Raw genomic sequence first — 56,441 nt, 5'->3', positions numbered from 1 at the left:
CCCCGGCGCGCCGCCCGACGCCGGCCGCACGCTGCGCGCGCGCCTCGAGCGGCTCGAGGGCGTGCAGTGGGCCACGGTCAACGAGGTCCTCGGCCGGGCGCTGGTCGCCGTCGACACGCGGCGGGTGGGCGTGGACGACGTCGTCGGGACGGTGCGCACGCTGCAGGACGCCGGCGACCGGCGGGACGTCCTGCGCCAGCCGGCCGACCACCCCGCCGACCTCGAGCCGCTCCTCGCGACGGCGACGGCGCTGGCGGTGGACGCCCTCGGCGTCCTGACCGCGCTCACCGCCCGGGCGCTGCCGATCCCCGCCCTGTCGCGGCACGCCACGCTCGCGGTCACGCTGGTCGACACGCAGGACTGGATCACCGAGCTGCTCGCCCGGCGGATCGGCCGGTACGGCACCCGCCTGGTCCTCGAGGGGCTCTCCGCCGTGCTGCACTCGGCCACCCAGAGCCCGGTCGTCCCGGCGCTCAACGCGGCCGCCTCCGCCCAGCAGGTGCTCGAGGTCCGGGCCCGGCGGCAGGTGTGGCGGCGCCGGGAGGAGCAGCTGTGCCGGCCCGAGCCGGACGGGACCGAGCCGGAGGACCCGGCCCCGGCCGCCCGCGCCGGGGAGCGGCCGGTGCCCCTCCCGCCCGGCGCGGTCGACCGCTACCAGGGCCGGATGGGCCCGACGACGACCGGCGCCGTGCTGGCCGTCCTCGCCCTGACCGGCCGCCCCGGCCGCGCCGCCGACCTGGTCAAGGCGCTCACGCCCAGGGCCGCGCTGGCGGGCCGCGAGTCCTTCGCCGCCACCCTCGACTGGCTGCTGTGCCGCGCGGGTGTGCTGCCCCTGGACGGCACGGCCTACCGCCGGCTCGACCGCGTCGACTGCGTGGTGGTCGACGGGGCGACCCTGTGCACCGGCCCGCCGGTCGTCCTGGAGGCCACCGCCGAGGCCGACGGGTGGGACACCGCCGCCGTGTGGACGGCGGCGGCGCGGCTGCTGGCCGACGGCGACGGCGCGGGCGGCACCCGGCTCGGCCCGCCGCGGGGAGCGCCGGACGCGCCGGGGGCGGCGCTGCGCACGCTGTACGCCGGGCGCCGGCGGGTGGGCACCGTCCTGGTCGCCCCCGAGCTCGACCCGCACGCCGAGGCGCTGCTGACCGCCGCCGCCGGCACCGGCGCACGCCTGGTGCTCACCGCGCACGCCGGCAGCCGGGAGATCGCCGGCGTCGCCGGGGAGATCGCGCCCGCGGACGAGCCGCTGGCCGGCGTCGTCCGCCGGCTGCAGGCCGACGGGCACGGGGTGCTGCTGGTCTCCTCCGCCGACGCGGCCGCGCTGCTGGCCGCCGACGTCGCGGTGGCCCCCGTGCGGCCCGACCGGGCGCCGGCCTGGGCGGCGGACCTGGTGACCGGGACCGGCCTGGCCGACGCCTGCCGGGTGGTGCGGGCCGTGACCGACGCGCGGCGGCTGGCCCGCCGGTCGGTGCAGAGCGCGGTCACCGGCAACGTGCTGGGCGGGCTGCTGGCCGCCGTCGGCTCGGCCCGCGGCGGGCAGCGGCGGGCGACGACCCCGGGCAAGTCCGCGACGCTGTGGACGATGCTCGACGGCACCGTGACGGCGGTCCGCGCCGCCCGCCGGCCCCCGCCGCCCCCGTCGGTGCACACGCCGTGGCACGCCCTCGACCCCGACGACGTCCTGCGCCGGCTGGCGGACCTGCCCCGGGACGGCGACGCCCCGCCCGGCCCGCTGACCCGCGCGTGGCGGCGGGTGGGCGGCACGGCCGTGGTCCGGGTGCCCGTCCGGTTCGGCCGCACCGTCGCCGCGGAGCTCGCCGACCCGCTCACCCCCGTCCTGGGCGCCGGCGCCGGCGCCACCGCCGTGCTGGGCGAGACCGCGGACGCGTTCCTGGTCGGCGGGGTCACGGTCGGCAACGCGCTGCTCGGCGCGGCGCAGCGGATGCGCGCGGAGACGGCGCTGGCCTCGCTGCTGCTGCAGCAGGACGCCCGCGTCCGCCGGGAGGCCGACGGCGGTGAGGAGGAGGTGCCGTCGAGCGCGCTGCGGGTGGGTGACGTGGTCCTCGTCGGCTCCGGTGACGTGGTGACCGCCGACGCGCGGCTGCTGGCCGCCGAGGACCTCGAGGCCGACGAGTCCAGCCTCACCGGCGAGTCCCTCGCGGTGGCCAAGTCGGTGGCCCCGACGCCGGGCGCCGAGGTGCCCGACCGGCGCTGCATGCTCTTCGACGGCACGACCGTCGTGGCCGGCACCGGCCGCGCGGTCGTCGTCGCCGTCGGCCCGGCCACCCAGGCGGGCCGGGCGGCGCGGGCGGCCGGGCGCGGGGCGCCGCCGGCCGGCGTCCAGGCCCGGCTGGCCGAGCTCACCCGCTCGGTGCTGCCGCTGACGCTGGCCGGCGGCGGGACCGTCGCCGCCCTCGGCGTGCTGTGGCGGCGGCCGCTGCGCGAGGCGGTCAGCTCCGGGGTCGCGGTCGCCGTCGCGGCCGTCCCCGAGGGGCTGCCGCTGGTCGCGACCGTCGCCCAGCAGGCGGCGGCCCGGCGGCTGTCGCGGGACGGGGTGGTGGTGCGCAGCGCCCGGGTGCTGGAGGCGCTCGGCCGGGTGGACACCGTCTGCTTCGACAAGACCGGCACGCTGACCGAGAACCGGCTGCGGGTGGCCCGGCTGCTGCCCCTCGGGGACGGTCCGGACGACGGCGAGGACGGCCTGCTGCGCCTGGCCGCGGCCGGGATCGGCGCCGGCGACACCGACGCGCACGAGACCGACCGCGCCGTCGACGCCGCCGCCACCGACCGCGGCATGGCCGGCGGCGGCGAGCCGGAGGCCTCGGTGCCCTTCGCCACCGGCCGCGGGTTCTCGGCGGCGCTGCGCTCGGGCCGGCTGGTGGTCAAGGGCGCGCCGGAGGTCGTGCTGCGGCTGTGCACCGACCCGGGCGACGCCGCGGACCGGGTGCGGGAGCTGGCCTGCGACGGGCTGCGGGTGCTCGCCGTCGCCGACCGCGCGGTGGACGGCCGGCCCGACGACCTCGAGGCGGCGGCGACCGGGCTGACCCTGCGCGGCCTGGTGGGCCTGGCCGACACCGTCCGCGGCTCGTCGGCCGCGGCGGTCGAGCAGCTGACCGCGGCAGGCGTCCGGGTGCTCGTGGCCACCGGCGACCACCCGGAGACCGCCGCCGCGATCGCCGCCGAGGCCGGGGTCCCCGACGCCGGCCGGGTGGTCACCGGCGCGCAGCTGGCGCGGGCGTCGGAGTCCGAGCGGACCGCGCTGGTGCGCGAGGCGGCGGTGTTCGCCCGGCTGACGCCGGAGCAGAAGGTGCTGCTCGTCGGCGCCCTGCGCCGCGCCGGCGCCACGCTGGCCATGACCGGCGACGGCATCAACGACGCCGCCGCGATCCGGCTGGCCGACGTCGGGGTCGGGGTGGCCGGCGCCGAGTCGCCCGCCGCCCGCAGCGCCGCCGACCTCGTGATCACCGACCGGGACCTGACCCGGCTGGTCGACGCCGTCGCCGAGGGCCGCGCGCTGTGGTCCCGCGTCCGGGACGCCGTCGCCATCCTCGTCGGGGGCAACGCCGGCGAGGTCGCGTTCACCGTGCTCGGCTCCGCGCTGGGCGGCCGCGCGCCGCTGGGCACCCGGCAGCTGCTGCTGGTCAACCTGCTCACCGACATGTTCCCGGCGCTGGCCGTCGCCGTGGCCCGCCCGCGGGCGGCCGCCCCGGCCGCGGACGGCGGGCCGCTGGCCGGCCACCCGCTCGCCCCGGTGCTGCTCGCCGGCCCGTACCGCGGCTTCGCCGACGCGGTGCGCCGCCTGGTCGCCGTCCGCGGGGTGGCCACCGCCGCCGGCGCGACCGGCGCGTGGGCCACCGGCCGCGTCACCGGCCTGCGCCGGCGGGCCAGCACGATGGGGCTCGCCGCGCTGATCGCCACCCAGCTCGGGCAGACCGCCTGGGCCGGGCGGCGCAGCCCGCTGGTGCTGGCCACCGCGGCCGGGTCGCTGGTTGCCCTGGCCGCGGTCGTGCAGACCCCCGGGCTCAGCCGGTTCTTCGGCTGCACCCCGCTGGACCCGCTGTCCTGGCTGGTCGTCCTCGGCTGGGCCGCGGCCGGCACCGCCGGCGCGGAGGTCGTCCCGGCCCTGGCCCGCCGGTGGCCGGGTCAGGACGCGACGCGCTCCGGCGCGCCCGACCGGGAGGACCGGGTCATCGCCCAGCCGGCCAGCGCGGCCACCGGGAACATCAGCACCCCGTAGACCGCCGCCGGGACGGCCAGCTCCACGCTGCCGAGGACGCTGATCGCCACCGTGATCGCCAGCGTGCTGTTGTGCACGCCGATCTCGAAGGCGCAGGCGACCGCCTGCCGGTGGCCGACGCCGAGCGCGCGCGGCACGGCGAACCCGGCCAGCAGGCTGAGCGCGCAGAAGGCGAGCGCGACCAGCCCGACCTCGCGCAGGTACCCGGCCACGTCCTCCCGCTCGGCCACCACGGTCCCGGCGATCACCAGGGCGAGCACGACCGCGGACAGCACCCGCACCGGCCGGTCCATCCGCTCGGCGAACGCCGGCGCCGCCCGCCGCACCAGCATGCCGAGCGCCACCGGCACCAGCACGATCGCGAACACCTGCACGGTCTTGCCGAACTGCAGGCCGATCGACCCGGCGCCGGGCGGGTCGAAGACGGTCACGGCGAGGTTGGTCACCAGCGGCAGCGTCACGACGGCGAGCAGCGAGTTGACCGCCGTCAGCGAGACGTTGAGCGCGACGTCGCCACGGAACAGGTGGCTGAACAGGTTCGCCGTCGTCCCGCCGGGCGAGGCGGCCAGCAGCACCATCCCCACCGCCAGCACGGGCTCCAGGCCGGTGGCCACCACGAGGCCGAAGCACAGGGCCGGCAGGACCAGCAGCTGCAGGCCGAGGGCGACGACGGCGGCGCGCGGCCGGCGGGTGACCCGCGCGAAGTCGTCGACGGTGAGCGACAGCCCCAGCCCGAACATGATCACGGCCAGGGCGGCGGGCAGGGCGACGGTGCTGAGGGCCGAGTCCACGGGCGACCTCCGGAACGGCCGCGGCCCCGTCGCCGCGGATCGCCCGGATCCTGGCGGACCGGAGTCCGGCCGCGCGAGCACCGGCACGCGTCCGGGGGAGCCGCCGTGGGCGGTCCGGTGGTTGACGGGGCGTCCGGGCGGGAACCCACCCGGGGTCGCCCACCCGGCAGGGGGAGCGGCCGCGCAGCTCCCGGTGGGGGCCGGAGGAGGCGGGGCGCACCCGCCCGCGTCGGACGGGACGGAGTCGGGCAGTGACCACGGTGCAGCGGGGGAGCCGGACCCTGGGGGACCGCTACGAGCTGCAGGAGGTCATCGCCACCGGCGGCATGGGCCAGGTCTGGCGGGGCCGGGACCACCTGCTCGCCCGGCCGGTCGCGGTCAAGGTGCTGCGCAGCGAGTACGCCGACGACCCGACCTTCCTCGCCCGCTTCCGCAACGAGGCCCGGCACGCGGCGGCGCTCACCCACCCCAACATCGCCACCGTCCTGGACTACGGCGAGGGCACCGACGACGCCACCGGCGAGCACCTGGCCTACCTGGTGATGGAGCTGGTCGAGGGGGCGCCGCTGTCCACCCTCATCGAGACCGAGGGCCCGCTGGACCCCGGTGCCGCCCTCTCGGTGCTGCGCCAGGCCGCGGCCGCCCTCGCCGAGGCGCACCGCGGTGGCGTCGTCCACCGCGACGTCAAGCCCTCGAACATCCTCGTGCGGCCCGACGGGCGGGTGAAGCTCACCGACTTCGGCATCGCCTGGTCGGCCGAGTGCGTGCCGCTCACCCAGACCGGCCAGGTCATCGGCACCGCGCAGTACATGTCCCCGGAGCAGGCCGCCGGCGAGCGGGTCGGCCCGGCCAGCGACGTCTACGCCCTCGGCCTGGTCGGCTACGAGTCGCTGACCGGCCACGCCGCCTTCACCGGCACCAACCCGGTCACCGTCGCGCTCAAGCAGGTCCGCGAGCAGCCCGAGCCGCTGCCCGACGACCTGCCGCCCGACGTCAAGGAGCTCATCGGTGCCGCGCTGACCAAGGACCCCGGCGCCCGCCTGCCCGACGGCGCCGCCTTCCTGGCCGCGGTCGAGGAGGCCCTGGACCCCCGGGCCGCCCCCGTGCCGCCCACCCGCCCGGTGGCGGCCGCCGCCCCCGTCCCCGGGCCGGTCCCGGAGCCCGCGCCGGTCCCCGGGCCGGAGCCGCGCCGGCGCCGGCGGGCGCTGGTCCTGCTGCCGCTGCTGCTGGTCGCGCTCGTCGTCGGCGGCGTGCTGTTCACCACGACCCGCGCCGGTGACGTGCCGGTGGCCGACGCCGCCGAGACGCAGCAGGCCGGGATCGTGCTGCGGGCCGCGGACTTCCTCGGCCGCCCGGTGGCCGAGGTCACCGACGACCTGACCGCCCTCGGTCTCACCGTCGGCCAGCGCGGCGAGCAGACCCCGGACGCGGCTCCCGGCACCGTCGTCGGCCTGGACCCGGTGGACGTGGAGCTGGCCGCCGGCGACCGGGTGCAGGTGGTCGCCGCCGTCGCACCCGACACCGCGGTGCCCGAGCCCGAGGCGCCCGCCGCCGGGCCCGGCCCGTCCGGTGGGTCCGCGCCGGAGGCCCCCGCGGCGACGCCGGAGGCGCCCGCCGCGGACAGCAGCACCCCCGGGACCCCGACGCCGGAGGCCCCGGGCCCGGAGGCCACCACCCCCGAGGTCACGACCCCCGAGGTCACGACCCCCGAGGTCACGACCCCCGAGGCGCCCGCTCCCGAGGCGACCACGGCGGAGAGCCCCGGGTCCGCGGGCACGGCGCCAGAGAGCACGCCCGAGGCCCCGGAGAGCACCCCGTCCGGCAGCACGACGCCGGAACCGCCGGCGCCGGCGACCGGGACGCCCGGGGACACCGCCCCGCCGGCGACGGGGGAGTCCCCGGCCCCGGACGCGGGGACGACGTCGACCGGTGGGGCGCCGGCGACCTCCCCGGCCCCGGACGCCGGCGCCGGCGGGACCGTCCCGCCGGAACCGGCCTGGGACGGCTCCCCGGCGGGACCGTCCCGGTGAACCCGGGGCTAGGGTCCGACGCCATGTCGACGAGGTCGCGGGTCGAGCCGACGGGGAGCGTCCGGGAGCTGGGTCTGCCCGCGCGGGCGGTGGGCGCGCTGACCCGCGCCGGGATCACCACCGTCGAGCAGCTGTCCGCGCTGACCCGCCGCGAGCTGGCCGCCGTCCCCGGGCTGGGACCGGCGATGGTGGCCGCCGTCCGCGCGGTCGTCCCCGAGCCCGTGGCGGTGGGGCTATGGCCGCTGCCCGACGAGGACGACGCGCCGCCGTCCCCGGCGATCCCGTCGTTCGACTCGTTGCGCGCCCCGCGCCGCCGGACCGCGTTCGACGTCCTCGTGCCCGAGGAGGACCCGGGGGAGCCCGCCGGTCCGTCGGTGGTGGCGCCGTCGGACGGGGCCTCCGGCGGGACGCCGGAGGAGGACGAGGAGCCGACCCCCGCCGGGCCGCCCCCCTCCGCCGCGCCGGCCGCCCCGGCGCCGCGGCCGGCCGAGTGGGCCGACCTCGCCGCCCTCGGCGCGCGCGGCGTCCGGGCCGCCGCGGTCCTGCCCTGGCGGGTGACCGGGTGGTGGCTGCGCCTGCCGCTGCGCGTCGTCGGGCGGCTGCGCACCCGCCCCTGACCGGCGTGTGGTCCCCGCCACGGAACGCGGCCGCGGTTTGTCACGGACGGGTAACGGCCGTTACCGTGGCCGAGGCCGTCCGGCCCCGTCCCCGCCAGGGGACCCGGGCGGTCGCCGCCGAGTCGCCCCCTGGGCGAGCCGGGGACCCACCGCAGTACTGGGGTGAATCCCGCACCGGACCCGTGCGTCCGGGCGGGTAGGGCTGCTTCCCGCCCGAACCCGTCAGCTAACTCGGCAGGCGGCTGACGGGAGACCTGCACCCATGCCCTCGAGCACCACCCCCGGCCGCCCCGGCGCGTCCGCAGACCGTTCCGACCGCCGCCGCCCGCCGGCCGCGCACCGCCGTCCGGGCCTGTACCTGGGCGTCGCCGCCGCCGGCGCGGTCCTGGTCAACGTCCTGGTCGGCCCGCAGCCGGCCGCCACCGCCGAGGCCGGGACGGCGAGCGGGTCGGTCGCCGTCGCCGAGGCGCTGGGGCTGTCGGCGCAGTCCGGCCCGGTGACCGCCACCGCCCCGCCGGACCTGGCGCCGCTCGAGGACCTCGCCGCCACCCGCAGCTCGCGGGAGGCCGCCGAGACCGCGGCCCAGCAGTCGCAGGCCGCCGCCGACCAGGCCACCGTCGACCGGCAGCGGGCCGAGGCCGAGGCCGCCGCCCGCGCCGCCGCGGAGGCCGCCGCAGCCGCCGCGGCCGCCGAGGCCGCCGCCGCGGCGGAGGCCGCCGCAGCCGCCGAGGCCGCCGAGGCCGCCGAGGCCGAGGAGGAGGCCGGCCCGGCGGAGACCGCGGGCACCACCGTCGTCTCGGCCGTCGCCCGCATCACCAACAGCACCGGTCCGGTCGAGCCGCAGGTGCAGGCCGCCGCGGACGCCGTCGTCAGCAACGTGCCGGGGGCGGACGCGATCACCCTGGGCGGCACCCGCGCCAGCGCGGCCGACCCGGGCGGCCACCCCTCCGGCAGGGCGCTGGACTACATGGTCATGACCGACGCCGCCCTCGGCGACGCGATCGTCGCCTACCACCGCGCGCACTGGGACGAGCTCGGCGTCGACTACCTGATCTGGGAGCAGCGGATGCTGTCCTCGCCGAACGGGTCGTGGCAGACGATGGAGGACCGCGGCGGCACGACGGCCAACCACTTCGACCACGTGCACGTCAACTACCTCTGACCGCCCTCAGCGCTCGCCCGGGTAGGGCGGCGCGCTGTCGGCGACCACCGCGCCGCGCTCGCCGAGCGGCCGCTCGGGGCCCACGGTGGAGTCCCGGGCGGTCTGCCGCTCGGTCTCGGCGTTGACGACCGCGCCGACGAGCACGAGGAAGACCGTCGTCCACAGCCAGAACATGCTGATGGCCACGCCGGCGAGCGAGCCGTACGTCGCGGAGTAGTCGCCCAGGCTGCGGACGTAGGCGAAGAAGCCGATCGTCGTCGCGAGCCACAGCCCGGTGGTCAGCGCCGCTCCGGGGGTGATCCACCGCCACCGGGCCTGCCTGCGGTCGGGGCCGAACCGGTAGAGGACGGCGAGCACCGCGCTCATCAGCACCGCCGCGGCGACCCACGTCAGCACGGGGGCGACGTCGCGGACGGCGCCCGGTGCCCCGGCGAGCGCACCCGAGACCTCGCCGGCGCCGGCGATGATCCCGCCGAGCAGGACCGCGCCGCCGAGGACGAGGACGAGCGCCAGCGCGCTGCGGCGGAGGAAGCCCCGGGTCTCGGTCTCGTGGTACGCGAGGGTCAGCCCGTCGATCAGGTAGGTCATCGCGGTCGTCGCCGTCCACAGCGCCGCGGTCAGGCCGCCGAGCCCGCGCCAGGTGTTCACGTGCGTGGAGGCGGTGGTGATCGTCGTCAGCTGGTCGACCACCAGCGACCGCAGGTCCTCCGGCAGCATCCCCGCCACCCCGGACAGCTGGTGCAGCGCGTCCTGCGGGGTGTTGACGACGCCGTACACCGAGACCGCCGTGACCAGCACCGGCGCCACCGACAGCAGCGCGAAGAACGCCACCGCCGACGCCTGCACCATGAGCCGGTCGCTGAGCACGTGGCGCGCGACGCGGCGCAGCACCCGGCGCCAGTCGCGGGCGGTGAGCCGGTGCGGCGAGTGTGCGTCGGCCGCCGCGCCGACGGGCGGCTGCCGGGTGCGCGCTCCACCCCCTGTCATCGCACCATCGCACCGCCGGACGCGACCGGCCGCAACGCGGCTCCCCGGACCCGGCCGTCCGGTCCCCTCCGGCGTCGGGGAGGCTGGCTGTCCGTGACCGCCCCGGGACGCGCGCGTGACTGACCTGCTCCTGCCGGAGGGCCTGACGCCCTCCCTGCTCGCCCTCGTGCTCGTCGCGGCGCTGGCCGCCGGCTGGGTGGACGCCGTCGTCGGCGGCGGCGGGCTGATCCAGCTGCCCGCGCTGCTGCTGGTGCCGGGCCTGGCCCCGGTGCAGGCGCTGGCCACCAACAAGCTGGCGTCGGTGTTCGGCACCACCACCAGCGCGGTCACCTACCAGCGGCGGGTGCACCCGGACCTGCGGACGGCGCTGCCCATGGCCGCGGTCGCCCTGGTCGGCTCGTCCTGCGGGGCGTCGGTGGCGGCCCTGCTGCCGGCCGCGGTGTTCAAGCCGGTGATCGTCGTGGCGCTGGTCGGCATCGCGCTGTTCACCGCGTTCCGCCCGGCGCTGGGGGAGGTGACGGCGCTGCGGCACACCGGCCGCCGCCACCACGGCACCGCGCTCGCCGTCGGGGCGGTGATCGGCTTCTACGACGGCGTCCTCGGCCCCGGCACCGGCTCGTTCCTCGTGTTCGCCCTGGTGTCGCTGCTGGGCTACGACTTCCTCAACGCCAGCGCCAAGGCGAAGATCGTCAACGTCGCGACCAACCTCGGCGCGCTGGCGTTCTTCGTGCCGCACGGGTCGGTCGTCTGGGGCCTGGGCCTGTGCCTGGGCGCGGCCAACACGCTCGGCGGCTACGTCGGCTCCCGGACGGCGACCTCCCGCGGCACCGGGTTCATCCGCGTCGTGTTCCTCGTCGTGGTCACCGCGCTGGTCGTGCGGCTCGGCTGGGACGTGTGGACGGAGAACGTGCGCGCCGCCGGCTGAGGAGCCGGAGCCGATGGGCCCTCGACCCGGCGCGGACGCCGTGCCAGCCTGGGTCGCCGGTCCGGGGTCCGGCGCCGGTGCGCGCCCAGCCGACCCCGTCGCGGGCCGGGCACGACCGACAGGCGGCAGCCGATGGAACCCGTCGCACCGCGGACGCCGGACCCCGCCGAGGAGGTCCGCCCCGGCACCCGGTGGCTGCTGACGGCCTTCCTCGCGCTCACGCTGCTCGCCGTCTCCGAGCTGCTGCTGCTCGCCGACGTCGCCGACCGCTTCTGGGCCTGGTCCATCCGCACCGAGGCGACGGCCGCGTTCCTCGGCGCCGCCTACACCGCCGGCGCGGTGCTGTCGGTCCTCTCCCTCCGGCAGGACCGGTGGAGCCGGATCCGGGTGCCGGTCCTCACGGTCACCCTGTTCACCGTCCTCACCTGCGCCGCGACGCTGATCCACACCCACCGCCTGCACCTGCTCACCGGCGGGCCGGTCGCCCGGGCGGCGGCCTGGGTCTGGCTGGCCGTCTACCTCGTCGTCCCGGCGCTGTGCCTGGCGGTGGTCCTCGGGCAGGAGGTCCGCCGGGGCCGGCGCCCGCCCGTGCGGCTGCCGATGCCGGCCCGGCTCACCGCGCTGCTGCTCGTCGAGGGGGCGCTGCTGGCCGCGGCGGGCGCGGTCCTGTTCGCCGGCGGGCTCACCGTGCACCACCACGTGGAGACCGTCACGTCGTTCTGGCCGTGGGAGATCACGCCGCTGAGCTCGCAGGTGATCGGCGCCTGGCTGCTCGCCCTCGGGTTCGCCGCGGCGCTGTCGGTCCGCGAGCGGGACCTGGACCGGCTGGGCGTCGCGGCGGTCACCTACACCGTGTTCGGCGCGCTCGAGCTCGTGGTGGTGCTCTGGTACCGCCGCGACGTCGAGGCCGACGACCCGTGGCTGTGGGCCTGGGTGGCCCTGCTGGTCGCGGTCGTGGGCACCGGCGCGGCCGGGATCCGGGCCGCCCGGCCCACGTGGTCGCGCCGGCCGGGCGCGCCGGTGCGGTGACCGGGTCCCCGCCCGGGGCGGGGCGGGGACCCGGCCCGCTCACGTCCCCCGCAGCTCGCGGCGGAGGATCTTGCCGGTGACCGTCTTCGGCAGCTCGTCGAGCACGACCACGCTGCGCGGGTACTTGTAGGCGGCCATCCGCTCCCTGCAGTGCGCGATCAGCTCCTCCGGGGTGGTGCTGGCCCCCGGCCTGAGGCTGACGAACGCCTTGACCGTCTCGCCGCGCTTCTCGTCGGGCACGCCGACGACGGCGGACTCGCGGACGGCGGGGTGCTCGGCCAGGACGTCCTCGACCTCGCGCGGCCACACCTTGTAACCGGACGCGTTGATCATGTCCTTCTTGCGGTCGACGATGAACACCCAGCCCTGCGGGTCCATGAACCCGACGTCGCCGCTCCTCAGCGTCCCGCCGGGCAGGTTGGTCGCCGTCTCCTCGGGCTTGCCCCAGTAGCCGGCCACCACCTGCGGGCCCTCGGCCACGATCTCGCCGACCTCGCCCAGCGGCAGGTCCTGCCCGTCGTCGCCCTGGATGCGGACGACGGTGTTCGGCGCCGGCACGCCCACCGACAGTGCGCCCGAGTTCGGGTCCACCGGCGACGGCGACCCGAACGGCGTCACCGTCATCGGCGACGTCGTCTCGGTGAGGCCGTAGGCGTTGTGCACCTGCTTGCCGGTGGCCTCGAAGAACCCGCGCTCGGCGGCCGGGGAGATCGCCGCCCCGCCGGAGTAGACCGACGTGAACGAGTCGAAGTGCTCCTTGCGGAACCCCGGGGCGTTGAGCAGCGCGCTGAACGCGGTGATCGCGCCGATGGTGAACGCCGGCCGGTGCTCGAGGAACGCGTCGAGCACCACCTGCGGCTCGAACCGGTAGGCCAGCACCAGCGGCGCCGGCACCAGCATGCTCACCGCCACGTGGCCGATCAGGCCGGTGATGTGGAACAGCGGCGCGATGCCGAAGATCGCGCCGTCCCGCCCGGCGTGGGTCCAGTCGCGGTAGACCTGCGCGGTGAAGCAGACGTTGCGGTGGGTGTTCATCGCGCCCTTGGGCACGCCCGTCGTCCCCGACGTGTAGGTCAGGAACGCGACGTCGTCGGGGCCCAGCTCCACCGGCGGCGGGGTCTGCCCGCGGTACCGCTCGACGAACTCGAGCAGGTCGGTGGTGCCCTCGTGCCGCTGCCGGGTGACGCCGGCGAACAGCCGCTCGTCGTCGCGGGTCTGCAGGTCCAGGCCGCTGGTGGTGAGCACCAGGCGGACGTCGGTGCCCGGGACGACGTCGCGGGCGACCTCGTCGTAGAGGGTGTCCAGGCACAGCAGCACCGTCGCGCCGGAGTCGGCCAGCAGGTAGGACAGCTCCCGCGCCCGGCTCATCGGGTTGATCGACACCATGACGCCGCCGGCCTTCCAGGTGGCGACCATGGCCAGGACGAACTGCGGCACGTTCTGCAGGTAGACCGCCAGCCGGTCACCGGGCCGGAAGCCCGACTCCAGCAGCCCGGCGGCCATCGCGTCGGTCATCGCGTCGAGGTCCCGGCGGACGACCGTGCCGTCGAAGTAGCGCAGCGCGTCGCCGTCGGGGTCGCGCTGCACGCCGGCCCGGAACATCGACAGGGCGTCGCCGAACTCGATGTCGTAGTCCGGCGGCTGGTCGCCGTAGAGCGCCAGCCAGGGGCGGTCGTCGTAGGCGCTCACGACGGGCTCACTTGAGGACGACGGGGTTGACCGGCGAGCCGCTGGCCTTGTGCACCTTGAGCGGCGCGGCGACGTAGAGGCCCTCGTACTGCCCGTCCTCGGCGGAGTCGGCGGCCAGCGCCTCGAGGTCGGCGATCTCGGTGAGGGTGACCCCGAGGTTGCGCATGAGCGCGTTGTGCAGCACCAGCGCGACGCCGTTGTTCGGGTCGGTGGTGACCTCGTTGGCGATGGTGTCGGTGACCAGGTTGGGGATCTCCATGTCCTGGAACCACCGCACCAGCTCCGGGCTGTAGACCAGGCCGGGCTCGTTGAAGCCGTCGTAGAAGGCGTCGCCCTGGTCGAAGAACAGCTGCAGGAAGTTCGTCCGGATGATCAGGACGTCCCGCTTCCGGATCTCCACGCCCTGCTGCTCGGCGCAGGCGAGCAGGTCCTCGTGGGTGAAGGTCTCGCCCTTGTCGAGGGTCGGCTTGCCGCGGAAGCGGGCCATGTCCAGCAGCACGCCGCGGCCGACGACGCCGCGCTGCGCGATCGGCTCGACGCTGGCCTTGTCCATGCCGCCGACGGTGGTGCGGGCGTCGTAGCCGTTCCAGAGCTTGCCGCCGTACCAGACGTGGCCGAGGCCGTCGTACTGCGTGGAGCCCTGGAGGAAGGCGTTGATCTTGTCGTCGGCGTAGTGCAGGCCGCCGGGGTACTGCGGCGCGTCGTCGGAGTCCCAGGTGGACTCGTCGAGGATCTGGGTGCGCTCGGCGGGGGAGCGGCCGGGCCACACCGGGTCGCCCTTCGGGTCGCCGATCAGCCGCTGCAGCGTGAACACCTTGCCCTGCCGGACCAGCCCGACGGCGGCCAGCACCTGCTCGGGGCCGAGGTAGTTCAGCGCGCCGACCTCGTCGTCGTCGCCCCACTTGCCCCAGTTGGTGGGGGAGTCGGCGAGCAGGTCGTCGAGGGCGGGGACGGCGGTGGTCTCGGGTTCTGCGGTCACGGCTGACCTCCAGGGGAAGGTTGGTGGGCGCACCCGACCCTGCCGCGCTGTGGTCCCCGCCACAAGGAGGGTGCAACGATCCGTGCAACCGGATCCGCCCGAGCCGAGGAGGCCGACATGACCGCCGAGTCCGTGTTCACCTACGGGGCGCCGCAGCTGAAGTTCGGCAGCGGGGCGTCGGAGGAGATCGGCTACGACCTCAGCCGCTTCGGCGTGCGGCGGGTCCTGGTGGTCACCGACGCCGGGGTGTCGGCCACCGGCCTGCCGCAGCGGGTCGCCGACCAGATGGGCCGCTTCGGCATCGAGGCGGGGGTCTACGACGGCGTGCACGTCGAGCCGACCGACGTCAGCCTGACCGAGGCGATCGAGGCCGCCCGCGAGTCCGGGCCGTGGGACGCGTTCGTCGCCGTCGGCGGCGGGTCGAGCATCGACACCGCCAAGGCGATCAACCTGCTCACCACCAACCCCGGCGAGCTCCTGGACTACGTCAACGTGCCGGTGGGGAAGGGGCAGGCGCCCACCGAGCAGCTCAAGCCGCTGGTCGCCGTCCCGACGACGACCGGCACCGGGTCGGAGAGCACGACCATCTGCGTCATGGACGTGCTGGCGCAGCGGGTGAAGACCGGGATCAGCCACGCGCGGCTGCGGCCCACCCTCGCCGTCATCGACCCCGACCTCACCGTCACCCAGCCGCCCGGGGTCACCGCCGCGGCGGGGATGGACATCCTGTGCCACGCGCTGGAGAGCTACACCGCCCGCTGGTACACGACCTACGACCGCAAGGCCCCCGAGCAGCGGGTGCCCTACTGCGGGTCCAACCCGATCTCGGACATGTGGTCGGAGAAGGCGCTGTCGCTGCTCGCGGGCTCGTTCCGGCGGGCGGTGCGGCACGGCGACGACACCGCCGCGCGCGGGGACATGGCGATGGCCGCGACCTTCGCCGGCATGGGCTTCGGCAACGCCGGGGTGCACGTCCCGCACGCCAACGCCTACCCGATCGCCGGGCAGGTGAAGGACTTCCACCCGAAGGACTACCCGGCCGGCGAGCCGATGGTGCCGCACGGGATGTCGGTGGCGCTGACCGCGCCGGAGGCCTTCCGGTTCACCTTCGAGGCCGCGCCCGAGCGGCACGTCCGGGCGGCGCAGCTGCTCGCCCCGAACGCCGGCGAGCCCGACGACCCGGCCGAGTTCCTGCCCACCGTCCTCACCGACCTGATGCGCGACATCGACATCCCCAACGGGATCGCCGCGGTCGGCTTCGACGAGGGCGACGTCGACGACCTGGTCGAGGGCACGATGAAGCAGCAGCGGCTGCTGGCCACCTGCCCGCGGGAGGTCACCGCCGAGGACGTCGCCGGCATCTTCCGCCGCTCGATGTCGCTGTGGTGACGTCGCTGTGGTGACGTCGCTGTGGTGACGTCGCTGGGGTGAGCCCGCGCCGGTGACCCGGGGCCGCCCCGCGCCGCGGATCAGCCCGCCGGGACGATCGTCTTCGTGACCTGCGCCGAGGCGACGAGGGCGCCGTCCACCGTCGCCTCGGACCGCAGGAACGCCACCCCGCGGCCGCGGCGCAGCACCGAGCCGGTGACGTCGACCCGCGCACCGGCGCGCACCGGGCGCAGCAGCGAGGCGGTGAGGTCGTGGGTGACCGCGTGCTCGGCGTCGCCCAGGGAGGGCAGCAGCGCCAGGAAGGCCGCGACGTCGAGGAAGGTGTAGACGACGCCGCCGTGCAGCAGCGCCGCCTGGTTCTGCGCGGGCGCGCCGACGGGGAACCAGATGCCGGCGGTGGGGTCGGCGGGGTCGCGCAGCTGCATGCCCAGGTGCCGGTGCAGCGGGATGTCGAGGACCGCCTGCACCCGGGCGGCGCCGACGTCGGGCGAGCTCACCGGCGGGCCGGCAGGTCGAGCACCCGGCGGGTGGGCAGCGCGGCGATCGCGGGGACGCCGGGCGCCGGCCCCGGCGGGTGGTGGAACGGCACGACCTCGGCCACGGGCGGCTCCTTCGTCGGGTGGTGGTCCGGCCACGGGACCCGCGTCGGACCGTAACCCGCGGGACCGGGGCCGCCCCGCTCAGGCGGTCAGGCGCTGAGCCGCATGCTGCGGCGGGCCAGGCGCACCCGCCGCCGCTCACGCTCGGACAGCCCGCCCCAGATGCCGAAGCGCTCGTCGTTGGCCAGCGCGTACTCCAGGCACTCGGTGCGGACGTCGCAGCCGGCGCACACGCGCTTGGCCTCGCGGGTCGAGCCGCCCTTCTCCGGGAAGAAGGCCTCGGGGTCGGTCTCGGCGCACAGCGCGTCCAGCCGCCAGGTGGCGTCGCCGCCGGACAGGACGCTCCAGACCGAGCCGGCGAGTGCGTCGGGCTGCGCGGAGGACTCGGTGATCAGGCTGAGGCGGGAGGTCGGCACGGGGGGCTCCTCGGGGTCTGGGAGGTGGCGTGACCCGTGCGTGACGGACGGGTACGCCCTGACTGCTGACAGTGACGTTACGGAGTGCCCGACCCGTCGCGCACCGTCAGAACATCTGCGGAACCTGGCCGTCCGGTTGTCAGATCATGCCGGAGACGACGACGCCCGGAAGTCCTTCCGCGGGAGCTGTCGATCTGGTGCGGTGCTGCGTGTCGTAGAGGTGGAGGGCCCGGCAGGCGGGCCCCCGGAGCCCGGAGGACACCATGACGAAGTACCTGGTCCTGATCTACGAGGACGAGGCGCAGTACGCCACCGCGACCCCCGACGTCTACGGCGAGATCATGGCCGAGCACGAGGCCTTCTCCGCGGGCGTCGAGCAGCTGGGCGCAAAGCTGCTCGGCGGTGAGGCGCTGGAGCCGACGACGACCGCGACCAGCGTGCGCGGCGGCGAGGTCACCGACGGCCCGTTCGTCGAGACCAAGGAGGCCCTCGGCGGCTACTACCTCGTCGACGCCCCCGACCTCGACACCGCGCTGGCCGTCGCGCGGACGGTGCCGGCCCGCTTCGGCGGCGTCGAGGTCCGCCCGGTGATGACCTTCGACTGACGTGGCCCTCCCGACCGCCGACGCCGTCGCGGCCGCGGTCGCCGACGCGCACCGTCGCGAGTGGGCCTTCGTCCTCGCCGCGACGGTGCGCGTCACCCGCGACCTCGACGTCGCCGAGGAGTGCGTCCAGGACGCCTTCGCCGCGGCGCTGACCGACTGGGCCGCGCACGACGTCCCCGCCCGGCCCGGCGCCTGGCTCACCACCGCCGCCCGGCGGCGGGCGCTCAACGTGCTGCGGCACCGCGGCGTCGAGCGGCGGCACCTGCCGCTGCTGGTCGAGGAGGACGTCGCGCCGGCGCTCGTGGACGAGGCGCACGGCTACCCCGACGACCGGCTGCGGCTGGTGGTCACCTGCTGCCACCCGGCGCTGGACCGCCCCGCGCAGGTAGCGCTGACCCTGCGCCTGGTGTGCGGGCTGAGCACCGCCGAGGTGGCCCGCGCCTTCCTCGTCCCGACGGCGACGATGGCCGCGCGGATCACCCGCGCCAAGAAGAAGATCGCCGTCGCCCGCATCCCGTACCGGGTGCCGCCGCCCGCGGAGCTGCCCGAGCGGGTCGACGCCGTCCTGTCGGTGGTGCACCTGCTGTTCACCATCGGCCACACCACCCCGGCCGGGGAGGACCTGGTGCGCCACGACCTGGTGGAGCGCTCGGTCGGGCTGGCCCGGATGCTGCGCCGGCTGCTGCCGGGCGACCCGGCGGTGGCCGGGCTGCTCGCGCTGCTGCTGCTCACCGACGCCCGCCGCGAGACGCGCACCGGCACCGACGGCCGGCTGCTGCTGCTCGAGGAGCAGGACCGCACCCGCTGGGACCGGGCCGCCATCGCCGAGGGCGTCGCGCTGGTCCGCGAGGCGCTGCGGGCCCGGCCGCCGTCGCGGTACGCGCTGCAGGCGGCGATCGCCGCGGTGCACGCCGAGTCGCCGTCGTGGGCCGACACCGACTGGGCGGAGATCGTCGCGCTCTACGGAGTCCTCACCGCGGTGTGGCCCTCGCCGGTCGTGGCGCTCAACCGCGCGGTCGCCGTCGGCTTCGCGTCCGGGCCCGCGGCGGGGCTGGCCGCCCTCGACGAGCTGGCCGCCGAGCCGCAGCTGGCCGGCTACGGCTACCTGCCCGCGGCCCGCGCGGACCTGCTGCGGCGCCTCGGCCGGGTCGCCGAGGCCCGCGACGCCTACGCCGAGGCGCTGCTGCTCACGGAGAACGCCGTCGAGCGGGAGTTCCTCGCCGGCCGGCTGCGCGAGCTCGGCTGAGCCAGGCCAGGGCGGTCGGCGAGGCTGCGACTCGATCACGGCCCGGCGCGGGGTGTTGTGTCCCACACGTCTCAGCGCTGAGATACCCGCACGATCTCCCAGCCGGTCGACGACGGGATGTGCCGCCCATGCGATCTCCTCGAACCAGTGCGAGTGCCGTGGCCGTAGCGGCCGTGCTCGTCCTCACCGCCTGTGGCGGGTCGAGCGGCGGGGACGGGGGCGGCGGCGGGGGAGGAGGCGACGGCGACGCGCCGCGGATCGCCGCCGTCTTCTCCGGCACCACCACCGACGCCGACTACACCTTCCTCGGCCTGCAGGCCCTGCAGGCCGCCGAGGAGGACCACGGCGCGGAGACCACCTACTCCGAGAGCGTCCAGGTGCCCGACGCCGAGCGGGTGCTGCGCGAGTACGTCGCCGACGGCTACACCGTCATCTGGACCCACGGCAGCCAGTTCTACGACGCCACGGTGGCCGTCGCCGAGGAGGCGCCGGAGGTCGTCTTCATCGCCGAGCAGGACACCCAGCCCTCCGACGTCCCCGACAACGTCTGGGTCCTCGACCGCAACTTCCACCTGGCCTTCTACCCGCTGGGTGTCCTGGCCGCCGGTGCCAGCCAGAGCGGGCGGATCGCCTACCTCGGTGGCGTGACGCTGCCCTTCTCCTACTCCGAGGTGCACGCGGTCGAGCAGGCGCTGGCCGACAGCGGGTCCACCGCGACCCTGACCCCCGTGTGGACCGGGGACTTCAACGACCCGACGCGCGCCCAGCAGTTCACCAGCCAGCTGCTCGCCGACGGCAACGACGTCGTCCTGACCTCGCTGAACCTCGGCGCCGTCGGGGCCTTCGAGGGCGTCGCCGACGCCCCCGCGGGCGTCCTCATGACGGCCAAGTACACCGACAAGTCCAACCTCGCCCCCGACCACTACCTGACGTCGGTGCTCTACGACTTCACGCCGATGCTCGACGAGATCCTCACCTCGGTGGAGGACGGCGAGACCGGCGGCTACCTCGGCATGGACTACGAGCAGGGCATCTCGCTCCAGCCGCCGACCAACGTCGACCAGGCCGTGGTCGACCAGGTCGACCAGGTCGTCGAGCAGCTCCGGTCCGGCGAGATCGAGGTCGAGCGCGACGTGACCCCGGTCGAGTGAGCGGCGCCATCGCGGCGGGCCCGGCCGGGGGTGCCGCCCCCGGCCGGGACCGCCCGCTGACGATGAGCGGGATCACCAAGTCCTTCGGGACCGTCCGCGCCCTCGTCGACGCCGACCTGGAGCTGGCGCCGGGAGAGGTGCACGGGCTGGTCGGGGGCAACGGCGCCGGCAAGACGACGCTGATGAACGTCCTCTACGGCCTGTACCGGGCCGACGCCGGCGACATCCGCGTCGACGGCCGCACCGTGCACATCCGGTCCCCGCGCGACGCCATCGCCCTCGGCATCGGGATGGTGCACCAGCACCTGCTCCAGGTGTCGAGCTACACCGTCCTCGAGAACGTGGTGCTGGGGACCACCGCCGGGACCGGTGGGCTGCGCGGTGCCGCACGCCGGATCACCGAGCTCTCCGACCGCTTCGGCCTGGCGGTGGACCCGCGGGCCCGCACCGACCGGCTGTCGGTGGGCGCGCGGCAGCGGGTGGAGATCCTCAAGGTCCTCTACCGCGGGGCCCGGGTGCTGGTCCTCGACGAGCCGACGACCAACCTCACGCCGCAGGAGGTCGACGGGCTCTTCGTCTCCCTGCGCGGCATCGTCGCCGAGGGCACCAGCGTCGTGTTCATCTCGCACAAGGCGCGCGAGGTGCTGGCCATCTGCGACCGGATCTCCGTCATGCGCGACGGCCGGCGGATCGCCACGGTGCCCCGGTCCTCGACCGACGCCACCGGCCTGGCCTCCCTCATGGTCGGCGAGCTGGCCGCGGAACGGACCTCCGAGGTCGCGGCGGCCCTCGGGGTCGGCGCGGTCGGGCAGACCCCGGCCGCGCCGCCCGCCGAGCAGCGGCGCCCCGACGCCGGGCGGGTGCGGCTGGCCGTCTCCGGCGTCACGGCCGACAACGACCACGGCGTCCCGGCGCTGCGCGGGCTGGACCTCGAGGTCCGGGCGGGCGAGGTGCTGGGTGTCGCCGGGGTGGCCGGCAACGGGCAGGTCGAGCTGGCGGAGGTGCTCGCCGGCGTCCGGCCGGTCCGTGCCGGCAGCGTGTCCGTCGACGGCACCGACCTGGCCGGTGCACCCACCCACCGCTGGCTGTCCGCGGGGGTCGCCTACGTGCCCGAGGACCGGCACCGGGACGGGATCCTGGGGGCGGCCACCGTCGCGGACAACCTGCTCCTGGGCGCCCAGAGGCGCGCCGAGCACCGTCGTGCCGGGCTGATCGACTGGCGGCGGGTGCGCGACCACGCCCGGGAGACCATCGACCGGTACTCGATCAAGGCACCCGGTCCCGACGCCCTGGCCGGGAACCTCTCCGGGGGCAACATCCAGCGGCTGGTGCTGGCCCGGGCCTTCGACCGGGAGCCCGCGGTCCTCGTGCTGCAGAACCCCACCCGCGGGCTGGACCTGCGCTCGACCCGCTTCGTCTACGACCGGGTCCACGAGGCCCGCGACCGGGGCTGCGCGGTCGTGCTGATCTCCGAGGACCTCGACGAGCTGAGCCTGCTCGCCGATCGGATGGTCGTCCTCTACTCCGGGGAGGTCGTCGGGGAACGGGCCCGCGGGGACTACGACGTCTACGAGCTCGGCCGCCTCATGGCCGGGGTGCAGGAGGACGCATGAGCGCCCCCGTCCTGACCGACACCGACGCGCCGGCCCCAGCGCCCTCGGGGCCCCTGGCCCGGCTGCTGCGCGGGCTCCTGCCCTATGCGCTCGCGCTCGTGCTGGCCTTCGCCGTCTCCGGCGTCGTCATCGCGGCGCTGGGCTACGACGTCGTCGAGGCGTACCGGACGATCCTGACCACGTCGTTCCGCACCGGGTTCGGCTTCACCGAGACGCTGACCAAGTGGGTGCCGCTCACGCTGCTCGCACTGGGCTTCACCATCCCGCTCGCGGTGGGGCGGTTCAACATCGGCGGTGAGGGCCAGCTCCTGGTGGGGGCCACGGCCGCGGCCGGGGTGGGGATCGTCTACGCCGACCTGCCGGCCGCCGTCCTGCTGCCCCTGGTGGTCCTGGCCGGGGTGCTCTCCGGCGCGGTCTGGGCCGGGATCGCGGCGCTGCTGATGGGGCGCTTCCGGGTCAACGAGATCCTCAGCACCGTCCTGCTGAACTTCGTGTCCTTCCAGGTGCTCGACTACGCCGCGACCGAGGTGTGGCCGGACCCCGCGGCCGGGGTGGCGGCCACGCAGCGGGTCGGTGAGGGCGCCGAGCTGCCGGTCCTGGGCGGGCCGCCGGGCGTGCACGCCGGCATCCTGCTCGCGCTGCTCGTGGCGGCGGTGACGGTCGTGGTCACGCGGCGCACGGCCGCGGGCTTCGATCTGCGGGCGGCGGGGGTCAACCCGCGGGCGGCGGCCATCAACGGCATCCGGGTGGAGAAGGTCGCCGTCCTCGCGCTGGTCGTCGGGGGCGCGCTCGGGGGACTGGCCGGCGCGCTCGAGGTGGGTGGCGTGCACGGGCGCGCCATCGAGGGCATGCAGTCCAACTTCCTGCTGCTCGGCATCATCATCGGGCTGATCGCCCGGGGCAGCGCGCTCTGGGTGCCGGTGGTGGCCTTCGGCATCGCGATCCTCGAGGTGGGCGCGAGCTCCATGCAGCGCACCGTCGGGGTCCCGGCCGAGATGGTGCTCATCATCGAGGCGCTGATCCTGATCTTCCTGCTGCTCTCCGACGTGATCGCGGGGCGGCTGGCGCGGAGGGTGGCATGACCGAGTTCGCGTCCCTGGCCCAGCTCACCGTCGTGGCCATGGTCCCCTACCTGCTCGCCTCCCTCGGCACGATGATCGGCGGCCTGACCGGCGTCTTCAGCGTGTCGCAGGAGGGCGTGATGCTCCTCGGGGCGGCCGTCGGCTTCCTCGTCAGCTACGGCACGGGCAGCACCACGGTCGGCATCCTGCTGGCGGCCGGGATCGGAGCGGTGTTCGGCGCCGCCCTCGGGTGGGCGACGACCATCCTGCGGCTCGACCAGTTCGTGGTCGGACTGGCGCTGTTCTTCGCCGCCACGGGCCTGGCGGGGCTGCTGTACCGGATCGTCATCGGCCAGGGGGCGACGACGCCGCGCGTCGACACCCTCCCGCGGCTGGAGATCCCGCTGCTGCGCGACATCCCGGTCCTCGGGACCGCGCTGTTCTCCCACAACGTGCTCGTCTACCTCACCGCCCTGCTCACGGTCGGCGCGTGGTTCTTCCTCTACCGCACCCGCGCCGGCCTGGACCTGCGGTCGGTGGGGGAGAACCCCAGGGCGGCCGACAGCCTGGGCATCCCGGTGGTGCGCAACCGGCTGTGGACGGCCACCGCGGGAGGCGCGCTCATGGCGGTGGCGGGGGCGTACCTGCCGCTGGTCTACACCGGGACCTACACCGACACCATCGTCGGCGGCCGCGGCTGGCTGGCGATCGCCCTGACCTTCTTCGGCGGGTGGCGCCCGCAGTTCATCGCCCTCGGCGCCCTGTTCTTCGCGGCCATGGACGTCGTCGCGCTGCGCGCCGAGGTGGCCGGCATCGACATCCCCAGCCAGGTGCTGCTGGTGGTGCCCTACGTGGCCACCCTGCTGGTGATGGTGTTCGCCTTCCGGTGGGCGAAGGTGCCGGAGTTCCTCGGCCGCAACTACGACCGCGAGTCCCGGACCGCCTGACGTCGGCGGGCCGGCCGGCCCCCGGAGCCGGCCGGCCCGTCAGGCGAACGCGGCGACCGTCCGGTCGAGGTAGTCGTTGCGGAACGCGCCGCGCGGGTCGTACCGGCGCACCAGCGCCCGGAAGTCGGCCATCCGCGGGTAGAGCCCGGCCAGCTCCGCGGCCTCCGTGGTGAACAGCTTGCCCCAGTGCGGGCGGGCGCCGAACGGGCGCAGCGCGGCCTCGATCTCCGGCAGCACCGCGGTCACGGCGGGCTGGTCGGGCAGCCAGGTGAAGTGCAGCGCCATGACGTCGCCGCCCGACGCCGGGCTCAGCCACAGCTCGTCGCCGGCGACGGTGCGGATCTCGCTGACCTGCAGCAGCGGCGCGACCCGGTCGGCGAGCCCGCGCAGCGCCTCGAGGGCGGCGCGGCCGTGCCGGCGGGGGACGAACCACTCGCTCTGCAGCTCGTCGCCCTTGCTGGGGGTGAACTCGGCGCGGAAGTGCGGCAGCCGCTCGTGCCACTCGCCGGGGACGCCGAGCTGCTCGGTGAGGTTCTCGACCGGGGTGTCCGGGAGCATGTGCGTCGGCTCGGTCGCCGCGCGGGCGCCGAAGAAGTCCTCGGGTGCCGCCGGGTCCTCCGGCCGGGACTTGACCCACACCGAGGTGACCCGGTGCCAGTCGGTGAAGACGCTGACGCTGTAGGCGGCGTCGGCGACGCCGTCGAGGTCGGCGAACAGCCGGTCCCAGGTCATGTCGACGTAGACGGTGTTGGCGACGTCGAAGGTCGGCTGGAACCGCAGCGCGACCCGGGTGACGACGCCGAGCGCGCCGAGGTGGACGACCGCGCCGGGCAGGTCGGCGTCGTCCTCGCCGAGCACGACGACCCCGCCGTCGGAACGCACCAGCTCCAGCCCCGCCACCGACGTGGCGAGCGAGCCGTTGCGGTTGCCCGAGCCGTGGGTGCCGGTGGCGGTCGCGCCGGCGACGGTGATGTGCGGCAGCGACGCCAGGTTGTGCAGCGCCCGCCCGGACGCGGCCAGCGCCCGGACCAGCTCGCCGTACCGCATCCCGGCCGGCACCCACAGCACGCCGCCGCCGTCGTCGTCGATCCGCGCGAGCTCGACGCCGGTGTCCAGGTCGTCGAGGACCACCAGGTCGGCGGTGGTGTCGGCGATGTCGTTGAAGCAGTGCCGCGAGCCGAGGGCCTTGACCCGCTCGCTGCCGGCGACGACCTCCTGCACCTCGGCCACCGTCCGCGGCCGGTGCACCCGCGCGGCGCGGTAGGTGAGGTTGCCGGCCCAGGTCCGCAGCGGGGTCTCCACCGGTGGCACGCTACGCGGCGCCCTCAACGGGCGAGGCCGGCGGCGGGGGACAGCGCCGGGGTCAGCGCGACCGGCAGCGACTCCCAGCCGCGCAGGATGACCGTGCTCCGGCGGCGCCCGGTGCCGGCGGCGGCGAGGTCGGGGAACCGCTCGAACAGCGCCCGCAGCGCCACCTCGCCCTCCATCCGGGCCAGGGCGGCGCCCAGGCAGAAGTGGATGCCGCTGGAGAAGGCGACGTGGTCGCGGGCGTTGCGGCGGGTGACGTCGAAGGCGTGCGGGTCGTCGAACACCCGCGGGTCGCGGTTGGCCGCGGCGAGGACCAGCAGCACCAGGTCGCCCTCGGCGATCGGCACCCCGTGCACCTCGGTGGCGCGCCGGGCCCGCCGGCCGGTCCGCTGCACCGGCGACTCCAGGCGCAGCACCTCGTCGACGGCGTTCGGCCACAGCGACGGGTCCTCGGCGAGCAGCCGGCGCTGGGCCGGGTGCGCGAACAGCAGCGCGGCGCCGTTGCCGACGAGGTTCACGGTCGTCTCGAAGCCGGCGCCGAACACCAGCGCGGCGGTGGCCATGAGCTCCTGCTCGGTGAGCGCGGCGCCGTCGTCGTCGGCCGCGGTGACCAGGCCGGACAGCAGGTCGTCGCCGGGCTCGCGGCGCAGCCGGCGCAGGTGGCCGCGGAACCAGGCGTCGAGCTCGCCGAGGTTGCGCTCGACCTCGCGGTGGGTGCGCCAGGACAGGCCCATGTCCAGGCTCGGGGTGGCGCCGTCGGCCCAGGCGAGGAACTGCTCGCGCATCGCTACCGGCACCCCGAGCACCTCGGAGATGACCGTGACCGGCAGCAGGCTGGCGTAGCGGGCGACGAGGTCGACCTGCCCGCCGGTGGCCGCGGCCTCGCGCTCGAGGTCGTCGAGCAGGTCGTGCGCGATCTCGCCGGTGCGCTCGCGCAGCCGGGCCACCGCCCGGGCGGTGAAGGCCCGGCTGACCAGCCGGCGGTAGCGGGTGTGGTCGGGCGGGTCGACGGCGAGCATCGACGGCGGGTCGATCGGCCCGACGCTGGGCCGGGGGCCGGCCAGGCGCAGCGCCAGCCGCAGCACCGGCGGCAGGCCCTCGGTGCGGTTGCCGCCGATCTGGCCGAAGTCGTCGCTGCGCAGGACGTCGGTGCAGACGTCGTGGTGCACGCTGACCCGGGCGAACGCGCCGCCGGCGAACGGTGCCGGCGTGCGCAGCCGCTCGTAGTGGGCGTGGGGGTCCTCGCGCACGACCGGGTCGCGGAGGACCTCGGCGTCGGGGTTGCCCGCCCGGGCCCGTGCCCGGATCGCCAGCCGCATCGCGCCGTGTGTCGCGGCCCAGCGGACCGCACTGCGCACCGTCACGTCCCCGCACCTCCGGAGTCCCGTCGTCGGCCCCGTCGCCGTCGACGGTGCACATCCTGTGACACGGGTCCCACAGGTACCAGTACCGACCCGTACTCAGCGGCCGAGGTGCGCCCGCATCGCCGCGACGACCATCCGGTGGTCCTCCAGCTGCGGCAGCCCGGACACGACGACGACGCCGACCGGGCCGACGTCGCGCACGAGCACCGGCACGGCGCCGCCGTGCGCGGCGTACAGCCGGGGGTCCAGCCCGGAGGACTCCTCGAACGTCGTGCCCTTCTCCACCCAGGACTGCCGGACGTACAGCGAGCTGTGCCCGAAGCGGTGCACGGTCCGGGCCTTGCGCGCGATCCAGTCCGCGTTGTCGGGGGTGGCGCCGGTCAGGGCGGCGGAGAACAGCCGGTGCCCGTTGCGCCGGATCTCGACCGCGACCGGCGCGTCGGCGCGGCGGGCTCCGGCCACGAGCGCCGAGCCGAGGTCCCAGGCGTCGTCGTTGGTGAAGGTCGTGAACCGCAGCTCGTCCTCCTCGGCGGCGAGCTCGGCGACGGTCGGGAAGCCGCTCACGACTCCCGCCCCCCGACGACGACGTTCCACGGCCGGACCGTCCAGCCGGTCACCAGGCCGTGGACGACGTAGGGGTCGGACTCGGCGAAGCGCTCCACGACCTCGCGGTCGGCCGTCCAGACCAGCAGCGCCCGTTCGAACGGGTCCGGCAGCGCGCCGGCGAGCAGCAGCTCACCCCGCTCGTGCGCCGCGCGGGCGAGCGCGAGGTGGTCCTCCCGCAGCGCGGCCCGCCGCTCCAGGTAGTCGTCGGCCAGGGAGTACTCGAGCAGCAGGTACATGGCCGCCACTCTCACACGGGGCGTGCCCGCCGGGCGTCCCCCGGTCCGGCGGTCCGGTCCCGGGCCCCGGGGACGACGGGACCCCCGCGGCCGAGGGGCCGTGGGGGTCCGGTGGTGGTGCGGCGGGAGGACGCGGCGCGGTCGCGCCGCGTGCCCCCGGTGGTGCTCAGATCGCGCGGACGTTCTCCGCCTGGGGGCCCTTCTGGCCCTGGGTGACGTCGAACTCGACGCGCTGCGCCTCGTCCAGCGACCGGTAGCCGGAGCCGCTGATCGCCGAGAAGTGGCAGAAGACGTCGGGGCCGCCGCCGTCCTGCTCGATGAAGCCGAAGCCCTTCTCCGCGTTGAACCACTTCACGGTGCCCTGGCTCATGTCGTTCTCTCTTCCGTGCTGGGGGTGTCGGTCCGGCAGGTGCCGGCGCCGGGTCGCCGCACCGACCGGCAGGACCGAGAGGAACGTCAGGCAGAGACGACTGCGGACGTCCGAGAACGAAGCAGAGGCACGACAGCGACCGGAGGCCACTGTACCGGCTCCCGGCGCGGGGGCGGCGGCCGTCCCCGCCGTCGTCACCAGCGGAGCGGGTCGGTCAGCCGGGACTGCGCCGTGCGGCAGACCCGGCAGTTCCCCCAGGCGAGCAGGGACAGCGGTGTGGTCGGGGAGCCGCACTCGGGGCAGTCCACCGGCTCGTCGGACCGGGCCCGGGCGTCGCGCATCTCACTCGAGCGTCGCTCGTGGACGGTCTCGTCGCCCCGGCAGGGGCATCCGAGGTGGGCTTCGGCGCAGCGTCCGCGGTGTGTGGGAACGGGACCTCCTCCGGTCCGCCCCGACGCTACCGGTCGCGGGCCCTCCTCGGGTGCGTCCCGCGGCCGCCGCCCGGTCCCGCGGGGTGGCGGCGCGGGCCGTCCGCGACCATCGGGCGGTGCGCTCCGGACCGCGGGCGGCGCTGGCCGTCGTCGTCGTGTTGGCTGTGGTCGTGGGCCTGCTGTGGACGTTCCAGCGGCGCCTGGTCTACCTCCCCGACGACGGCCCGCTGCCCGCCGCGGCCGTCGCGGTGCCCGGCGCCCGGGACGTCGGGCTGACCACCGCCGACGGCCTGACCCTGGGCGCCTGGTTCGTCCCCGGCCCGGCCGCCGGCGCGCCCGCCGTCCTGGTGGCGAACGGCAACGGCGGGCACCGGGGGCTGCGCGCGCCGCTGGCCCGGGCGCTGTCGGACGCCGGGCTGGCGGTGCTGCTGTTCGACTACCGCGGCTACGGCGGCAACCCGGGCAGCCCGAGCGAGGAGGGCCTGGCGCTCGACGTCCGGGCCGCGCGGACCTGGCTGCTCGAGGAGGCCGGCGTGCCCGCCGGCCGGCTCCTCTACTACGGCGAGAGCCTGGGGGCGGCGGTGGTGGCCGAGCTGGCCGTGGAGCACCCGCCGGCCGGGCTGGTGCTGCGGTCGCCGTTCACCGACCTGGCCGCCGTCGGCGCCGAGCACTACCCGTTCCTGCCGGTCCGGCTGCTGCTGCGCGACCGCTACCCGGTGGCCGAGCGGGTCGCCCGGGTGCGGGTGCCGACGACGGTCGTGCTCGGCACCGCGGACACGATCGTGCCGCCGGCGCAGAGCCGGCGGGTGGCCGACGCCGCCGCCGCGCTGCACCGGCTGGTCGAGGTCCCCGGTGCCGACCACAACGACCTCGTCCTGCTCGACGGCGCGGCGCTGGTCGACGCCGTCGTCGAGCTGGCCGCGCTGACCGCCGGGGAGTGAGGTCAGCGCGGCTCGTCCGGCAGGACGCTGCCCACCAGGCGCCGGCCCACCCAGTGCAGGGCCTCGTCCCCGGGCGCCGGGTCCCAGCCGGCGGGCGAGAGGTACACCTCCCACAGGTGCACCTGGGCCTGCCAGTACCGGGTCACCGCCTGCCGGACCCGGCCCGCCGTGCTCGCGGTCAGGATGTCCATGCCCCAGGATCGGTCGCCGCGCCGTGCCGCGACAGGGGTGTCCCTGCCGGGGACCGCAGCAGTCCTGCCGGATCCGGCTCAGGGACTCGCCGGCGCGGAGGTGGTCGCGCCCGAGGTGGTAGCGCTCGAGGTGGTCGCGCCCGAGGTGGTCGTGGTCCCGGTCGACGGCGTGGTCCCGGTCGGGGTGGTCGTCGTCCCCGCCGGTGGGGTGGTGGTCACGGTCGGTGGGCTCGTGGTCGGTGGGCTCGTGGTCGGTGGGGTCGTGGTGGTCGCGGGCGGCGTGGTGGTCGGGGTGGGCGTGGTGGTCGGCGCAGGCGTCGTGGTGGTCGGGGTGGGCGTGGTGGTCGGCGCAGGCGTCGTGGTGGTCGGGGCGGGCGGTGTGGTGGTCGCGGGCGGCGTGGTCGTGGTCGGTGGGGTCGTGGTCGGTGGCGGCGTCGTCGGGGTGGGCGTCGTCGGGGTGGGCGTCGCCGTCGCGGCCGGCGGGGTGGTGGCCTCGGGTGGAGTGGTGATCTCGGCCGGCGGGGAGGTGGTCTCGGGTGGAGCGGTGGTCGCGGCCGGCGGGGTGGTGGTCTCGGCGGCCTGCGTGGTCCGGGCCGCCGTGGCCGGGGCCGGCGCGGGCGCGGCCGTGGTGGTGGGCGCCGGCGCCGTCGTGTCCGGGGGCGGCTCGGACGTCCCGGGGAGCGCGGTGGCGTCGGTCACGGGCGGAGGCACGACCGCGGCGGAGGTGGGGGACAGCTGCGGTGCGGCGGTCCGGGGCGCCTCGGTCAGCGCGGCGGGGACGGTGTCCGGCACGTCGGTCGACCGCGTGAGGACGTGGGTCAGCAGGACGACACCGCCGAAGAGGCCCAGCACCATCCCGCCCACCAGGGCGACCTCCACACCCCGGGGCAGGCGCCGGGTCGGGACCACCCGGGACACCGGGGCGACACCCACGACCGGCCGCCGCCGTGCCACCACCGAGACGACCGGACCCAGGGCGCGTCCGATGCCGCGGCGCCGGGCCTGCGCCCGCCGGGGGGCGAGCACGGCGGACAGCAGCGCACCGCCGAGCAGGACCGCCGCCCCGACGCGCAACGTGACGGCGTAGCCGGCGGCGAACGCCTCCCGGGCGCCGTCGGCGACCGCCGCGCCGGCGGACCCCGAGCGGCCGGCCACCTCGACGGCCTGCGCCATGCCGGACCTCGCCCAGGCGGAGGTCTGCGCGGGCAGGTCCGCGACCGCGGGGGACAGGTCGCCCCGGTAGACGGCGAGCAGGACACCGGCGGCGACCGCGCCGCCGAGCGCGCCGCCGACCCAGCGCGTCGCGTCCCCGACCGTGGCGGCGGGCGAGCGCCGGTCGGCGGGCAGGCCCTCGGCGATCAGTGCCGTGGCCGAGACCAGCGCCTGGCCGAAGCCGATCCCGAAGAGGAACGTCGCCGCGGGGAACTGCCACAGCGGCGCGTCGCCGTCGGCCTGCCGGGACAGCAGGAACGCCCCGATGCCCATCTGGAGCAGCGCCCTCGTCGTGACCGCGCGGGGGCCCTGCCGGCGCAGCACCGGGGCGATCCGCACGGCCACGGTGGTGCCGACCGCCATCGGCAGCAGCCACAGCGCGGCCTCCAGGGGCGAGAGGCCGCGCACGTACTGCAGCCACTGCGGCGCGAGGAAGAGCAGACCGCAGGCGGCGGCGAACTGCAGGAGGACGACGGCACGGCCCAGGGACAGGCGCCGGTCACGGAACAGCCGGAGGTCGACCAGCGGGTGCCGGCTGCGCAGCTGGTGGCGCGTGAACGCGGCCAGCGACACCGCGCCGACGGCGAGGGCACCGAGCGTCGTCGCGTCGGTCCACCCGCGCACGGGCCCCTCGATGACGCCGCACACCACACCGCCGAGACCGGCGAGGGCGAGCACGCCGCCGAGCGGGTCCAGCGGCCGGTCCGGGTTCCGCGAGGCCGGGACGACGACGAGGCACAGCACCAGGACCAGCCCGGCGAGCGCGCCGGAGGCGACCTGCACGCTGCCCCACCAGGCGACCTCGAGCAGCGCGCCGGCGAGCAGCAGCCCCAGCAGCACCCCCGCGCCGGAGACCGCGGCCCACACGCCGATCGCGGAGGCGTGGCGCTCAGCGGGATGGGCGTCGACCAGGACCGACAGCGTGGCCGGCACGACCGCCGCCGCGCCGGCGCCTGCCAGCCCGCGCAGCGCGACGAGCGCGAGCGGGTCGGTGACCAGGCCCGACGCGGCGGTGCAGGCGGCGAACACCGCCAGGCCCAGCAGCAGCGCGCCGCGCCGGCCGAAGCGGTCGGCGGCGACGCCCAGCGGCAGCAGCAGCGCGGCGAAGGCCAGCCCGTAGGCCTGGACCGCCCAGGTCAGCTCGGTCTGCGTCGCCCCGGTGGCGCGGCCGAGCTCGGGCAGGGCCAGCGCGAGCGATGGGGCGGCTCCGACGACCAGGGCCGAGGCGGCGCCCGTGGCGGCGAGCAGGGTGCCGAGGCCGCCCCGGGCTCCTCGGGCGTCGGGCATGCTGGACTCCAGACGATCGCCTGACACGCCCGTCTGAGGGCGGTGACCCAGGATGGAGGGGCCGTGACGGAGGTCGCAACCCCCGTGCGGCTGCTGGACGCGGCCGAGGAACTGCTCGCGACCGCCGGTGCCGCGGGCACCTCGGTGCGTGACGTGCTGCGGCGGGCAGGCGTCGCCAACGCCGCCGCTGTGGGCTACTACTTCGGCGGCAAGGACGGGCTGGTCGCCGCCGTCGAGCGCCGGGTGGTGGACGGCGTGGTGGCCGACCGGGAGCGGGTGCTGGCCGGCCTCGGCGGGCACGCCGGCGTCGAGGCGCTCGTCGACGGCTGGGTGCGGCCGATCGTCGCGCTGCGCTGCGCGGGCCGCGGCCGGTACGCCGCCCGCGTGTTCACCCGGATCTTCGACCAGCCGCCGGACCGCTGGGAGGCCAACGGCGCGGCGGCGGTGCGTGCGACGGCCGGGCGGTACTGCGCCGCCCTGGCGCCGCTGCTCCCGCACCTCGACGGCCGCGAGCTCACCTGGCGCTGGCAGTGCGTCACCGCGACGACGGACTTCTACGCCATCGGCGCCCTCGACTTCGGCGAGCCGGCACCCGGCCCGGACGACGTCGACGCGCACGTCCGCCGCCTCGTCGTCCCGGGCGCCGCGCTGCTGCGCGCCGACCCCGCCGGCTGAGTCAGAACGTCACCGGCAGCGCGTCGACGCCGTACACGAACGACAGCCGGCGGAAGGCCAGCCGCTCGGGCGGCACCGCGAGGGCGAGGTCCGGGAACCGCCGGAACAGCGCGGGCAGCACGATCCGCAGCTCCAGCCGCGCCAGCTCGGCGCCGACGCAGCGGTGGATCCCGTGGCCGAAGGCCAGGTGCCCGCCGCGGGTCGGCCGCCCGGGGGCGAGCGCGTCGGGGTGCGCGCCGGCCCAGGCCGGGTCGCGGTTCGCGGCGCTCAGCGAGACCAGGACCGCGTCGCCGGCCCGCAGCCGGTGCCCGGCGACCTCGGTGTCCCGCCGGGCGAAGCGGGGGAATGCCACCTGCACCACCGACAGCAGCCGCAGCAGCTCGTCCACCACCGTCTCCACGTCCCGGCGCGGGCCCTCGCGCACCAGCGCCGCGGCGGCCGGGTCGCGCAGCAGGACCAGCGTGCCGAGCGAGATCGTCGACGCCGTCGTCTCGAACCCGCCGGTGACGATCCCGTCCGCCAGGCCGGCCAGGTCGGCGTCGGAGACGGCGTCGCCGTGCTCGCGGACGATCCGCCCGAGCAGCCCGTCGCCGGGGTCCCGGCGCTGCCGTGCGACCGCGTCGAACAGCAGCCGGCGCTGCGCGGACACCGCGCCGAACGCGCCGGCGGTGCCGCGGGCGGCGTCGAAGCGCCGGGTGGCCAGGCGGGTGACCAGCTGCTCGTCGGGACGGTCGAGGCCGAGGAGGTCGCAGACCGTCCGCATCGGGACCGGGCCGGAGACGTGCCGGGCGAGGTCGGCCGGCGGCCCGGCCGCTTCGAGCTCGTCGAGCTGCCGGGCCACGGTCTCCTCGATCGCGGGTCCGAGGCGCTGCAGGCGGGCCCGCGTGAACTCCGGGGCGACCAGGCCGCGCAGCCGGGTGTGGTCGGGCGGGTCGGTGAACCCCAGGCCGCCGACGTCGTCGGCGGTGGCCGGCCCGGTGCCGCTGAACAGGTGGCGGACGTCGGTGCTGAAGCCGTCGCGGTCAGCGAGCACCGCGCGGGCCTCCGCGGCGCCGGTCACCAGGAGCACGGAGAGGTCGAAGGGCAGGTCCAGCCGCCGCACCGGCCCGCCGTCGCGCAGCTCGGGCACCGGGTCGACGTCGACCCGCCGCAGCGGGACCGTCGCGGCGGCTGGGAGGAACGTCAGGCGGGAGAGGTCCAGCCCGCGGCGGCGGACGCGGCGCAGCGCCAGGCGGCCGAGCCGGTCCCGCACGCGCGCCGCCGGACCGCGGCGGCGGGGGGCAGGAGCGGGGGGCTGCGGGGGGTCGAGGGTGCACTCGGGAGCGGACACGGCGCCTCGTCGTCGGCCACGGGAGGTGGAGCCCGGCGGGACGTGACCTCGGTCCCGCCGGGCACCTCGAGCCTCGCGACGGCGCCGCGCGCGGACCATCGGGTGAGACCCCCGGAAGCGCTGGTCGGACCGGGGGTGTCCCCGGACGGGGGAGCCCGGGGGTCGCGGCGCGGTCCTGTCACACCCGCGCGGCAGCATCGGCCCATGACCGGTCCGGTGCGTGTGCAGCTCTCCCGGGCGCGCGGCTGGCGGAAGCCGCCGAACACCGTCGTCGTCGCCCGCCCCTCGCGCTGGGGCAACCCGTTCCGGGTGGGGGAGACCTACCTGTGGCTGCCCGGCGACGACGAGACCGCGTGGCCGCTGCCGACCGTGCGGGAGCCGGGGGAGCAGGAGGACGGCAGCCGCGTCGTCCGCTGCGCCGACCGTGCCACCGCCATCGAGTGGTACCGCCGCTGGGCCGCCTCCGGCGACCTCGCCGCCCAGGCCCGCCGGCAGCTGCGGGGGCGGAACCTCGCCTGCTGGTGCCCGGCCGGCGAGCCCTGCCACGCCGACGTGCTGCTGGAGCTGGCCAACCGGGTGCCGGCCCTGCGCTGACCTCGCGCGGCTCCGCGTCCTGTGGCTTGCTGGACGCATGGACCTGCGCACCCTCGGCCGCAGCGGCTGTGCCGTCTCCTCGCTGGCGCTCGGCACGATGACCTTCGGCGCGGAGACGGACGAGGCGGGAGCGCACGAGCAGCTCGACGTGTTCGTCGAGGCGGGTGGCACGCTCGTCGACACCGCCGACGTCTACTCCGCCGGCGCGTCCGAGGAGATCGTGGGGCGCTGGCTGGCCTCGCGCCCGGCCGACGTCCGCGACCGCGTCGTCCTCGCCACCAAGGGCCGCTTCCCGATGGGCGAGGACGCCAACGCGCTGGGCACCTCCCGCCGGCACCTGCGCCGGGCGCTGCACGACTCGCTGCGCCGGCTCGGCGTGGACTCCGTCGACCTGTACCAGCTGCACGCGTGGGACCCGCTCACGCCGCTGGAGGAGACGCTGCGCTTCCTCGACGACGCCGTGTCCGCGGGCGAGATCGCCTACCCGGGGCTGTCGAACTTCACCGGCTGGCAGGTGCAGCGGGCCGTCGACGTGGCCGAGCGCGCGCACCTCGCCGTGCCGGTGACCCTGCAGCCGTCGTACAGCCTGCTCGTGCGCGACGTCGAGGCCGAGATCGTGCCCGCCTGCCTGGCCAACGGCCTGGGCCTGCTGCCCTGGGGTCCGCTGGGCGGCGGGTGGCTGTCGGGCAAGTACACCCGGGACCAGCGGCCCACCGGGGCGACGCGGCTGGGCGAGGACCCGGCGCGCGGGATGGAGGCCTACGACCGGGTCGCCGCGCGGGAGCGCACGTGGGACGTGCTGTCGGCGGTGCAGGACGTCGCGGAGGCGCGCGGTGCGACGATGCCGCAGGTGGCGCTGGCCTGGCTGCTGGCCCGGCCGGGCGTCAGCTCGGTGATCCTCGGGGCCCGCACCCCCGACCAGCTGCGCGGCAACCTGGGAGCCGCCGGACTCGTGCTGAGCGAGGAGGAGACCGCGCGGCTCGACGCCGTCAGCGACCCCGGTTGGTCCGACTACCCCTACGGCGAGGTCGGCTCGGAGCAGCGAAGCCGCTCGCTGGGCTGACACAGGCGCGCAGGCGCGAGGTACGTCAGGCGGCGGGCGCCAGCAGGGGCGCCGGGGTGGTGATCTCGGTGCCGTCGGGCCGCCAGGTGCGCCAGGTGCCGGTCGGTTGTCGTTCGACGCGGAAGCCGTGGTGGACCTTGGTGTGGTGGCGTTCGCACAGCAGGGCTGCGTTGTCGAGGCTGGTGTCGCCGCCGTCGATCCAGTGGACCAGGTGGTGGACGTCGCACCACCACGTCGGTGCCCCGCAGCCGGCGAACACGCACCCCCCGTCGCGCAGCTCGGCCGCCTTGCGGATGTGGCGGCTCATCAGCCGCCGCTCGCGGCCGAGGTCCAGCGGTGCGCCGTCGGGGCCGAACACCACCCGGGACAGTGCCCCGTCGCAGGCCAGCCAGCGGGCTCTCGCGGCGGAGATGGTGGCGCCGAAGCCCATCCGCCCGGCGTTCGGCCGCCCGTGCGGATCGACCAGGTCAGCCAGGTCCACGACGACGGCGACCTGCGGCCTGTGCCCGCGCAGCGTCGGCAGGGACCCGGCGGCCAGGGCGTTGTCGGCGACCTGCACCAGCGCGTCGCCGAGGCGTTGGGCGCGGCTGCGCTCATCGCCGGCGGGGCGGTCGGCCTGCACGTGCGCCTCCAGGGCGGTCTGCAGCCTCTCCCCGCCCACGGCGTCCAGGTACCCGCGGATCGTGAGGGAGCCGTCGGCGTGCCGGGACAACGTCAACGACCGGCCCTCGGTCGGGTCGGGCTCCGGGCCGTCGGGATCGAGGGCGTTGCAGTAGTGCTGCACCACCGCGACGAGGTCGGCGTGCGACTGCTCGATCGCCACGCCGGTGAGCACCGCGTCGATCACCGCCAGGTCCACCCCGGCGGCCGCAGCCAGCCGCTCCGGGGTCACCGCCTCGGCCGCCTTCGCCATCTGCTCCGACGTCGCCAGTCCGGCGTCGTGTGCCTCGGCCAGCGCCGGGAGGTGCTCCAGCGCCCGCCCGGTGCGCACCAGCCGCGCGGCGGCGGCACCGGAGAGCCGGCAGTGCCCGCGCAGCCACGAGGCCATCGACGTCAGGCCGTCCCGCTCTGGCGCCTGGGACAGCTCCGCGGCCCGGACCGCGCGGGCGAGGCGGGCGTCGATCCGGTTGCGCTCGGCGACCAGCGCGGCGACGTCGTCGAGGACGTCCCCGCTCCCCGGCTCACCCGAACACATGTACGAAGCCTACCCGATCAGGCACCCTCCCGCGCGGTGAATCCCCAGGTCAAACGCCTGTCCACGGATCGCATCCGAGGGTTGACATCTCACCCGCGGGCGGTGGACCGCAGCTCCCACCACAACCAGGCGGCGAGCGCGAGCGGCACCGCTACGAACGCCGCCAGCGCCGGGACGGTGCCGGACACCGAGCCCAGCCAGGCGAGCAGCAGCGGGGTGCCGAACCCGACGTAGGCGAAGGCGTAGAAGGCGCTGTTCATCGCCCCGCGGGTGTGCGGGGGCGCGAGCTGCGCGGTCAGCGTCAGCCCCGCGGTCAGGCACAGGCCCCCGCCGGCGCCCATCAGCGCCGACGCCGGCAGCAGCAGCGGCTCGAACGTGGTCGCCACCGCGACCACGCCGAGCGCGAGGCCGACGGCGCCGAGCGTCATCCCGAGCGGACCGCCGCCGCCCCCGGCCCGCCGCCCCAGCCGCGCCGCCACCGCGCTCGCCGCCAGCGCCAGCCCGCCCACCAGCCCGGCGTACGCCACGCCGACGCCGTCGGGCACCACCAGCAGCGGCAGCACGGTCGCCGCCACCGCGGGGAAGGCGAACACGCCCGTGGCGGTGGGCGCGAGCACCGCGCGGAACGGCCGCCGCGCCTCCGGCGGCAGGCCGAGGGTCATCAGCCGGCCCGGCCGGCGCTCCCGCACGGTCTCCGGCACGGTGAGCAGCGCGGCCAGCCCGACCAGCAGGACGGCGACGTGCACGAGGTAGGGCAGCGTCGTCGGCGCCGGGCCGTACTCGGCGAGCACCCCGCTCATGGCGGGCGCGATCGCGAAGCCCAGCGACGTCGACACCGCCCCGCGGGTGGCCGCCGACTGCTGCCCGCCGGGACCGGCCAGGTCCTGCAGCCACGCGTTGGCCACCGAGAACACGACGCCGGACACCGCGCCCTGCAGCAGCCGTCCCGCGTACAGCAGCGGCAGGTGCTCGGCCGCGGGCACGAACAACAGCGAGACCAGTCCCGCCAGCACCGCGAACGGGAGGACGACGGTGCGCCGGCCGAACCGGTCCGAGGCGGCGCCGGACACGGTCAGCGCGGCAATCAGGCCGATCGCGTAGCAGCCGAAGACGGCGGTGAGGTCGGCGTCGGACAGCCCGAGGGTGCGCCGGTAGACCAGCAGCAGCGGCGTGGGGACGTTGGTGCCCAGGGCGACGGTGAAGAGCCCGAACGTGAGGGCGTCCAGCCGCCGCCCGACCCGCTCCGTCGCAGCGTCCGGCACCCGGCGGACGCTACCGCTCCGCTGCGAGGATGGGCGCCGGCGACGAGAGGAGCCGGAGCCGTGTCCCTGCACCGCCACTACCCGCCCGACCTCTACCGCGGCACCACCGGGGAGGCCACCGCCTGGCTGCGCCGCGCCGACCAGCCCCCGGACACCGTCTCGGCCGCCGGCGTCACCTGCGAGTTCCTCGCCACCGGGGACCAGACGACCGGCCGGTTCGGCCTCTACCGGTGGACCTTCGGGGCTGACGCGTCCGGCCCCGGCCCGCACTTCCACCGCTCGATCTCCGAGCAGTTCTACGTCCTGCGCGGCGAGGTGGAGGTCTACGACGGGCGCAGCTGGGTCACCGCGGGCGCGGGCGACTTCCTCTACGTCCCCGAGGGCGGGATCCACGGGTTCCGGGGCGGCGACCACGCGTCGATGCTGCTGATGTTCGCGCCGGGCGGCCCGCGCGAGGAGTACTTCCGGACGCTGGCGCGGGGTGCGCAGATGACGCCGGAGGAGCGGGCGGAGTTCATGCTCCGCCACGACACGTACTGGGTCTGACGGGCCGGCCACCGCGGCGGGTGGCCGGCCCGCCGTCTCAGCCCCGGAGCAGCTCGCCGAAGCGCGCGCAGCTCTCGTCGATCGCGGCCTGCGCGGCCGGGGACCAGGCGCCCATGTCGAAGAAGCCGTGGACCATCCCGTCGTAGCGGCGCACGTCGGCCTGCACGCCCGCGGCCTCGAGCGCCTCGCCGTAGGCCTCGCCCTCGTCGCGCAGCGGGTCGAACTCGGCGGTGACCACGAGCGCCGGCGGCAGGCCGGCCAGGTCGGCGGCGTGCAGCGGGGACAGCCGCGGGTCGCGGGCGTCCTCCCAGGTCCCGGCGTAGTGGCCGTGGAACCAGTCCATCGTGTCCCGCTCGAGGAAGTAGCCCTTCCCGTTCTCCACCCGGGACGGGTACTCGCCGGCGACATCGACCGACGGGTAGACCAGGAACTGGGCGGCGACCTTCGTGCCGTCGTCGCGGAGGACCTGGGCGACGACGGCGGCCAGGTTGCCGCCGGCGCTGTCGCCGGCGAGCCCGAGCCGGGAGTCGCCGCCGAGTTCGTCCAGGTGCTGCGCCACCCAGCGCGCCGCGGCGACGGCGTCCTCGGCGGCGGCCGGGAACGGGTGCTCGGGGGCGAGCCGGTAGTCGACGGCGACCACCACGGCCCCGGCGCCGCGGCAGACGTTGCGGGCCATGTTGTCGTGGGTGTCGAGGTCGCCGATCACCCAGCCGCCGCCGTGGAAGAACACGACCGTGGGGAACGGCCCCTCGCCCTCGGGCCGGTACACCCGCGCCCGCAGGTCGCCCTCGGCGCCGGGGACGGTGCGGTCCTCGGTGCTCGCCACCGGCACCACGTGCTCGGGCGAGCGCGCGCCGTGCGTGAGCGCCAGGTACTGGGCGCGGCCGGCCTCGGGCGTGCCCTCCCACATGGGCGGCGCGCCGGACTGCGCGAGCATGGACAGCAGGGCGGAGATGTGCGGATCGACCGGCACGGGGCAACTCCAGACGGCGTCGTCGGGCGGGGGGCGGGGCCGTGTGACCCCGGCCACGGACGGTACCGAGCCGGGACGGCTACAGGTCCCGGCGGGAGAACGCCATCCCCGCGAGCCCCAGGACGACGGCGACCCACAGCGCCGCCCACGCCAGGTAGGTGGCGGTGAGCGGGGCCTCGCCGAAGAACGGCGACCCGCCGAGCTCGGTGAACTGCCCGACCAGCGTCGGGTCCTGGAAGGCGTTCATCGCCCCGCGCCACAGCCCGTCGGTGGGCAGCAGCATCCGCGACACCGCGCCCACCCGGGCGACGCCCTCGTTGCCCAGCGCGTCGCCGATCCCGCCGACGACGCCCGCGATCCAGGTGGCGCCGAACAGGCCGACCGCCACCACGCCCGAGGCCATCGGCGAGATGACCGTGGACAGCAGCAGGGCCAGGGTGAGCAGCACCGCGGTCTGCGCGGCGAGCAGCGCGAGCCCCACCAGCGGCCGGGGCGGCCAGTACCCGACCGTTCCCTGGACGACGACGAACTGCGCGAGCCCCGCCAGCGCGACGAACGCGCTGCCGAACGCCACCAGCCCCAGCCACTTGCCGACCAGCACCGCCGAGCGGCGGACCGGCCGCGCCAGCACCGCCAGCGCCGCCCCGGACTCCACCTCCCCGGAGACGGTCGGGCCGGCGAGGAACGCCGTCCCGAGCGCGGCGATGAGGCTGTAGCCGAACATCACCAGGTTGAGCACGGTCGACGCCGCGATCCGCGCCTCCCCGCTGGTCAGCCCCCCGAACTCGGCGTCCAGCCGGGCGAAGCCCCACGCGGACAGCCCGAGCAGCGCCAGCGTGAGCACCGCGAGGGAGCGCAGCACCTTGCGCCGCGCGGCCTCGCGCAGGGTCAGGCCGGCGATCGTCAGCACGACGCGGGCGGTGCTCACGACTGGGCCGCCTGACCCGAGCGGAGGACGTCGAGCAGCCGCTCCTCCAGGCTGATCCGCCCCGGCTCCACCGCGTGCACCCGGACGCCGAGCGCGACCAGGTCGGCGACCAGCGCCGGCACCACGGCGTCGGCGTCCTCGGGCAGCGTGACGGTGAACCGGTCGCCGCTGCGGGTCAGCCGGCCGGTGGCGGCCAGCCGCGCCTCGGCGCGGGCGTCGACGCCGTCGAGCCGCAGCCGCACCTCCCGCTGCCCGAGCAGCTCGGCCAGCGTCCCGGCCGCCGCGACCCGCCCCCGGTCGAGGATGACCACGCGGTCGCAGACCCGCTCCACCTCGCCGATCAGGTGCGAGTTGAGCAGCACCGCGACGCCGCGCTCGCGCAGCGACAGCACGACGTCGCGGACGTCCACGCGGCCGAGCGGGTCCAGCGCGCTGGTCGGCTCGTCGAGCACCACCAGCTCCGGGCGCGCCACCAGCGCCACGGCCAGCCCCAGCCGCTGCTGCATGCCCTTGGAGAAGCCGCCCACCCGGTCGCCGGCGCGGTCGGCCAGGCCGACCAGTGCCAGGACGTCGCGCTGCTCGGCCGCCGGCACCGCCGCGCCGGACAGCCGCACGTGCAGGGCCAGCACCTCCGCCGCGCTGAGCCACGGCTGGTAGCGGAACAGCTCGGGCAGGTAGCCGACGCGGGCCCGGGCCCGCGGGTCGCGTGCCGGCCGCCCGAGCAGCAGCACCTCCCCGGCGTCGGGCCGGACGAGGCCGAGCAGCATCTTGATGACGCTGGTCTTGCCCGCGCCGTTGGGCCCGAGCAGCCCGAGCACCTCGCCGCGGCCGACGGCGAAGGACACCCCGTCGACCGCGGTCCGCCGTCCGTACCGCTTGCGCAGCCCCTGGCACCAGACCGCCGGCGACGGCGGCAGCTCGGCCAGCAGCCGTTCCGCGGCGGCGGTCGGGGAGGTCACTCCGACAGACCCCGGGCGACGGCGAGCACCTCGTCGGCGCCCAGCGACCCGGCCACCGCGGTGACGACGCCGTCGGTCACCCACACCACGCCGGCGACCGAGCCGTCCCGCGAGGTGAGCACCGTGGCCTCCTCGCCGTCGACCTCGGCGGTCGAGCTGGTCGCCAGCCCGGCCGGCACCGGCAGCGGCAGCGTCGTGCCGTCGCCGGAGAAGGACCGCAGCTGGGCGGCGAGGTCCTCGGGCATGCCGGGCAGCGACAGCAGGTAGTCGCGGGCGGTCCCGAACGGGATGCCCGAGGACTCGGCGGTGGGGGCGACGACCCGGGCGACGACCAGGCCGGGCGCGCCGCTGCCGCTGGTCCAGACCGCGGCGACGCCGGGACCGGCGGTCAGCCGGAACCGGCCGCCGTCGAGACCGGCCGGCGGGGGCGGCAGCGTCTCCCCGGACGCCGCGGCCGCCTGCGCCGCCCGCTCGGCGGAGAAGGTGAACTCCACGGCCGCCCGGTCGCCGACCTGGTAGGACGGGTCGCCGCCCACCCCACCGGGGAGCTCGCCGACCCGCGGGACGGCGAGCCCGGTGACGTCCTCCGCGGCGGCGGCGTCGGCCACCGGGCGGACGTCGGGCTCCTCCAGCACCTGCGTGGTGCCGTAGGCGGACAGGTCGGGCAGCGCCACCAGGTCGGCCTGGGTGACCGTGACCGGCGCGATCTCCTCGGTGCGGAAGACCTGCAGCCAGTCCGCGGCGGCGGCCGCGCCGCCGCCGGCCAGCAGCGCGACCACGCCGACGGCGGCCACGAGCGGGCTGCGCAGCCGGGCGCGCCGGCGGCGGGCCGGGGCGGGAGCGGCCGCGCGGCGGCGCTCGTCCAGGGCGACCGCGGACGACAGGCGGTGCCAGGCGGCCCCGGTGTCGGCGGCGGTGTCCGGGGACAGGGCCGCGGAGACGGCGGTGGCGTCGCGCTGGGCGGCGGCCAGGCCGGTCAGGCACGTGGCGCAGCCGGCGACGTGCTCGCGGTCGGCGTCGGGGACACCGGCCGGCTCGTCCACGAGCCGGCGCAGCGTGCCCTCAGTCGGATGACGCATGGCGGGTCAACTCCTCGCGCAGGGCGGACTCGGCGCGTCGCACGGTCGTGCCGACGCTGCCGGGGGACAGGTCGAGGGCGGCCGCGACCTCGGCGTAGCTGAGGCCGCTGTGCCGCAGGACGAGCGCGACGGCCTGGCGGCGGGGGAGCCGGGCCAGGGCCGCCCGCACGCGGCGGCGCTCGTCGAGGGTGACGACGTCGTCGGCGACGTCGGGCACCGCGGGGTCGGGGCCGCCGGCCGCCTCCTCTCGGGTGGCGCGGCGGCGGCCGGAGCGGAGGTGGTTGAGGGCGGTGTGGGCCGCGGCGACCGAGAGCCATCCCGGCGCCTCGCCGGCCGGCACCGTGGTGCGGGCGAAGGAGAGGAAGACCTCCTGGGCGACGTCCTCGGCGCCGTCCCGGGAGCCGAGCACCCGGGCGGCGACGCCGACCACGCGCGGGTAGGAGGCGCGGAAGACCTGCTCGAGGTCGGCGCGGACCGCTCCCCGTCCCGACACGGCCCCGCCGTCCTCCCGATCCGCCCGGCCCACCCGCCGGCTCCGGCCGGCCCGGGACAGGACGGCCGGCACGGCGGCCGCCGGTGCGGGGACACCGTGCCTCATCGCGCTCACGTCCAGGGAGCACCGCCGCGCCCGCGGATGTGACACGGCGGCTCCGGGCCCGGGCTCAGGTGTCCTGGCGGAGGTGGGCGACGAGCCCGTCGAGACCGGGGAGCTGGTAGCTCCAGAAGCCGGCGACGAGGGCGCGGCCGTGGTCCCGGTCGCGCGCCGTCCGCAGGATGCGGGCCAGCGCGCGGCGGGTGTTGTCGAAGACGAGGTCGAGGACCTCCCGCTGCTCGGGGGTCGGCCGCCGGCCGAGGGAGCGCTCGGCGTGGCCGACCAGGCGCCGGACGAAGGCGGCGGGGTAGCCGGCGAACGGCGTCCCCTCCGCGCGGTCGAGCAGCACGGCGACGGCGAGGGGGTGGTCGAGCCAGAAGCCGAGGAGCTCGTCGGCCGGGGCGCGGTGGGCGGATCCCTCGGCCAGGGCCGCGACCCGGGTGTCGAGCAGCCGGTCGTGGCGGGCCGGCAGGTCCGGCGGCACCACCGCGTCGAACAGTGCCTGCTTGGAGCCGAAGTACCGGTACACGTTCCCCGGGACGGTGCCGGCCAGGTCCCCGATCGCGGCGACCGAGGTGCCGGGGTAGCCGTGCTCGGCGAAGCAGCGCAGGGCGGCGTCCTCGATCCGCGCGCGCACCTCCGGCTTGAGGACCTGGGCCATCACCGCGCTCCCGGAGCGGCCGGCTCCGGTGGCCGGACGTCGGCCCACGGGGCGGCGCCCTCGAGCTCGAGGGCGAGCGCCAGCAGCATCCGGTCGGCACCGGGCCGGGCGGCGAAGTGGATGCCGACCGGCAGCCCGTCGTGCCGGCCGAGGGGGACCGACATCCCCGGGCACCCCGCGACGTTGTGGATCGGCGTGTACCCGACGGCCTCCTCGGTGCGGCGGATCAGCGTCTCCCGGCCCGCGGAGGGGGACAGGTGCCCGACCGGCCAGGAGGTGCGGGCGAGCGTCGGGCTGAGGACGACGTCGCAGTGCTCGAACAGGCCGAGGTAGGCGCGGGTGGCGTCCGCGAACGCGCGCCCGGCCCGCGCCGGCCCGTCCGGGCCGAGCGACGAGGCCCAGTCGATCAGCTCGAGGGTGAACGGCTCCAGCTCGTCCGGGCCCGGTGGCCGCCCGAGCAGCGGGACGGCCGCGCGGGCGACCTGGGCCATGGTCAGGGCGGCGGCCGTGAAGAAGCCCCGGCTCAGCTCGGGGCCGTCGACCTCCAGCGCCGGAGCGACGTCCACGACGTGCCCGAGCGACGCGCACAGCGCGGCTGCCCGGTCGAGTTCGTGACGGACGGCCCGGTCGGGCTGCTCCCCGAGCAACGTGGGCGCCAGCACCGCGATCCGCAGCCGCGCGGCCGGCGGCCCGGTCACCCGGCCGACCGGTGGGTGCACCGCCCCGGGGCCGCGGTGCTCGGTGGCCGCGAGGAAGGCCGCGCTGTCGCGGACGGACCGGGTGACGACGTGCTCGACGAGCAGGGCGCCCAGTCCGGGCGCCTCCGGGCCGGTCGGCTCGCACCGCCGGTGCGACGGCTTGAACCCGAAGACGCCGGTCAGCGCGGCCGGGACGCGGAGCGAGCCGCCGGCGTCGCTGCCGTGCGCCACGGGGAGGACGCCGGCGGCGACCAGCGCGGCGGAGCCGCCCGAGGACCCGCCCGCGGACAGGCCCGCCCGCCAGGGGTCGGCCGTCACGCCGTGCAGCGCCGTCTCGGTGCTGCCCAGCAGTCCGAACTCGGAGCTGGTCGTCGAGGCGACCACCTGCACTCCGGCCTCCCGGACGGCCGTGGTGTAGGGCGAGTGGCCGGGTGCGGGAGTGGTGGCCGTGAGGCGGGAGCCCATGGTCCAGGGCAGCCCGGGCCATGCGAGCAGCTCCTTGACCGCGAACGGCACGCCGGCGAGGGGACCCCGTGCGGTCCCCTCGCCGGGCACGGCGGCGGCCGGGGCGGCGACCGCGTTGAGGTCGCTCCGCTCGGCCATCAGACGGCGGGCCGCCTCGGCCAGCTCGGCGGCGGTGACCTCGCCGTCGCGCACGAGGCGGGCCGCGTCGAGGGCGTCCCAGCAGCGGTACTCGGTCAGCGACAGCGTCACGGGGCCAATCGTGAATGCATCGTTCGCGTTTGACAACGGGCCGGCGCCCGGCGCCGTCGGCAGGGGCGCCGGGACGCTTCCCCGCGGGCGGGAGCGCGCGGGAGGATCGGCCGGCGCCCGGGCGAGGGGAGTACGGGTGGACGACGTCGTGGTGATCGACACCCTGGCCGCGGTCACGGCCGTCTCCGTGCTCGCCGCCGTCCTCGTCGGGCTGTTCCCGCGGCTGCCGGTGCCCCAGGTGGTGCTGCTGCTCGCCGGCGGGATGCTGCTGGGCCCCTCCGCACTGGACGTCGGCACGGCGCAGGACGTGCGGGTGCTCGCCGACGTCGGGCTGGGCTTCGTCTTCCTGCTCGCCGGCTACGAGCTCGACCCGCGGCTGTTCCGGGAGGACGCCGGCCGCCGGGCACTGCTCGGCTGGACGGTGTCCCTGCTGCTGGCGCTCGGCGTCGTGGGCCTGCTGCACGCCGGGGGCGTCGTGGAGGCGTTCCTCCCGGTGGCGCTGGGGTTGACCACCACCGCCCTGGGGACGCTGCTGCCGGTGCTGCGGGAGAAGGGGCTGCTCGCCGGCCGGCTCGGGCGGTACCTGCTGGCCGCGGGCGGCGTCGGGGAGCTGCTGCCCGTCCTCGCGATCGCGGTGTTCCTGGGCAGCCAGGGCCGGGTCGCCGCGCTGGTGTCGCTGGGCGCGGTCGCCGCCCTCGCCCTCGCCCTCGCCCTGCTGCGCCGCGGCGTCCGGGACGGCAGCCGGCTGGCCCGGGCCGTCGTCGCGGGCCAGGACGCGACCGCGCAGATCACCCTGCGCGCCACCGTGCTGCTGCTGATCACGCTCATCGCGGTCACCGAGCAGTTCCACCTGGACGCGGTCCTCGGGGCCTTCCTCGCGGGGATGGTGCTGCGGCGGTGGGTCGGCGGGGCCGCGCCCCAGCTGGAGGCCAAGCTGGACGCGGTCGGCTACGGCTTCTTCGTGCCGGTGTTCTTCGTGGCGTCGGGCATGGCGCTGGACCTCGGCTCGATCGCCGACGCGCCGCTGCGGCTGGTGCTGTTCTTCGCGCTGATGCTCGCCGTCCGGGGCGGCCCGGCGCTGCTGGTCTACCGCCGGGTGCTGCCGCTGCGGCAGCGCGCGCAGACCGCCCTGGTCAGCGCCACCGCGCTGCCGGTGCTGGTCGCGCTCACCGAGATCGGCCTGCGCAGCGGCCACATGCTGCCGGAGAACGCCGCCGCGCTGGTCGGCGCCGGCGTGGTCACCGTGCTGCTGTTCCCGGCCCTGGCCGTCGCCCTGGACCGGCGGCCGGCCGCCCCGGCGCCCGTCCCGGCCGCCGGGGGCCCGGCAGGCCCTGCCTGAGACACCCGGGTCAGTGACGTCCGGGACGCCGGACCGGCAGGCGCACCCGGAGCACCGTCTCGCCGGGCCGCAGGTCGACGTCGATGTCCCCGCCGTGCCGGTCGACGATCCGCCGGGAGATGTCCAGCCCCAGGCCGGTGCCCTCGCCGACGCCGCGCGTCGTGAAGAACGGGTCGAAGGCGTGCGCCCGGACCTCCGGGGTCATCCCGGCGCCGGTGTCGCCGACCTCCACGACCACCGCGTCCCGGTCCACCCGCGTGGACACCCGCAGCGTCCCGCGGTCGCCCATCGCGTGCAGGGCGTTGTCGACCAGGTGGGTCCACACCTGGTTGAGCTCGGCGGCGCGCGCCTCGATGCGCGGCACGCCGGGTGCGTGGTCCCGGACGACGGTCACGCCCGGCGGCACCCGCGGGGCGAGCATCGCCAGGGTGCTCTCCAGGCCCTCGGCGAGATCGGTCTCCCGCACGGCGGCCCGGTCGAGCTGGGAGTAGGACCGCACCGCCGCCACCAGGTCGGAGATGCGCCGGGTGGACTCCTTGACCTCCGCCAGCAGCCCGCTCGCCTCCAGGGTGCTCGCCACCCACTCCAGTGCGGGCTCGAGCCGGTCGGCCCCGACGACGCCGGCCACCCGCTCGCCCCAGGCGACGTCGGCGCCCGCCCCGCTGAGCGCGGGGGCCAGCGTCCACCCGTGCGCCACCCCCTGCCGGGACAGCCAGTCGGCGAGGGCGTCCTCCCGGTCGGCGACCTCCAGCGGGTCCCCGCCGGGCCGGGTCCCCAGCTCCTGGCGGAGGGTGTCCAGCCGGGTGAACTCGCCGGCGGTGACCGGGGCGGCGGCCAGCCGGCGCAGCGACGACAGCATCGCCGCGTGGGCCTCGGTCAGCGCGTCGACCGCCCGGGTCGCGGCCGCGGCCGGGTTGTTCAGCTCGTGCGCGAGACCGGCGGCCAGCGTCCCGAGCGCGGCCAGGGCCTCCCGCTGGCGGGCCATCGTCTCGTAGTTGCGCGCCGACCGGGACACGCCCTCGGTCAGGTACAGCCCCAGCGGGAAGCGGCTGGCCCACAGCTCCCGCAGCGCCGCGGCCGGCACCCGCAGCACCCGCCCGTCCGACGCCGCCCGGCCGGTGGCGAGGTAGGCGCCGTGCTCGTCCCACGCGCGGAAGCCGCCGGCCCAGCGGCCGGGCACGTCCATGACCCCGAGCCGGGTCTCCTCCGACCCCAGGTGGCGGACCAGGTCGATGCTGCCCTCCAGGAGCACCCACCAGGACTCCGCGGGGGCGTTCTCCACGAACAGCACGTCGCCGTCGGTGAAGGACACCTCGGTGCCGACGGCGGCCAGGGTTCGCAGCTGGCCGTCGTCGGTGCCCGCGAACAGCCCGATCCCGCGCAGGGCGGGGACGGCGGGGTCGGTGGTCTCGGTCATCCGGGCGGCCTCCTGCCTCCCGGTCTCCCCGGGCGTCCCCGGAGCATGCCGGGCCCGCCGGGGCCCCGACAGGTCCCCGGACGCGGCGACCTCAGCCGGTGAGGACCGCCCAGCCGTGCGCGGGCAGCTCCACCCCGCCCCGCCCGTCCCGACCGCGGCCGACGGTCGCCGCGCCGGCGAGGACGGCCCCCGCCCCGGGCGCGGGCACGCGCACCGCGGCGTCGGCGACGTTGAGCGCGACCAGCAGCCGCTGCCCGTCGCCGGCCACGGCGTACACCAGCTGCTCGTTGGCCACGTGCACCTGCTCGGGCGCCGCGGTGTGCAGCCAGCGGTGCCGGCGGCGCAGGCCGACCAGCTCCCGGTGCAGCGCGAACGTCGGCGCGCCGAGCGGCGAGAGCCCGGACGGGTCGGCGGGGAACGGCGGCCGGACGGCGTCGTCGCCCCCGGCGCGGTGCTCCTTCACCCCGCGGAAGGCGTGCTCGTCGCCGGCCCACACCGCCGGCGTCCCGCCCACGGTGAACAGCACCGCGAGCGCGTGGGGGAGGTGCCGGACGTCGGGCAGCTGGCTGGCGATGCGGGTGACGTCGTGGTTGCCGGCGAACGTCCACGGCACGAAGGAGCGCAGGAAGCCGGCGTGCCGCTGCAGCGACCAGGCCAGCTCGAACAGGTTGCGCTCGGCGATCCCGTGCCAGACCGCCTGCCACAGCTCGTACTGGGTGACCGCGTCCAGCCCGCCCTCGGCCACGAGCCGCGGGTAGTCGCCGTGGATGACCTCCCCGACGACGTAGGCCTGCGGGTGGCGGGCGCGCACGGCGGGCAGGACCCGGGCCCAGAACGACGGCGGCACGGCGTAGGCGGCGTCCAGCCGCCAGCCGTCGGCGCCGCGGTCGAGCCAGTGCGTCATCACGCGGGTGACCAGGTCGGCGACGGCGGGGGAGGAGTGGTCGAGCTCGACGAGCAGGTCGTGGCCCTCGAAGACGTCGGCGCCCGGTGCGGTGCCCGGCGTCCAGTCCGGCGGCCAGTGCAGCCGGAACCAGTCCGCCGTCGGGGCGTCGCGCCCCTGCTCGGCGACGGCGCGGAACGCGGGGTGGTCGCGGCCCACGTGGTTGAACACGCCGTCGAGCAGCACCCGGACGCCGCGCTCGTGCGCCGCGGCCAGCAGCGCGTCGAGGTCGGCGTCGTCACCCAGGCGCGGGTCGACGCGGAAGTGGTCGACGGTGTCGTAGCCGTGGGTGCCGCTGGCGAACACCGGCCCGAGCGCCAGGCCGTTGCAGCCCAGTGCCAGCAGGTGGTCCAGCCAGCGCTGCAGGTGGGGCAGCCGGTGCCGCAGCTCCCCGGGCGGGAGGGCGGCCGGCTCCGCGCCGGTGAAGGACAGGGGGTGCACCTGCCACCAGATCGCGTCGGTCACCCAGTCCGGCACGTCGCTCCTCCCGTGGTCGGCGGCCCCGGGCGGGGCCCCCGCCACCCTCCCCGAGCGGGCGCGCCCCCGCAGGCCGGGCGGCTCAGCCGCGGGCCCCGCGCCCCCCGGTGGCGCGGACGAGCAGGTCGGCGGCCGGCGTCCGGCCGAGCTCGGCGAGCAGGTCCGCGGCCTCCTCGTCGAGGCGGACGGCCAGCCGGGCGCGGCCGGCCCACGTGACGCGCTGCCGCAGGAGGGCCCGGCCGAGGGACCACGCCCGGAACTCGGCGACCAGGCCGCGCGCGTCCCCCGGCGGCGTGACCGCGACCCGCCCGCGGGCCCGCCGCAGGGCCTCGTCCCGGTCCAGCACGGCCGCGACGTCCCCGGGCAGGTCGGGCCGGGCCGCGACCGCCGCCCGCACGTGCACCAGCGGCGTCGCCGCCACCTCGCCGAGCCCGGCGGCGGGACCGGCGAGCGCGGCAGCCAGCAGGCCCGCGGCGGGGGAGACGTCGTCCAGGACGGACCGGACCAGCCGCACGACCTGGCCGGCCGCCCAGGGGGAGGCGTCCTCGGTGTGCTCGGTGACCGCGAGCACCAGCGCGGTGGCGGCGACGTCGTCCCCGCGCCAGAGCCCGTGCCGGCCGGCCCACTCCCAGGGGTCCTCGGCGGGGTACCAGCGGGGGGCGGGGCGGTGCGGCGTCACCCCGTCCCATCGGCCACCCGGGGAGGGGAGCTGGAGCCTCCGGCGGCGCCCGTCCCCCGGTCGTGGGAGGGGACCGCACGCGGACCTCCCAGGTGCCGCAGGCGCCGTTCGGTGCGCGCGACGGCGGCCCGGACGACCGGCGCGCGCCGGGGGTGGGCGCGGGCGGTGGCGCTGCCGGGGCCGTGCCGGCCCAGCACGTCGGCGAAGCGGGTCTCGACGTCGACGGTGCGGCCGTCGGCGGCCGTGGTCTGGTCGGCGAAGGTCAGCGCGTCGGCCAGGGGACCGGAGGCGTACCGGGCGGTGTCGAAGTCCCGCACCAGCTCCCCGAGCCCGCGCTGGTCGGCGACGAACCGGGCGCCGGAGTGGTGGGCCACCAGCCCGACCACCACCGGGTGCCAGCCGCGGTCGCGCAGGTACAGGGCCCCGTCGAGCGGGTGGAAGCCCGTGCGCCGGACCTCCGGGGCGTAGCCGACGTCGTGCAGCCACGCGGCGGCCAGCAGCAGCGGCCGGTCGGCGGGCGCCACCGCGGCGGCCGCCTCCTCCGCGCGTCGCGCCACCGCCTGCTCGTGCCGCCAGCGCGCCCCCGAGTCGCCCAGCAGCCGGGCGGCCAGCCGGTGCGCGGCCTCGACCAGCAGCCAGGACGGGGGGTGCGCCGGAACCGTCCCGGCGCGGACCGTCCCGGACGTCTCCTCACGCGGTGGCACGGGTCCTCCCCGGTCGGGTGTCGCGCGGGCCGGCCCTCCTCCGGCGTCCGCCGGCGCGTCGTCCGCGGGGGACGACCGGGTCACCGCCGCTGCGCGGCGTGCCGGTACTCCAGGAGGGCGTTGAGGTTCGCCTCGGCCTGCGTCCGCAGCTCGAGGGCCAGCTCGAGGGCCTCCGCGTCGCCGGGCCGCCCGCATGCGCGCCGTGCGGTCCGGAGCTCGGCGAGCGCCCGCACGATGAGGGAGTCGAGGACGGTGAAGCGGTCCGGGGTCGGCGCCAGGGTGGGCATGGCGGACCTCCCGCCGGTCGTCGCGGCCCGGTGCTGCCGGGTCCGGGCCGCGCGGGGCACGGCGTCCCGGACACCCCGAGCCTCCCCCGTGACCCGGCGGCGGTCATCGTCCGCCAGGGACGACCGGGGCCGGCGGCCGGTCGTAGACGACCGAGGTCCGCAGCAGCAGGTCCTGCACCGACCGGTTCCCCCGGCTGACCAGCACCCACAGCAGGCCGACGGGGAACACCACGCACAGCACCGCCCGCACCGCGGACCGTCCCCAGCCCAGCCGGTCCCCGCGGTCGTCGCCCACGCGCAGCCCGAGCAGCCGGTCGCCGTACGTCCGCCCGGCGTCGGCCCAGGTGACGGCGAGGTAGACCGCCAGCACGCCGAGCGTCCAGGACAGCAGCGTCGACGACGAGGGCGCCGGGAAGGAGAAGCCGGCCGGGTTCACGAGGAACCGGGCGGCCGCGACCGCCGTGCAGCCCCCGACCACCAGCAGCGCGACCACGAGCAGGTCCACCACGTTGGCCAGCGCACGGGTGACCAGGCCCGCGCGACCTCCCCGCGGCGCCGCGTGCTCCGCCGGCGCCGGTGCCGGGAGGCCGGCCCGCGTGCCGCGCCGTTCCCCGGCCCGGGTCACGACGACGCCTCCGGACCGGCGGGGCCGCGGACGCCGTCGCCCGCCGTGGTCCGCCGCGCGTGCCGGCGCAGCAGCCGGTCGACCACCCGTTCCACCGCCCGGTCGGCGTCGGCGCCCTGGTCGCGCACGGAGCGCACCACCTCCGAGGTCACCGAGCCGGTCGAGGCGCGCAGCAGGCCGGGCAGGTCGATCACCTCGACCACGTACCGCGCCAGGCCGGCGAGGTCCATGCGCAGGGCCGCGGCGTCGAGGTCGACGCGGGCCACGGCGCGGTCGAGGTCCACCCGCTCGACGACGGCGTCGAGGTCGACGCGGGCCACGGCGCGGTCGAGGTCCACCCGGTCGACCACGCCGTCGAGGTCCACGCGGGCCAGCACCCGGCCGACGTCCACCCGGTCGGCCACCGCGTCGACGTCCACCCGGCCGACCGCGGCGTCGAGGTCGACGCGGGCCACGGCGCGGTCGAGGTCCACCCGGTCGACCACGCCGTCGAGGTCCACGCGGGCCAGCACCCGGCCGACGTCCACCCGGTCGGCAACCGCGTCGACGTCGACCAGGGCCACCAGCCGATCGAGGTCCACGAACTCGCGGACCAGCGCCGGGACGTCGAGGCGGGCGAGCAGTCCCCGGGCCACCGCCGGGACCACGCGGTCGGCCGCCCCGGCCAGCGCGCGCGCCGTCGCCACCACGGGGTGGGCGAGCGCCTCCGGCGCGCGCCCGGGCCGCGGCAGGCGTGCGACGACGGTGCGGCGGCGGATGGCGGCGCGCTCCGCGAGGAGGCGTGCCAGCGCCGCCGTCACCTCGAGCACCGCCACCGCTGCCTGCACCGCGTCCCGGACCGCGCCGTCGGCGTCGAACCGGTCCGGCGACGGGGCGGCCGACGGTGCACCGGCCGGCCGCAGCTCCTCGACCGGTGGGCCGCCGGGGTTCACGGCCACCGGGGGACGCCGCCCGCTGTCAGGACCATGCGCCCTCCCTGCCTCGGAGCCGCCAGCGTCCGGCAGGGGTGCTGCCCGTCCCTCATCCGGAACGGATGAACCCCGGCCCTGCGGGGAGCGGGAGGCTCCGGTGACCTCCCGCCCCTCCACGGCGTGTTCCGGGGGAGGGGAGGCCGGTGACCTTCGGCTCTGAGGTCCCGCAGGGGGGACGGCCAGGCTGGGGAAGGGGACCGGTCGCACGCCGGCCCGGTAGGCGCCCAGAGGGAGGCTCGGGAACGGGGGACGGCCTGCACCGCACGCGGGAGGACGCGTCATGGCGAGTCTGTCGCCGATCCACGCGACCGGGTCGGGGACGGCGGTGCCTGCCGCTGCGCGACCCGGCCCGGCCCTGCTGGCCTCCAAGCTCACCCCGCCCGAACCCGGGGACGCGACGGTCCTCCGGCCGCGGCTGACCACCGCGCTGTCCCGGGCGGTGCAGCGGTCGCCCCTGACGCTGGTCAGCGGGCCGGCGGGTTCCGGCAAGACGGTGCTGGCGGCCTCGTGGGCGCGCAGCCGGCCGGACGGCCCCGTCACCTGGCTCACCGTCGACGACTACGACGACACGGCGGCGTTCTGGAGCTACGTCGTCGGTGCGCTGGAGTCGGTGGGGCTCGCGCGCGCCGGCCTGCCGCCCCTCGAGCCCGGGGGGCCGGAGCCGCCGGCGTTCGTCCCGTCCCTCGCCGGTCGGGTAGCCGCGCTGCCCCGGCCGGTGACGCTGGTGGTCGACGACGCCGACCACGTGCGGGACCGGTCGATCGCCACGGGGCTCGACCTGCTGGTCCGGCACTCCGGCGGCAGGCTGCGGCTGGTGCTGTGCGCCCGCGCGGACCCGCCGGTACCGCTGCACCAGTACCGGCTGGCCGGGACCGTCTCGGAGATCCGCGCGGCGGAGCTGGCCTTCACCCCGGACGAGGCCCGGGAGCTGTTCGCCGCGATGGGGGTGCCGGTGTCGCCGGAGGTCGCCCGCACGCTCCACGCGGAGGCGCAGGGGTGGGCGGTCGGCCTGCGGCTGGCGGGCGCCGCCCTCGCGCAGGGAGCCTCCCCCGAGCACCTGGTGACCTCGCTCGCGCAGGACGACGGCAGCGTCGCGCAGTACCTGTTCGCGGAGGTGCTGCAGCGGCAGCCGGCCCCGGTGCGGAGGTTCCTGCTCCGGGTCAGCGTGACCGCGGAGCTGTGGCCCGACCTCGTGGACCGGCTGTGCGGGCGGCCGATCGGCCGGCGGGTCCTCGCGGGGCTCGCGCGGGCCAACGCCTTCGTCGAGGCCTCGCCCGGCGCGCCCGGCGGATACCGCGTGCACCCGCTGTTCCGGGAGATGCTGCAGGCCCAGCTGGCCTACGACCACCCCGGTGACGTCGCCGCCCTGCACCGGACCTGCGCCGACTGGTACGCCGCGGCCGGCCGGGTCCCCGAGGCGGTCGGTCACGCCGCCGCCGCGGAGGACTGGCCGGCGGTCGCGCGGCTGCTGGTCGACGACCTGCTCGTCCCGCGCCTGCTCGCGCACGGCACCGACCCGGCGCTGGCCGGGGTCCGCGCGCTGCCCGAGCGGTTCCGCGGTCCCGACGCCGCCGTGCTCCGGACCGCCGTCGCCCTGGCCGACGGGGCCGCGCCCGCGGCGGCCGACCTCGCCGACGTCGCGGCGGCCCGCGGGGAGGGCTCCCGGCCGGCGCTGCGCGTCTCGGCCTCGCTCACCTCCCTGGCGACCGCCGCCGCCTCCGGCGTCCCCGCCGGCGCCCGGCTCACCGAGGCCGACGCCGCCGCTCCGCTGCTGGCTGCGCTGCCGGACGACGACCGGCGGGAGGGTGCCGCGGTGCTGGGCGCCCTGCGCGCCGCCGCGGCCCTCGGCACCGACGAGCCGACCGGGCAGCTGGTCGCCGGGCTGCGCACGGCGGCGGTCGCCGCCCAGGCGGCGGGCTCGCGGCACCTGCGCAGCGGCACCGTCGCCTCCCTGGGCCTGCTCGAGGCCCTCGAGGGCCGGCTGAACCACGCCGTCGAGCTGGCCGGCGAGGCCGAGAGGCTCGCGGCCGGGGAGGGCCGGGACGACGCCGCGCGCGAGCCGGCGTCGGCGACCGCGCTCGCGTGGACGCACCTGCGCCGCTACGACCTCCCCGCGGCCCGGGAGTGGCTGGGCCGGGCGCACGCCCGCACGCGGTCCCTGGGTGACGGCACGGCCGGCGCCGCCCACGCGGAGCCGCTCCTCGCGGTGCTGCAGAGCCAGCTGCTGCGGCTGCGGCACGAGTACGACGCGGCGGAGCGGTGCCTGGGGCCGCACCTGCGGGGACCCCGCCTGCCCCGGTGGGTGGCCGAGCCGGTGATCGGCGAGGTGGTCCGGCTCGCGGTCGCCCGCGGGCACGTGACCGAGGGACTGTCGATCCTCCGGGAGACCCGGGTCGACGAGCCGTGGAGCCGGCGGCTGCGCGCGACGGTCGACCTCCTGTCCGGCGACCCGACGGCGGTGACGCCGACCGAGCCGACGGGGACCAGGGCGCCGGCCGCCGTCGTCGAGGCCCGGGTCATCCGCGCCTGCCAGCTGCTGGAGGCAGGCCACGCGCCCGCCGCGGTGGACGAGCTCGCCGAGGCCCTCGAGACGGCCCGGCCCGAGCTGCTGCGCTGGCCCTTCGTCGACACACTGCCCCAGGCCCGGCGGCTGCTGCGCACGCAGCCTCGGCTGCAGGGACCCGCCGCCTGGCTGAACCCGTCGGCGACAGCCGCGCCGCGCCCCGGCGCGACCCGCCCGCCGGCTCCCCGGGAGGTGCCCGACGTCGTCCAGGAGCTCAGCGACCGGGAGACGGAGGTGCTGCGGTACCTGGCGGGGATGCTGTCCACGGCGGAGATCGCGGCGACCATGTTCATCTCGGTGAACACCGTCCGGACGCACATCCGCAGCATCCTGCGCAAGCTCGCCGTGAGCCGGCGCAACCAGGCGGTCCGGCGGGGCCGCGAGCTCGGCCTCGTCTGACCTCCCGGCGGCGCGTCGCCGCGGCGGGAGGCGGCCGGGGTCATGCAGGGCGGACGATGCCGCCCGGTCCGCGGGGGCCCACGCTGCTGCCGCACACGCCTCGGGTCCCGCCTGCCGCACGGGCCACCGGGACCCGGGGCCGGATCGAGGAGGAGAGGCACGTGACAGACACCTCGCGCGCGGACGCGACGTCGACGACCACGTCGGTGCCGCGGCCGCGTTACGAGCAGCGACCCCTCGAGGAGCGGCCGCCCAGCGGCTGGGCGGGCTGGGTCGTCTTCGCCGGCGTCATGCTCGTCATGCTCGGCACGTTCCAGGTGATCCAGGGGCTCATCGCCGTCTTCGACGACGGCTTCTACCTGGTCACGCAGTCCGGCCTGGCGGTGAACGTCGACTACGACGTGTGGGGCTGGACGCACATGGTCATCGGCGTCATCGGGGTCGCGGCGGGGCTCGGCCTGCTGGCGGGCAACACGGCCGCCCGCGTGGTCGGTGTGTGCATCGCGTTCCTCAGCGCGCTGGTGAACCTCGCCTTCATCGCCGCGTACCCGGTGTGGTCGGTCCTCATGATCACGATCGACGTCATCGTGATCTACGCGATCATCGTCCACGGGCGGGAGCTGAAGTCCGACTACCGCTGACCGCCGACGCGCGCGGGGGTGCCCGTCCCGGGACGGGTGCCCCCGCTGTGCTGTGCGGATCGTCCGCGCGGGGGGACGTGGACCGGCGGCCCCCGCGGCGACCCTGGGTCGACCGCCGTCCACCCGCACCCTTGGGGCAGAGATGACCACGGACCTCCAGCAGCCGACCGACGCCGACCGGGCCGACCTCGACCAGATGGGACCGGTCGACTACCTCGTCGTCGCCTTCCCGGCGGAGCGCATGACCGGGGAGGCCCTCCCGCTGCTGGTCGACCTCGTCGACCGCGGGGTCATCCGCATCCTGGACCTGGTGTTCCTGCGCAAGGACGCCGACGGCACCGTCACGGCCCTGGAGCAGACCGACCTCCGGCGGATGCAGGTCCTCGAGGCGGCGCTGTTCGACGGCGCGCGCTCGGGCCTCCTCGGCGACGACGACCTCGCCGAGGCCGCCGCGGCGCTGGACCCGGGCACCGCGGCCGGCATCCTCGTCTACGAAAACGTCTGGGCGGCGCCCTTCGCCCGCGCGCTGCGGCGCTCCGGCGGTCAGCTGGTCGCCTCCGGGCACGTGCCCGTGCAGGCGATCATCGCGGCGCTCGACGCCCTCGAGGCGGAGCAGCCGGCCCCCGCCGAGCGGCCCCGCCCCGCCGCCCCCCCCCGGCCCGGGGCGGCCCACCCCCCCCCCCCCGGCCCCCCCCCCCCCCCTCGCCC

Annotated in this window: 53 protein-coding genes and 1 riboswitch (1 of these 54 running past the window's edge); of the genes, 22 read left to right on the top strand and 31 right to left on the bottom strand. The window is 77.1% G+C overall.

Features of this window, described 5'->3' with window-relative positions:
* Positions 1-4,237: the 3' portion of an HAD-IC family P-type ATPase gene (locus ACI8AK_RS13855; RefSeq protein WP_456956685.1), read on the top strand. The gene continues 380 nt to the left of window position 1, outside the view; only the last 4,237 of its 4,617 coding nucleotides appear in the window; its start codon lies off the left edge, out of view; it ends in the stop codon at positions 4,235-4,237.
* On the opposite strand, the gene ACI8AK_RS13850 is transcribed toward ACI8AK_RS13855, so the two are convergent.
* Entirely contained in the window at positions 4,144-5,028 is an 885-nt protein-coding gene (locus ACI8AK_RS13850; protein ID WP_456949807.1) for a bile acid:sodium symporter family protein, read from the bottom strand. The two genes, ACI8AK_RS13855 and ACI8AK_RS13850, sit on opposite strands and share 94 nt — an antisense overlap.
* A gap of 251 nt (positions 5,029-5,279) precedes the next feature.
* On the opposite strand from ACI8AK_RS13850, the gene ACI8AK_RS13845 reads away from it, so the two are divergent.
* From ACI8AK_RS13845 to ACI8AK_RS13835, 3 genes are all read left to right on the top strand, one after another.
* Entirely contained in the window at positions 5,280-7,058 is a 1,779-nt protein-coding gene (locus ACI8AK_RS13845; RefSeq protein ID WP_456956683.1) for a protein kinase domain-containing protein, read from the top strand.
* Positions 7,059-7,081: 23 nt separating this feature from the next.
* Complete coding sequence (locus ACI8AK_RS13840; protein WP_456949809.1) at positions 7,082-7,675, top strand: DNA-directed RNA polymerase subunit alpha C-terminal domain-containing protein; 594 nt, start codon at positions 7,082-7,084, stop codon at positions 7,673-7,675.
* Between the two features lie 105 nt (positions 7,676-7,780).
* A riboswitch (cyclic di-AMP (ydaO/yuaA leader) is annotated at positions 7,781-7,931 on the top strand.
* A gap of 6 nt (positions 7,932-7,937) precedes the next feature.
* Positions 7,938-8,837: a hypothetical protein gene (locus ACI8AK_RS13835; RefSeq protein ID WP_456949810.1), complete on the top strand. Its 900-nt coding sequence runs from the start codon at positions 7,938-7,940 to the stop codon at positions 8,835-8,837.
* 6 nt (positions 8,838-8,843) lie between these two features.
* Here ACI8AK_RS13835 and ACI8AK_RS13830 read toward each other — a convergent pair whose 3' ends face one another.
* The gene (locus ACI8AK_RS13830; RefSeq protein ID WP_456956682.1) at positions 8,844-9,824 is read right to left on the bottom strand and encodes a YihY/virulence factor BrkB family protein; all 981 of its coding nucleotides are present in this window, start codon (positions 9,822-9,824) and stop codon (positions 8,844-8,846) included.
* Between the two features lie 115 nt (positions 9,825-9,939).
* Between ACI8AK_RS13830 and ACI8AK_RS13825 the strand changes: the two genes are divergently transcribed.
* The gene (locus ACI8AK_RS13825; RefSeq protein WP_456902200.1) at positions 9,940-10,749 is read left to right on the top strand and encodes a sulfite exporter TauE/SafE family protein; all 810 of its coding nucleotides are present in this window, start codon (positions 9,940-9,942) and stop codon (positions 10,747-10,749) included.
* A 132-nt stretch (positions 10,750-10,881) separates the two neighbouring features.
* Positions 10,882-11,778 carry a hypothetical protein gene (locus ACI8AK_RS13820; protein WP_456949812.1) on the top strand — a complete coding sequence of 299 codons (897 nt, stop codon included), beginning with the start codon at positions 10,882-10,884 and terminating at the stop codon, positions 11,776-11,778.
* Positions 11,779-11,817: 39 nt separating this feature from the next.
* Here the strand turns inward: ACI8AK_RS13820 and ACI8AK_RS13815 are convergent, their stop codons facing one another.
* Both ACI8AK_RS13815 and ACI8AK_RS13810 read right to left on the bottom strand, forming a co-directional pair.
* Entirely contained in the window at positions 11,818-13,467 is a 1,650-nt protein-coding gene (locus ACI8AK_RS13815; protein WP_456956680.1) for an AMP-binding protein, read from the bottom strand.
* Positions 13,468-13,474: 7 nt separating this feature from the next.
* On the bottom strand, positions 13,475-14,446 hold the full coding sequence (locus tag ACI8AK_RS13810; RefSeq protein ID WP_387988902.1) for a cyclase family protein: 972 nt from the start codon (positions 14,444-14,446) through the stop codon (positions 13,475-13,477).
* Between the two features lie 117 nt (positions 14,447-14,563).
* On the opposite strand from ACI8AK_RS13810, the gene ACI8AK_RS13805 reads away from it, so the two are divergent.
* Positions 14,564-15,835: a hydroxyacid-oxoacid transhydrogenase gene (locus ACI8AK_RS13805; RefSeq protein ID WP_456956678.1), complete on the top strand. Its 1,272-nt coding sequence runs from the start codon at positions 14,564-14,566 to the stop codon at positions 15,833-15,835.
* Positions 15,836-15,915: 80 nt separating this feature from the next.
* Here ACI8AK_RS13805 and ACI8AK_RS13800 read toward each other — a convergent pair whose 3' ends face one another.
* Entirely contained in the window at positions 15,916-16,332 is a 417-nt protein-coding gene (locus tag ACI8AK_RS13800) for a PaaI family thioesterase (protein WP_387988904.1), read from the bottom strand.
* A gap of 191 nt (positions 16,333-16,523) precedes the next feature.
* A complete protein-coding gene (locus ACI8AK_RS13795) occupies positions 16,524-16,850 on the bottom strand; it encodes a WhiB family transcriptional regulator (RefSeq protein ID WP_456902202.1) in 327 nt (108 codons plus the stop codon).
* Positions 16,851-17,113: 263 nt separating this feature from the next.
* Between ACI8AK_RS13795 and ACI8AK_RS13790 the strand changes: the two genes are divergently transcribed.
* The 6 genes from ACI8AK_RS13790 (at position 17,114) to ACI8AK_RS13765 (ending at position 23,473) form a co-directional block, all read left to right on the top strand.
* On the top strand, positions 17,114-17,455 hold the full coding sequence (locus ACI8AK_RS13790) for a YciI family protein (RefSeq protein ID WP_387988905.1): 342 nt from the start codon (positions 17,114-17,116) through the stop codon (positions 17,453-17,455).
* Between the two features lies 1 nt (position 17,456).
* Positions 17,457-18,701, top strand: a complete 1,245-nt coding sequence (locus ACI8AK_RS13785; protein ID WP_456956676.1) for an RNA polymerase sigma factor — start codon at positions 17,457-17,459, stop codon at positions 18,699-18,701.
* A 158-nt stretch (positions 18,702-18,859) separates the two neighbouring features.
* The gene (locus tag ACI8AK_RS13780) at positions 18,860-19,852 is read left to right on the top strand and encodes a BMP family protein (RefSeq protein WP_387988907.1); all 993 of its coding nucleotides are present in this window, start codon (positions 18,860-18,862) and stop codon (positions 19,850-19,852) included.
* The gene (locus tag ACI8AK_RS13775) at positions 19,849-21,465 is read left to right on the top strand and encodes an ABC transporter ATP-binding protein (RefSeq protein ID WP_387988908.1); all 1,617 of its coding nucleotides are present in this window, start codon (positions 19,849-19,851) and stop codon (positions 21,463-21,465) included. Before ACI8AK_RS13780 ends, ACI8AK_RS13775 begins: the two co-directional genes overlap by 4 nt.
* Positions 21,462-22,547, top strand: coding sequence for an ABC transporter permease (locus ACI8AK_RS13770; protein ID WP_387988909.1), 1,086 nt, complete (start codon positions 21,462-21,464; stop codon positions 22,545-22,547). The genes ACI8AK_RS13775 and ACI8AK_RS13770 overlap by 4 nt, the downstream gene beginning before the upstream one ends.
* Positions 22,544-23,473: an ABC transporter permease gene (locus ACI8AK_RS13765; protein WP_387988910.1), complete on the top strand. Its 930-nt coding sequence runs from the start codon at positions 22,544-22,546 to the stop codon at positions 23,471-23,473. The genes ACI8AK_RS13770 and ACI8AK_RS13765 overlap by 4 nt, the downstream gene beginning before the upstream one ends.
* Positions 23,474-23,512: 39 nt before the next feature.
* Here the strand turns inward: ACI8AK_RS13765 and ACI8AK_RS13760 are convergent, their stop codons facing one another.
* From ACI8AK_RS13760 to ACI8AK_RS13735, 6 genes are all read right to left on the bottom strand, one after another.
* The gene (locus ACI8AK_RS13760) at positions 23,513-24,775 is read right to left on the bottom strand and encodes a D-arabinono-1,4-lactone oxidase (RefSeq protein ID WP_387988911.1); all 1,263 of its coding nucleotides are present in this window, start codon (positions 24,773-24,775) and stop codon (positions 23,513-23,515) included.
* 23 nt (positions 24,776-24,798) lie between these two features.
* Entirely contained in the window at positions 24,799-26,145 is a 1,347-nt protein-coding gene (locus tag ACI8AK_RS13755; protein WP_387988912.1) for a cytochrome P450, read from the bottom strand.
* Between the two features lie 96 nt (positions 26,146-26,241).
* Positions 26,242-26,709 carry a heme-degrading domain-containing protein gene (locus ACI8AK_RS13750; RefSeq protein ID WP_387988913.1) on the bottom strand — a complete coding sequence of 156 codons (468 nt, stop codon included), beginning with the start codon at positions 26,707-26,709 and terminating at the stop codon, positions 26,242-26,244.
* Positions 26,706-26,987 carry a YciI-like protein gene (locus ACI8AK_RS13745; RefSeq protein WP_456956674.1) on the bottom strand — a complete coding sequence of 94 codons (282 nt, stop codon included), beginning with the start codon at positions 26,985-26,987 and terminating at the stop codon, positions 26,706-26,708. Before ACI8AK_RS13745 ends, ACI8AK_RS13750 begins: the two co-directional genes overlap by 4 nt.
* A gap of 166 nt (positions 26,988-27,153) precedes the next feature.
* Positions 27,154-27,357 (bottom strand): cold-shock protein, encoded by a 204-nt coding sequence (locus ACI8AK_RS13740; protein WP_456956672.1) that lies wholly within the window; start codon positions 27,355-27,357, stop codon positions 27,154-27,156.
* Between the two features lie 194 nt (positions 27,358-27,551).
* Positions 27,552-27,698, bottom strand: a complete 147-nt coding sequence (locus ACI8AK_RS13735) for a hypothetical protein (RefSeq protein WP_387988915.1) — start codon at positions 27,696-27,698, stop codon at positions 27,552-27,554.
* Positions 27,699-27,904: 206 nt separating this feature from the next.
* Here ACI8AK_RS13735 and ACI8AK_RS13730 point away from each other — a divergent pair, with 206 nt between their 5' ends.
* On the top strand, positions 27,905-28,729 hold the full coding sequence (locus ACI8AK_RS13730; protein ID WP_456956671.1) for an alpha/beta hydrolase: 825 nt from the start codon (positions 27,905-27,907) through the stop codon (positions 28,727-28,729).
* 2 nt (positions 28,730-28,731) lie between these two features.
* Here ACI8AK_RS13730 and ACI8AK_RS13725 read toward each other — a convergent pair whose 3' ends face one another.
* Entirely contained in the window at positions 28,732-28,920 is a 189-nt protein-coding gene (locus ACI8AK_RS13725) for a hypothetical protein (protein ID WP_387988917.1), read from the bottom strand.
* A gap of 78 nt (positions 28,921-28,998) precedes the next feature.
* Positions 28,999-31,419, bottom strand: coding sequence for an MFS transporter (locus tag ACI8AK_RS13720; RefSeq protein ID WP_456956669.1), 2,421 nt, complete (start codon positions 31,417-31,419; stop codon positions 28,999-29,001).
* Positions 31,420-31,482: 63 nt separating this feature from the next.
* Here ACI8AK_RS13720 and ACI8AK_RS13715 point away from each other — a divergent pair, with 63 nt between their 5' ends.
* A complete protein-coding gene (locus ACI8AK_RS13715) occupies positions 31,483-32,094 on the top strand; it encodes a TetR family transcriptional regulator (RefSeq protein WP_456956668.1) in 612 nt (203 codons plus the stop codon).
* Between the two features lies 1 nt (position 32,095).
* On the opposite strand, the gene ACI8AK_RS13710 is transcribed toward ACI8AK_RS13715, so the two are convergent.
* On the bottom strand, positions 32,096-33,346 hold the full coding sequence (locus ACI8AK_RS13710; protein ID WP_456956666.1) for a cytochrome P450: 1,251 nt from the start codon (positions 33,344-33,346) through the stop codon (positions 32,096-32,098).
* 282 nt (positions 33,347-33,628) lie between these two features.
* Between ACI8AK_RS13710 and ACI8AK_RS13705 the strand changes: the two genes are divergently transcribed.
* Together ACI8AK_RS13705 and ACI8AK_RS13700 are read left to right on the top strand one after the other, a co-directional pair.
* The gene (locus tag ACI8AK_RS13705) at positions 33,629-34,018 is read left to right on the top strand and encodes a DUF4326 domain-containing protein (protein ID WP_456956664.1); all 390 of its coding nucleotides are present in this window, start codon (positions 33,629-33,631) and stop codon (positions 34,016-34,018) included.
* Positions 34,019-34,055: 37 nt separating this feature from the next.
* The gene (locus ACI8AK_RS13700) at positions 34,056-35,081 is read left to right on the top strand and encodes an aldo/keto reductase (RefSeq protein WP_456956662.1); all 1,026 of its coding nucleotides are present in this window, start codon (positions 34,056-34,058) and stop codon (positions 35,079-35,081) included.
* A 25-nt stretch (positions 35,082-35,106) separates the two neighbouring features.
* Here the strand turns inward: ACI8AK_RS13700 and ACI8AK_RS13695 are convergent, their stop codons facing one another.
* Both ACI8AK_RS13695 and ACI8AK_RS13690 read right to left on the bottom strand, forming a co-directional pair.
* Positions 35,107-36,276 carry a DUF222 domain-containing protein gene (locus tag ACI8AK_RS13695; RefSeq protein WP_456956660.1) on the bottom strand — a complete coding sequence of 390 codons (1,170 nt, stop codon included), beginning with the start codon at positions 36,274-36,276 and terminating at the stop codon, positions 35,107-35,109.
* Positions 36,277-36,365: 89 nt separating this feature from the next.
* The gene (locus ACI8AK_RS13690) at positions 36,366-37,538 is read right to left on the bottom strand and encodes an MFS transporter (protein ID WP_387988924.1); all 1,173 of its coding nucleotides are present in this window, start codon (positions 37,536-37,538) and stop codon (positions 36,366-36,368) included.
* A gap of 60 nt (positions 37,539-37,598) precedes the next feature.
* Between ACI8AK_RS13690 and ACI8AK_RS13685 the strand changes: the two genes are divergently transcribed.
* Positions 37,599-38,084, top strand: a complete 486-nt coding sequence (locus tag ACI8AK_RS13685; protein ID WP_387988925.1) for a cupin domain-containing protein — start codon at positions 37,599-37,601, stop codon at positions 38,082-38,084.
* A gap of 37 nt (positions 38,085-38,121) precedes the next feature.
* Here ACI8AK_RS13685 and ACI8AK_RS13680 read toward each other — a convergent pair whose 3' ends face one another.
* From ACI8AK_RS13680 to ACI8AK_RS13650, 7 genes are all read right to left on the bottom strand, one after another.
* Complete coding sequence (locus ACI8AK_RS13680) at positions 38,122-39,057, bottom strand: alpha/beta hydrolase (protein WP_456902210.1); 936 nt, start codon at positions 39,055-39,057, stop codon at positions 38,122-38,124.
* Positions 39,058-39,136: 79 nt separating this feature from the next.
* The gene (locus tag ACI8AK_RS13675; RefSeq protein ID WP_387988927.1) at positions 39,137-39,985 is read right to left on the bottom strand and encodes an ABC transporter permease; all 849 of its coding nucleotides are present in this window, start codon (positions 39,983-39,985) and stop codon (positions 39,137-39,139) included.
* Entirely contained in the window at positions 39,982-40,944 is a 963-nt protein-coding gene (locus ACI8AK_RS13670; RefSeq protein WP_456956658.1) for an ABC transporter ATP-binding protein, read from the bottom strand. The genes ACI8AK_RS13675 and ACI8AK_RS13670 overlap by 4 nt, the downstream gene beginning before the upstream one ends.
* Complete coding sequence (locus ACI8AK_RS13665; protein WP_456956656.1) at positions 40,941-42,023, bottom strand: hypothetical protein; 1,083 nt, start codon at positions 42,021-42,023, stop codon at positions 40,941-40,943. The genes ACI8AK_RS13670 and ACI8AK_RS13665 overlap by 4 nt, the downstream gene beginning before the upstream one ends.
* Positions 42,007-42,516, bottom strand: coding sequence for a sigma-70 family RNA polymerase sigma factor (locus tag ACI8AK_RS13660; protein ID WP_387988930.1), 510 nt, complete (start codon positions 42,514-42,516; stop codon positions 42,007-42,009). The genes ACI8AK_RS13665 and ACI8AK_RS13660 overlap by 17 nt, the downstream gene beginning before the upstream one ends.
* A 169-nt stretch (positions 42,517-42,685) precedes the next feature.
* Positions 42,686-43,276 carry a TetR/AcrR family transcriptional regulator gene (locus ACI8AK_RS13655; protein ID WP_456949838.1) on the bottom strand — a complete coding sequence of 197 codons (591 nt, stop codon included), beginning with the start codon at positions 43,274-43,276 and terminating at the stop codon, positions 42,686-42,688.
* Positions 43,276-44,688, bottom strand: coding sequence for an amidase (locus tag ACI8AK_RS13650; RefSeq protein ID WP_456956654.1), 1,413 nt, complete (start codon positions 44,686-44,688; stop codon positions 43,276-43,278). Before ACI8AK_RS13650 ends, ACI8AK_RS13655 begins: the two co-directional genes overlap by 1 nt.
* A 136-nt stretch (positions 44,689-44,824) precedes the next feature.
* Here ACI8AK_RS13650 and ACI8AK_RS13645 point away from each other — a divergent pair, with 136 nt between their 5' ends.
* Positions 44,825-46,027, top strand: coding sequence for a cation:proton antiporter (locus tag ACI8AK_RS13645; protein ID WP_456949840.1), 1,203 nt, complete (start codon positions 44,825-44,827; stop codon positions 46,025-46,027).
* A gap of 10 nt (positions 46,028-46,037) precedes the next feature.
* Here ACI8AK_RS13645 and ACI8AK_RS13640 read toward each other — a convergent pair whose 3' ends face one another.
* The 7 genes from ACI8AK_RS13640 to ACI8AK_RS13610 all read right to left on the bottom strand — a co-directional run bounded on the left by ACI8AK_RS13640 (position 46,038) and on the right by ACI8AK_RS13610 (position 52,097).
* Positions 46,038-47,444 (bottom strand): ATP-binding protein, encoded by a 1,407-nt coding sequence (locus tag ACI8AK_RS13640; protein WP_456949841.1) that lies wholly within the window; start codon positions 47,442-47,444, stop codon positions 46,038-46,040.
* A gap of 91 nt (positions 47,445-47,535) precedes the next feature.
* Entirely contained in the window at positions 47,536-48,864 is a 1,329-nt protein-coding gene (locus tag ACI8AK_RS13635; protein ID WP_456956652.1) for an alpha-amylase family glycosyl hydrolase, read from the bottom strand.
* Between the two features lie 82 nt (positions 48,865-48,946).
* Positions 48,947-49,543 (bottom strand): hypothetical protein, encoded by a 597-nt coding sequence (locus ACI8AK_RS13630; protein WP_456956650.1) that lies wholly within the window; start codon positions 49,541-49,543, stop codon positions 48,947-48,949.
* The gene (locus tag ACI8AK_RS13625) at positions 49,540-50,247 is read right to left on the bottom strand and encodes an HDIG domain-containing metalloprotein (protein WP_456949844.1); all 708 of its coding nucleotides are present in this window, start codon (positions 50,245-50,247) and stop codon (positions 49,540-49,542) included. Before ACI8AK_RS13625 ends, ACI8AK_RS13630 begins: the two co-directional genes overlap by 4 nt.
* A gap of 80 nt (positions 50,248-50,327) precedes the next feature.
* The gene (locus ACI8AK_RS13620; RefSeq protein ID WP_456949845.1) at positions 50,328-50,534 is read right to left on the bottom strand and encodes a hypothetical protein; all 207 of its coding nucleotides are present in this window, start codon (positions 50,532-50,534) and stop codon (positions 50,328-50,330) included.
* Positions 50,535-50,637: 103 nt separating this feature from the next.
* Positions 50,638-51,159: an RDD family protein gene (locus tag ACI8AK_RS13615; protein ID WP_456949846.1), complete on the bottom strand. Its 522-nt coding sequence runs from the start codon at positions 51,157-51,159 to the stop codon at positions 50,638-50,640.
* Positions 51,156-52,097: a hypothetical protein gene (locus ACI8AK_RS13610; RefSeq protein ID WP_456956648.1), complete on the bottom strand. Its 942-nt coding sequence runs from the start codon at positions 52,095-52,097 to the stop codon at positions 51,156-51,158. The genes ACI8AK_RS13615 and ACI8AK_RS13610 overlap by 4 nt, the downstream gene beginning before the upstream one ends.
* A gap of 313 nt (positions 52,098-52,410) precedes the next feature.
* Between ACI8AK_RS13610 and ACI8AK_RS13605 the strand changes: the two genes are divergently transcribed.
* The 3 genes from ACI8AK_RS13605 to ACI8AK_RS13595 form a co-directional block, all read left to right on the top strand.
* Positions 52,411-55,092: a LuxR C-terminal-related transcriptional regulator gene (locus tag ACI8AK_RS13605; RefSeq protein ID WP_456956646.1), complete on the top strand. Its 2,682-nt coding sequence runs from the start codon at positions 52,411-52,413 to the stop codon at positions 55,090-55,092.
* 161 nt (positions 55,093-55,253) lie between these two features.
* Positions 55,254-55,733 (top strand): DUF7144 family membrane protein, encoded by a 480-nt coding sequence (locus ACI8AK_RS13600; protein ID WP_456949849.1) that lies wholly within the window; start codon positions 55,254-55,256, stop codon positions 55,731-55,733.
* A gap of 142 nt (positions 55,734-55,875) precedes the next feature.
* On the top strand, positions 55,876-56,441 hold a 566-nt coding region (locus ACI8AK_RS13595), incomplete at its 3' end, for a DUF6325 family protein (protein ID WP_456956644.1).

It is taken from the genome of Geodermatophilus sp. SYSU D00867, assembly GCF_054050315.1.
Note: the sequence above shows the minus strand (reverse complement) of the source record. Positions and strands in the feature narration are given on the sequence as shown.

What these genes read in the sequence shown, in the direction of transcription:
- ACI8AK_RS13840 (WP_456949809.1), top strand. Translation starts at nt 7,082, where the DNA reads ATGTCGACGAGGTCGCGGGTCGAGCCGACGGGGAGCGTCCGGGAGCTG.
- ACI8AK_RS13835 (WP_456949810.1), top strand. Translation starts at nt 7,938, where the DNA reads ATGCCCTCGAGCACCACCCCCGGCCGCCCCGGCGCGTCCGCAGACCGT.
- ACI8AK_RS13830 (WP_456956682.1), bottom strand. Translation starts at nt 9,824, where the DNA reads ATGACAGGGGGTGGAGCGCGCACCCGGCAGCCGCCCGTCGGCGCGGCG.
- ACI8AK_RS13820 (WP_456949812.1), top strand. Translation starts at nt 10,882, where the DNA reads ATGGAACCCGTCGCACCGCGGACGCCGGACCCCGCCGAGGAGGTCCGC.
- ACI8AK_RS13805 (WP_456956678.1), top strand. Translation starts at nt 14,564, where the DNA reads ATGACCGCCGAGTCCGTGTTCACCTACGGGGCGCCGCAGCTGAAGTTC.
- ACI8AK_RS13790 (WP_387988905.1), top strand. Translation starts at nt 17,114, where the DNA reads ATGACGAAGTACCTGGTCCTGATCTACGAGGACGAGGCGCAGTACGCC.
- ACI8AK_RS13770 (WP_387988909.1), top strand. Translation starts at nt 21,462, where the DNA reads ATGAGCGCCCCCGTCCTGACCGACACCGACGCGCCGGCCCCAGCGCCC.
- ACI8AK_RS13765 (WP_387988910.1), top strand. Translation starts at nt 22,544, where the DNA reads ATGACCGAGTTCGCGTCCCTGGCCCAGCTCACCGTCGTGGCCATGGTC.
- ACI8AK_RS13745 (WP_456956674.1), bottom strand. Translation starts at nt 26,987, where the DNA reads ATGTACCTGCTGCTCGAGTACTCCCTGGCCGACGACTACCTGGAGCGG.
- ACI8AK_RS13740 (WP_456956672.1), bottom strand. Translation starts at nt 27,357, where the DNA reads ATGAGCCAGGGCACCGTGAAGTGGTTCAACGCGGAGAAGGGCTTCGGC.
- ACI8AK_RS13735 (WP_387988915.1), bottom strand. Translation starts at nt 27,698, where the DNA reads ATGCGCGACGCCCGGGCCCGGTCCGACGAGCCGGTGGACTGCCCCGAG.
- ACI8AK_RS13725 (WP_387988917.1), bottom strand. Translation starts at nt 28,920, where the DNA reads ATGGACATCCTGACCGCGAGCACGGCGGGCCGGGTCCGGCAGGCGGTG.
- ACI8AK_RS13720 (WP_456956669.1), bottom strand. Translation starts at nt 31,419, where the DNA reads ATGCCCGACGCCCGAGGAGCCCGGGGCGGCCTCGGCACCCTGCTCGCC.
- ACI8AK_RS13705 (WP_456956664.1), top strand. Translation starts at nt 33,629, where the DNA reads ATGACCGGTCCGGTGCGTGTGCAGCTCTCCCGGGCGCGCGGCTGGCGG.
- ACI8AK_RS13700 (WP_456956662.1), top strand. Translation starts at nt 34,056, where the DNA reads ATGGACCTGCGCACCCTCGGCCGCAGCGGCTGTGCCGTCTCCTCGCTG.
- ACI8AK_RS13695 (WP_456956660.1), bottom strand. Translation starts at nt 36,276, where the DNA reads ATGTGTTCGGGTGAGCCGGGGAGCGGGGACGTCCTCGACGACGTCGCC.
- ACI8AK_RS13665 (WP_456956656.1), bottom strand. Translation starts at nt 42,023, where the DNA reads ATGCGTCATCCGACTGAGGGCACGCTGCGCCGGCTCGTGGACGAGCCG.
- ACI8AK_RS13655 (WP_456949838.1), bottom strand. Translation starts at nt 43,276, where the DNA reads ATGGCCCAGGTCCTCAAGCCGGAGGTGCGCGCGCGGATCGAGGACGCC.
- ACI8AK_RS13640 (WP_456949841.1), bottom strand. Translation starts at nt 47,444, where the DNA reads ATGACCGAGACCACCGACCCCGCCGTCCCCGCCCTGCGCGGGATCGGG.
- ACI8AK_RS13620 (WP_456949845.1), bottom strand. Translation starts at nt 50,534, where the DNA reads ATGCCCACCCTGGCGCCGACCCCGGACCGCTTCACCGTCCTCGACTCC.
- ACI8AK_RS13605 (WP_456956646.1), top strand. Translation starts at nt 52,411, where the DNA reads ATGGCGAGTCTGTCGCCGATCCACGCGACCGGGTCGGGGACGGCGGTG.